General features: G+C 66.4%; 53 protein-coding genes (2 of these 53 only partly in view). 17 read left to right on the forward strand and 36 right to left on the reverse strand.

Annotated elements, in window-relative coordinates; all coding sequences use genetic code 11:
* Positions 1-1073 carry the 5' portion of a CYTH domain-containing protein gene (locus tag ACYRGX_RS05350; protein WP_473055576.1) on the reverse strand. The gene continues 280 nt to the left of window position 1, outside the view, so 1073 of the gene's 1353 nt are visible here — the first part of the coding sequence; the start codon lies at positions 1071-1073; the stop codon falls past the left edge of the window.
* A gap of 137 nt (positions 1074-1210) precedes the next feature.
* On the opposite strand from ACYRGX_RS05350, the gene ACYRGX_RS05355 reads away from it, so the two are divergent.
* The 4 genes from ACYRGX_RS05355 (at position 1211) to argA (ending at position 5826) form a co-directional block, all read left to right on the forward strand.
* Positions 1211-1888: a TIGR00153 family protein gene (locus tag ACYRGX_RS05355; protein WP_473055577.1), complete on the forward strand. Its 678-nt coding sequence runs from the start codon at positions 1211-1213 to the stop codon at positions 1886-1888.
* A 30-nt stretch (positions 1889-1918) separates the two neighbouring features.
* Complete coding sequence (locus ACYRGX_RS05360; protein WP_473055578.1) at positions 1919-3184, forward strand: inorganic phosphate transporter; 1266 nt, start codon at positions 1919-1921, stop codon at positions 3182-3184.
* A 94-nt stretch (positions 3185-3278) separates the two neighbouring features.
* The gene (gene argE / locus ACYRGX_RS05365) at positions 3279-4427 is read left to right on the forward strand and encodes an acetylornithine deacetylase (protein WP_473055579.1); all 1149 of its coding nucleotides are present in this window, start codon (positions 3279-3281) and stop codon (positions 4425-4427) included.
* 94 nt (positions 4428-4521) lie between these two features.
* Positions 4522-5826 carry an amino-acid N-acetyltransferase gene (gene argA / locus ACYRGX_RS05370; protein ID WP_473055580.1) on the forward strand — a complete coding sequence of 435 codons (1305 nt, stop codon included), beginning with the start codon at positions 4522-4524 and terminating at the stop codon, positions 5824-5826.
* A gap of 10 nt (positions 5827-5836) precedes the next feature.
* Here the strand turns inward: argA and ACYRGX_RS05375 are convergent, their stop codons facing one another.
* The 13 genes from ACYRGX_RS05375 to rutA all read right to left on the reverse strand — a co-directional run bounded on the left by ACYRGX_RS05375 (position 5837) and on the right by rutA (position 17149).
* Positions 5837-6517 (reverse strand): cysteine hydrolase family protein, encoded by a 681-nt coding sequence (locus ACYRGX_RS05375; protein WP_473055581.1) that lies wholly within the window; start codon positions 6515-6517, stop codon positions 5837-5839.
* Between the two features lie 33 nt (positions 6518-6550).
* Positions 6551-7477: an ABC transporter permease gene (locus ACYRGX_RS05380; protein ID WP_473055582.1), complete on the reverse strand. Its 927-nt coding sequence runs from the start codon at positions 7475-7477 to the stop codon at positions 6551-6553.
* Entirely contained in the window at positions 7477-8586 is a 1110-nt protein-coding gene (locus tag ACYRGX_RS05385) for an ABC transporter permease (protein WP_473055583.1), read from the reverse strand. Before ACYRGX_RS05385 ends, ACYRGX_RS05380 begins: the two co-directional genes overlap by 1 nt.
* Positions 8579-10087, reverse strand: coding sequence for an ABC transporter ATP-binding protein (locus ACYRGX_RS05390; RefSeq protein WP_473055584.1), 1509 nt, complete (start codon positions 10085-10087; stop codon positions 8579-8581). The genes ACYRGX_RS05385 and ACYRGX_RS05390 overlap by 8 nt, the downstream gene beginning before the upstream one ends.
* Positions 10088-10142: 55 nt before the next feature.
* Positions 10143-11231 carry a BMP family ABC transporter substrate-binding protein gene (locus tag ACYRGX_RS05395; protein WP_473055585.1) on the reverse strand — a complete coding sequence of 363 codons (1089 nt, stop codon included), beginning with the start codon at positions 11229-11231 and terminating at the stop codon, positions 10143-10145.
* Between the two features lie 15 nt (positions 11232-11246).
* Positions 11247-11633, reverse strand: a complete 387-nt coding sequence (locus tag ACYRGX_RS05400; protein WP_473055586.1) for a VOC family protein — start codon at positions 11631-11633, stop codon at positions 11247-11249.
* Positions 11630-12637 (reverse strand): isopenicillin N synthase family dioxygenase, encoded by a 1008-nt coding sequence (locus tag ACYRGX_RS05405; RefSeq protein WP_473055587.1) that lies wholly within the window; start codon positions 12635-12637, stop codon positions 11630-11632. Before ACYRGX_RS05405 ends, ACYRGX_RS05400 begins: the two co-directional genes overlap by 4 nt.
* Positions 12638-12923: 286 nt before the next feature.
* A complete protein-coding gene (rutF, locus tag ACYRGX_RS05410; RefSeq protein ID WP_473055588.1) occupies positions 12924-13445 on the reverse strand; it encodes an NADH-dependent FMN reductase RutF in 522 nt (173 codons plus the stop codon).
* Positions 13446-13462: 17 nt separating this feature from the next.
* Positions 13463-14050, reverse strand: coding sequence for a malonic semialdehyde reductase (locus tag ACYRGX_RS05415; RefSeq protein ID WP_473055589.1), 588 nt, complete (start codon positions 14048-14050; stop codon positions 13463-13465).
* A 14-nt stretch (positions 14051-14064) separates the two neighbouring features.
* Positions 14065-14841, reverse strand: coding sequence for a pyrimidine utilization protein D (rutD, locus tag ACYRGX_RS05420; protein WP_473055590.1), 777 nt, complete (start codon positions 14839-14841; stop codon positions 14065-14067).
* A gap of 72 nt (positions 14842-14913) precedes the next feature.
* Positions 14914-15300 (reverse strand): pyrimidine utilization protein C, encoded by a 387-nt coding sequence (rutC, locus tag ACYRGX_RS05425; protein WP_473055591.1) that lies wholly within the window; start codon positions 15298-15300, stop codon positions 14914-14916.
* A gap of 35 nt (positions 15301-15335) precedes the next feature.
* Complete coding sequence (gene rutB, locus ACYRGX_RS05430; RefSeq protein ID WP_473055592.1) at positions 15336-16058, reverse strand: pyrimidine utilization protein B; 723 nt, start codon at positions 16056-16058, stop codon at positions 15336-15338.
* Positions 16058-17149, reverse strand: coding sequence for a pyrimidine utilization protein A (gene rutA / locus ACYRGX_RS05435; RefSeq protein ID WP_473055593.1), 1092 nt, complete (start codon positions 17147-17149; stop codon positions 16058-16060). Before rutA ends, rutB begins: the two co-directional genes overlap by 1 nt.
* Positions 17150-17259: 110 nt before the next feature.
* Between rutA and ACYRGX_RS05440 the strand changes: the two genes are divergently transcribed.
* Complete coding sequence (locus tag ACYRGX_RS05440; RefSeq protein ID WP_473055594.1) at positions 17260-17469, forward strand: hypothetical protein; 210 nt, start codon at positions 17260-17262, stop codon at positions 17467-17469.
* Positions 17470-17513: 44 nt separating this feature from the next.
* The gene (gene rutR / locus ACYRGX_RS05445; RefSeq protein ID WP_473055595.1) at positions 17514-18194 is read left to right on the forward strand and encodes an HTH-type transcriptional regulator RutR; all 681 of its coding nucleotides are present in this window, start codon (positions 17514-17516) and stop codon (positions 18192-18194) included.
* 727 nt (positions 18195-18921) lie between these two features.
* Here rutR and gshA read toward each other — a convergent pair.
* The 7 genes from gshA to ACYRGX_RS05480 all read right to left on the reverse strand — a co-directional run bounded on the left by gshA (position 18922) and on the right by ACYRGX_RS05480 (position 26658).
* Positions 18922-20523 carry a glutamate--cysteine ligase gene (gene gshA / locus ACYRGX_RS05450; protein WP_473055596.1) on the reverse strand — a complete coding sequence of 534 codons (1602 nt, stop codon included), beginning with the start codon at positions 20521-20523 and terminating at the stop codon, positions 18922-18924.
* A 103-nt stretch (positions 20524-20626) separates the two neighbouring features.
* Complete coding sequence (locus ACYRGX_RS05455; protein ID WP_473055597.1) at positions 20627-21016, reverse strand: PaaI family thioesterase; 390 nt, start codon at positions 21014-21016, stop codon at positions 20627-20629.
* A 1-nt stretch (position 21017) separates the two neighbouring features.
* Entirely contained in the window at positions 21018-23342 is a 2325-nt protein-coding gene (locus ACYRGX_RS05460; protein WP_473055598.1) for a Tex family protein, read from the reverse strand.
* Positions 23343-23452: 110 nt separating this feature from the next.
* A complete protein-coding gene (locus tag ACYRGX_RS05465) occupies positions 23453-24748 on the reverse strand; it encodes a TRAP transporter large permease (protein ID WP_473055599.1) in 1296 nt (431 codons plus the stop codon).
* Positions 24738-25214, reverse strand: coding sequence for a TRAP transporter small permease (locus ACYRGX_RS05470; RefSeq protein ID WP_473055600.1), 477 nt, complete (start codon positions 25212-25214; stop codon positions 24738-24740). The genes ACYRGX_RS05465 and ACYRGX_RS05470 overlap by 11 nt, the downstream gene beginning before the upstream one ends.
* A gap of 45 nt (positions 25215-25259) precedes the next feature.
* Positions 25260-26255, reverse strand: coding sequence for a DctP family TRAP transporter solute-binding subunit (locus ACYRGX_RS05475; RefSeq protein ID WP_473055601.1), 996 nt, complete (start codon positions 26253-26255; stop codon positions 25260-25262).
* Positions 26256-26487: 232 nt separating this feature from the next.
* Complete coding sequence (locus ACYRGX_RS05480) at positions 26488-26658, reverse strand: hypothetical protein (RefSeq protein WP_473055602.1); 171 nt, start codon at positions 26656-26658, stop codon at positions 26488-26490.
* Between the two features lie 97 nt (positions 26659-26755).
* Between ACYRGX_RS05480 and ACYRGX_RS05485 the strand changes: the two genes are divergently transcribed.
* Positions 26756-27649, forward strand: a complete 894-nt coding sequence (locus tag ACYRGX_RS05485) for an ABC transporter substrate-binding protein (RefSeq protein WP_473055603.1) — start codon at positions 26756-26758, stop codon at positions 27647-27649.
* Here the strand turns inward: ACYRGX_RS05485 and chrA are convergent.
* The gene (gene chrA / locus ACYRGX_RS05490; RefSeq protein ID WP_473055604.1) at positions 27640-28836 is read right to left on the reverse strand and encodes a chromate efflux transporter; all 1197 of its coding nucleotides are present in this window, start codon (positions 28834-28836) and stop codon (positions 27640-27642) included. The two genes, ACYRGX_RS05485 and chrA, sit on opposite strands and share 10 nt — an antisense overlap.
* Positions 28837-28987: 151 nt before the next feature.
* Here chrA and ACYRGX_RS05495 point away from each other — a divergent pair, with 151 nt between their 5' ends.
* Positions 28988-29716 (forward strand): TSUP family transporter, encoded by a 729-nt coding sequence (locus ACYRGX_RS05495; protein WP_473055605.1) that lies wholly within the window; start codon positions 28988-28990, stop codon positions 29714-29716.
* 54 nt (positions 29717-29770) lie between these two features.
* Here ACYRGX_RS05495 and ACYRGX_RS05500 read toward each other — a convergent pair whose 3' ends face one another.
* The 5 genes from ACYRGX_RS05500 to ACYRGX_RS05520 all read right to left on the reverse strand — a co-directional run bounded on the left by ACYRGX_RS05500 (position 29771) and on the right by ACYRGX_RS05520 (position 33606).
* Positions 29771-30529 carry an SDR family NAD(P)-dependent oxidoreductase gene (locus ACYRGX_RS05500; RefSeq protein ID WP_473055606.1) on the reverse strand — a complete coding sequence of 253 codons (759 nt, stop codon included), beginning with the start codon at positions 30527-30529 and terminating at the stop codon, positions 29771-29773.
* 35 nt (positions 30530-30564) lie between these two features.
* Positions 30565-31326: an amino acid ABC transporter ATP-binding protein gene (locus tag ACYRGX_RS05505; RefSeq protein ID WP_473055607.1), complete on the reverse strand. Its 762-nt coding sequence runs from the start codon at positions 31324-31326 to the stop codon at positions 30565-30567.
* Positions 31319-31981: an amino acid ABC transporter permease gene (locus ACYRGX_RS05510; RefSeq protein WP_473055608.1), complete on the reverse strand. Its 663-nt coding sequence runs from the start codon at positions 31979-31981 to the stop codon at positions 31319-31321. Before ACYRGX_RS05510 ends, ACYRGX_RS05505 begins: the two co-directional genes overlap by 8 nt.
* Before the next feature lie 7 nt (positions 31982-31988).
* Positions 31989-32630, reverse strand: a complete 642-nt coding sequence (locus ACYRGX_RS05515) for an amino acid ABC transporter permease (protein ID WP_473055609.1) — start codon at positions 32628-32630, stop codon at positions 31989-31991.
* A gap of 61 nt (positions 32631-32691) precedes the next feature.
* Positions 32692-33606 (reverse strand): transporter substrate-binding domain-containing protein, encoded by a 915-nt coding sequence (locus ACYRGX_RS05520; protein ID WP_473055610.1) that lies wholly within the window; start codon positions 33604-33606, stop codon positions 32692-32694.
* Between the two features lie 180 nt (positions 33607-33786).
* Between ACYRGX_RS05520 and pdxR the strand changes: the two genes are divergently transcribed.
* Positions 33787-35250 carry a MocR-like pyridoxine biosynthesis transcription factor PdxR gene (gene pdxR, locus ACYRGX_RS05525; RefSeq protein ID WP_473055611.1) on the forward strand — a complete coding sequence of 488 codons (1464 nt, stop codon included), beginning with the start codon at positions 33787-33789 and terminating at the stop codon, positions 35248-35250.
* Positions 35251-35279: 29 nt separating this feature from the next.
* Here the strand turns inward: pdxR and trmL are convergent, their stop codons facing one another.
* A complete protein-coding gene (gene trmL, locus ACYRGX_RS05530; RefSeq protein ID WP_473055612.1) occupies positions 35280-35744 on the reverse strand; it encodes a tRNA (uridine(34)/cytosine(34)/5-carboxymethylaminomethyluridine(34)-2'-O)-methyltransferase TrmL in 465 nt (154 codons plus the stop codon).
* Between trmL and ACYRGX_RS05535 the strand changes: the two genes are divergently transcribed.
* Entirely contained in the window at positions 35743-36180 is a 438-nt protein-coding gene (locus ACYRGX_RS05535) for a hypothetical protein (RefSeq protein ID WP_473055613.1), read from the forward strand. The genes trmL and ACYRGX_RS05535 overlap by 2 nt on opposite strands.
* Positions 36181-36711: 531 nt before the next feature.
* On the opposite strand, the gene ntrC is transcribed toward ACYRGX_RS05535, so the two are convergent.
* From ntrC to glnA, 5 genes are all read right to left on the reverse strand, one after another.
* Positions 36712-38148, reverse strand: a complete 1437-nt coding sequence (ntrC, locus tag ACYRGX_RS05540; RefSeq protein ID WP_473055614.1) for a nitrogen regulation protein NR(I) — start codon at positions 38146-38148, stop codon at positions 36712-36714.
* Positions 38145-39227, reverse strand: coding sequence for a nitrogen regulation protein NR(II) (gene glnL, locus ACYRGX_RS05545; protein WP_473055615.1), 1083 nt, complete (start codon positions 39225-39227; stop codon positions 38145-38147). The genes ntrC and glnL overlap by 4 nt, the downstream gene beginning before the upstream one ends.
* Before the next feature lie 191 nt (positions 39228-39418).
* Positions 39419-40054, reverse strand: coding sequence for a DUF4124 domain-containing protein (locus tag ACYRGX_RS05550; protein WP_473055616.1), 636 nt, complete (start codon positions 40052-40054; stop codon positions 39419-39421).
* Positions 40051-40677, reverse strand: a complete 627-nt coding sequence (locus ACYRGX_RS05555; protein ID WP_473055617.1) for a DUF4124 domain-containing protein — start codon at positions 40675-40677, stop codon at positions 40051-40053. The genes ACYRGX_RS05550 and ACYRGX_RS05555 overlap by 4 nt, the downstream gene beginning before the upstream one ends.
* Before the next feature lie 121 nt (positions 40678-40798).
* Positions 40799-42205, reverse strand: coding sequence for a glutamate--ammonia ligase (gene glnA / locus ACYRGX_RS05560; protein WP_473055618.1), 1407 nt, complete (start codon positions 42203-42205; stop codon positions 40799-40801).
* Between the two features lie 112 nt (positions 42206-42317).
* Between glnA and ACYRGX_RS05565 the strand changes: the two genes are divergently transcribed.
* The 3 genes from ACYRGX_RS05565 (at position 42318) to typA (ending at position 45961) form a co-directional block, all read left to right on the forward strand.
* A complete protein-coding gene (locus tag ACYRGX_RS05565) occupies positions 42318-42467 on the forward strand; it encodes a hypothetical protein (protein WP_473055619.1) in 150 nt (49 codons plus the stop codon).
* Between the two features lie 69 nt (positions 42468-42536).
* Positions 42537-44000: a tRNA uracil 4-sulfurtransferase ThiI gene (thiI, locus tag ACYRGX_RS05570; protein WP_473055620.1), complete on the forward strand. Its 1464-nt coding sequence runs from the start codon at positions 42537-42539 to the stop codon at positions 43998-44000.
* A gap of 143 nt (positions 44001-44143) precedes the next feature.
* The gene (typA, locus tag ACYRGX_RS05575) at positions 44144-45961 is read left to right on the forward strand and encodes a translational GTPase TypA (RefSeq protein ID WP_473055621.1); all 1818 of its coding nucleotides are present in this window, start codon (positions 44144-44146) and stop codon (positions 45959-45961) included.
* A 57-nt stretch (positions 45962-46018) separates the two neighbouring features.
* Here typA and ACYRGX_RS05580 read toward each other — a convergent pair whose 3' ends face one another.
* The gene (locus ACYRGX_RS05580) at positions 46019-48880 is read right to left on the reverse strand and encodes an HD domain-containing phosphohydrolase (protein ID WP_473055622.1); all 2862 of its coding nucleotides are present in this window, start codon (positions 48878-48880) and stop codon (positions 46019-46021) included.
* Positions 48881-49459: 579 nt separating this feature from the next.
* Between ACYRGX_RS05580 and ACYRGX_RS05585 the strand changes: the two genes are divergently transcribed.
* Both ACYRGX_RS05585 and ACYRGX_RS05590 read left to right on the forward strand, forming a co-directional pair.
* Entirely contained in the window at positions 49460-50335 is an 876-nt protein-coding gene (locus tag ACYRGX_RS05585) for a LysR family transcriptional regulator (protein WP_473055623.1), read from the forward strand.
* 204 nt (positions 50336-50539) lie between these two features.
* A complete protein-coding gene (locus tag ACYRGX_RS05590) occupies positions 50540-50884 on the forward strand; it encodes a hypothetical protein (protein ID WP_473055624.1) in 345 nt (114 codons plus the stop codon).
* Positions 50885-50959: 75 nt separating this feature from the next.
* On the opposite strand, the gene ACYRGX_RS05595 is transcribed toward ACYRGX_RS05590, so the two are convergent.
* Positions 50960-51754 carry an SDR family NAD(P)-dependent oxidoreductase gene (locus ACYRGX_RS05595; protein WP_473055625.1) on the reverse strand — a complete coding sequence of 265 codons (795 nt, stop codon included), beginning with the start codon at positions 51752-51754 and terminating at the stop codon, positions 50960-50962.
* A 213-nt stretch (positions 51755-51967) separates the two neighbouring features.
* Here ACYRGX_RS05595 and ACYRGX_RS05600 point away from each other — a divergent pair, with 213 nt between their 5' ends.
* Positions 51968-52918 carry an aldo/keto reductase gene (locus ACYRGX_RS05600; RefSeq protein ID WP_473055626.1) on the forward strand — a complete coding sequence of 317 codons (951 nt, stop codon included), beginning with the start codon at positions 51968-51970 and terminating at the stop codon, positions 52916-52918.
* Between the two features lie 316 nt (positions 52919-53234).
* On the opposite strand, the gene ACYRGX_RS05605 is transcribed toward ACYRGX_RS05600, so the two are convergent.
* Positions 53235-54254, reverse strand: coding sequence for a branched-chain amino acid aminotransferase (locus ACYRGX_RS05605; RefSeq protein WP_473055627.1), 1020 nt, complete (start codon positions 54252-54254; stop codon positions 53235-53237).
* A 738-nt stretch (positions 54255-54992) separates the two neighbouring features.
* On the opposite strand from ACYRGX_RS05605, the gene ACYRGX_RS05610 reads away from it, so the two are divergent.
* A protein-coding gene (locus ACYRGX_RS05610; RefSeq protein WP_473055628.1) for a tyrosine-type recombinase/integrase crosses the window boundary here: on the forward strand, positions 54993-55645 show its 5' portion. Its footprint extends 589 nt past the window's final position; the window shows 653 of its 1242 coding nt (coding positions 1-653); its start codon is at positions 54993-54995; its stop codon lies beyond the right edge, outside the window.

Below are 55645 nucleotides of genomic sequence, written 5' to 3' on the forward strand. Positions count from 1 at the left end.
CCCACCGGGGCCGCGCCCATACGCTCGCCGTGCGGCTTGCGCCCGGCGCACCAGCCACGCGCGGCCAGCCAGGCGCCGGCCTGCAGGCTCAGCAGGCCCCAGCGGGTGCCCTGCAGCTCGGCGGCGAACAGCTCCGGCGCCTGGCGGCGCAGCGCCTCGTCCTCACGGCCGGCCAGCAGCCGCGGGCGCCAGTCCTGCAATAGTGCATCGAGCCCGTTGCGCAGCTCGCGGCTGGCGGCGCGGGGGCCGGCCTGGCCGAGGGTGGCGAGCAGCGCGCGCAGGTCCTGCAGTTGCAGTGACCATTGTTCGAGCAGCTTCCACTGGCCGCTGAAGCGGTACTGCTCGGCGAGGCGTCCGGCGTTGCCCAGCAGGCGAGCGGCGAGCGTGGCGAAGCTGTCGTCGAGGCTGGCCAGCGGGTCGAGCGGCGTGGCCGGCAGCAGCGCCTGGTAGGCGTTGGGCGCGTACAGCCGATAGCCCCGTTCGGCCTTGCTGATGTCGCAGGGCAGCAGCGGCAGATCGGCGGCCAGTTGCGCGGCGAGCTCCAGCAGCGCCGCGGGCTCGCCTCGGCGCAGTTCCAGTTCGACTTCGCTGATCGGCTCTTCACGCTCGCCGGCGATCACCTTGCCGCGGTCGAGGGCGACCTCGATCACCACCTTGGCCTTGCCGCGACCCCAGGCGATCTCCGCGTATTCGCGGGTGAAGTCGGTGCTGAACACCGGCTGCAGGCGCGCCTTGTCCAGCGCGGCCAACGCCTGCGGCCAGCAGTGGTCGTCGAGCAGCGCGACGTCCAGCTCGGCGCTCGGCAACGGCCATTCCCATTCGTTGCGCTCGGAGAGTCCGGCCACGCTCTGTCCGCGGCTCTTGAAGGTCTGGATGAACTGCTCGCCGTCACGCCGCACGCGCAACGCCACGCGGGCCGCGGCCAGCGCCAGGTCGTCGCTGTCGTAGTAGCGGTTGAGCAGTTCACGGCTGGCCCAGCCGCTCTTGTTGCGCTTCTTCAGCAGGGGATGGTCGCGCAGGGCGGCGAGAGTCTCGGCGCTGGCGCCCAGTTTGATTTCGGTTTCTTTGTTCACGGCGGATCCGATAGGGCAGGAATGTCGCCATTATCGCCGATTCCGACGCGCTGCGATGCCCGCTCGGCGATGACCCGCTATGGCGAGGTCTTCGGGTCACCCTTATAATTGCGCCCTCATCGTCCACGGGATCGCCCATGCCGACCAACCCCTTCGTCAGTCTCTTCGGCCGTTCACCCATCGGCCCGATGCAGCAGCACATCGCCAAATCCCACGAGTGCGCCGCCAACCTGGTGCCCTTCTTCCAGGCCGTGATGGCCGAGGACTGGGAGCGCGTCGAGCACGTGCAGCAGGAGATGGTGAGGCTGGAGCGCGAGGCCGACAAGCTCAAGAAGAGCGTGCGCCTGCACCTTCCCAAGAGCCTGTTCCTGCCGGTGCCTCGTTCCGACCTGCTGGAACTGCTCAGCGTGCAGGACAAGATCGCCAACCGTGCCAAGGACATCGCCGGGCTGATGCTTGGCCGTTGCATGAAGGTGCCGCCGGCGCTGCAGCCGCAGATGCTCACCTACGTGCAGCGCACCGTGGATGCCAGCGCCCAGGCGCTGAAGGCGATGAACGAGCTGGATTCGCTGCTCGAGACCGGTTTCTCCGGTCGCGAAGCCACCCTGGTGGAGTCCATGGTGGAAGAGCTCGACAGCATCGAGGATGACACCGACCGCCTGCAGATCGAGGTGCGTCGTGCCTTGTTCCGCCTGGAGAAGGAACTACCGCCGGTGGACGTGATGTTCCTCTACAAGATCATCGACTGGGTCGGTGACGTCGCCGACCGTGCCCAGCGCGTGGGCAATCGACTGGAACAACTGCTGGCGCGCTAGTGGCGTCTTTCGGATAACAGGTAACTTCCTATGTCTTTCATTGCGGATTACGGCTTCGTACTCCTTGTTCTCGCCTGCGTCTTCGGTTTCTTCATGGCCTGGGGCGTGGGCGCCAATGACGTCGCCAATGCCATGGGCACCTCGGTCGGCTCGCGCGCGCTGACCATCCGCCAGGCGATTTTCATCGCCATGGTCTTCGAGTTCTGCGGTGCCTACCTGGCCGGTGGCGAGGTCACCGAAACGATCAAGAACGGCATCGTCGATGCCTCGGCGATCACCCCCGACCTGATGGTCCTGGGCATGCTCTCGGCCCTGCTGGCCGCCGGCACCTGGCTGTTGATCGCCACCAGCAAGGGCTGGCCGGTGTCGACCACGCACACCATCGTCGGCGCGGTGATCGGCTTCGCCGCCGTGGGCATCTCGGTGGACGCGGTGCACTGGCACGCCATCGGCCCGATCGTCGCCAGCTGGGTGGTCACGCCGCTGCTCTCGGGGATGATCGCCTTCGGCATCTTCATGACCGTGCAGCGCTTCATCATCAACACCGAGGACCCGTTCCACAACGCCAAGCGCTACGTGCCGGTGTACATGTTCGCCACCGGCTTCATGGTCGCGCTGATGACCGTGACCAAGGGGCTCAAGCACGTCGGCCTGTCGCTCTCCGGGGCGGAAAGCATCCTCCTCGCGCTGGCCATCGGCGTGGCGGTGATGCTGCTGGGCGTCGCCCTGCTGTCGCGCATCAAGCTCGACCCCGAGGCCAACCGCACCTTCCAGTTCGCCAGCGTGGAAAAGGTCTTCGCCACCCTGATGATCTTCACCGCCTGCTCCATGGCCTTCGCCCACGGTGCCAATGACGTGGCCAATGCGGTGGGGCCTCTGGCGGCGATCGCGGGCGTCATCTCCGCCGGCGGCGACCTGACCGTGGGCGCCAAGTCCGCGGTGCCCGGTTGGGTCCTGTTGCTCGGTGCGGTGGGCATCGTGGTCGGCCTGGCCACCTACGGCTACAAGGTGATCGCCACCATCGGCAAGGAAATCACCGAGCTGACCCCCAGCCGCGGTTTCGCCGCCGAGCTGGCCACCGCCAGCACCGTGGTCGGCGCCTCCGCCATCGGCCTGCCGGTATCCACCACCCATACCCTGGTCGGCGCGGTGCTCGGCATCGGCATCGCCCGCGGTATCGGCGCGCTGAACCTGGGCGTGATCGGCTCGATCTTCGTCTCCTGGATCATCACCCTGCCGGCTGGCGCCGCGCTGTCCATCCTGTTCTTCACCATCCTCAAGGCGATCTTCGTCTGACGGCTCATCGGCCGGTCGCCGCCGTGACCGGCCGAACGCTTCCTGCGCTGCGGCAAATGGCCCTATGATGGGCCGCCGCCCAGGAGCCACGCACATGCCCCTGCCGAACCTGCAAGAGCGCTTCGCCGCGCTGATCGCCGCCCCCTCGGTGAGCTGCACCCAGGCGAGTCTCGATCAGAGCAATCGTCCGGTCATCGAACTGCTCCAGGCCTGGTTCGCCGACCTCGGCTTCGCCTGCGAAGTGCAGGAAGTCACCCCCGGCAAATTCAACCTGCTGGCCAGCCTGGGCAGCGGCCCCGGTGGTTTGGTGCTGGCCGGCCACAGCGACACCGTGCCCTGCGATCCCGCCCTGTGGAAGAGTGACCCGCTGCGCCTGCGCGAGGCCGATGACCGCTGGTACGGCCTGGGCGTGTGCGACATGAAGGGCTTCTTCGCGCTGATCGTCGAAGCCGTACTGCCGTTGCTCGAGCAACGCTTCGACCGGCCGCTGCTGGTGCTCGCGACCTGCGACGAGGAGAGCTCGATGTCCGGCGCCCGCGCGTTGGCCGAGGCGGGGCGACCGCTGGGGCGCGCGGCGGTGATCGGCGAACCCACCGGGCTGCGTCCGGTGCGCCTGCACAAGGGGATCATGATGGAGCGACTGGAATGGCTCGGACAGAGCGGCCATTCCTCCGACCCGAGCCTGGGCAGCAGCGCCATGGAGGCGATGCACGAAGCCCTCGGCGAGTTGCTCGCGCTGCGTGGCGAATGGCAGGCGCAGTACCGCAACCCGTTGTTCGACGTCGCAGTGCCGACCCTCAACCTGGGCTGCATCCACGGCGGCGACAACCCCAACCGCATCTGTGGCCAGTGCGCCCTGGAGTTCGACCTGCGGCCGCTGCCGGGGATGGACCCGCAGCAACTGCGCGAGGCGATCTTCACCCGCTTGCAACCGCTGGCCGAGCGGCGCGGCGTGGCGCTGGACTACGCGCCACTGTTCCCGGCGGTGCCGCCGTTCGAAGAACCCGCCGAAAGTGAACTGGTACGCTTGGCCGAGCGGCTCACCGGACATCAGGCCGAGGCGGTCGCCTTCGCCACCGAGGCGCCCTATCTGCAGTCGCTCGGCTGCCAGACGCTGGTGCTCGGTCCCGGCGACATCGCCTGTGCCCATCAACCCGACGAGTACCTGGATCTCTCACGCATCACGCCCACGGTAGACCTGTTGCGCGGGATGATTCAGCATTACTGCCTCAAGCCCGCGTAACCAGAAGGAACCGCAGAACGTGTTGCGACGACGATAGCCCGCATTTCCATTCCCCCGCCAGGCTCATCATTCACCGTCCGGGTTCCCCATTCCCATGCAAAACGATTCCGTCCACTGGCTACGCCACGCATCGCCCTACATCAACGCCCACCGGGAGCGCACCTTCGTGGTGATGCTGCCCGGCGACGGCGTCGCCCACGCCAACTTCGGCACCATCGTGCATGACCTGGTGCTGCTGCACAGCCTCGGCGTGCGCCTGGTGCTGGTGCATGGTTCGCGCCCGCAGATCGAGGCGCGGCTTGCCCAGCGCGACCTGCAGCCGAGCTATCACCGCGATTTGCGCATCACCGACACGCCGACCCTGGAGTGCGTGATCGAGGCGGTGGGCGCGCTGCGCATCGCCATCGAGGCGCGCCTGTCGATGGACATGGCCGCCTCGCCGATGCAGGGCGCGCGGCTGCGCGTGACCAGCGGCAATTACGTCACCGCACGGCCGATCGGTGTGCTCGATGGCGTCGACTTCCACCACACCGGCGAAGTGCGGCGTATCGACCGCAAGGGCATCGGCCGCCAGCTCGACGAGCGCAATATCGTGCTGCTCTCGCCGCTGGGCTACTCGCCGACCGGCGAGGTGTTCAACCTCGCCTGCGAGGACGTGGCGATGCGTGCCGCGGTCGACCTGGGCGCGGACAAGCTGATCCTCTTCGGCGCCGAGCACGGCCTGCTCGGCGAGGACGGCAAGCTGATCCGCGAGTTGCGCCCGCAACAGGTGCCGGCGCACCTCAAGCGTCTGGGCAGCTGCTACCAGGCCGAACTGCTCGACGCCGCCGCCCAGGCCTGCCGTGCCGGGGTCAAGCGTGCGCACATCGTCAGCTATGCCGAAGACGGCGCGCTGCTCACCGAGCTGTTCACCCGTGACGGCGGCGGCACCCTGGTCGACCAGGAGCAGTTCGAGCAGATCCGCGAGGCGACCATCAAGGACGTCGGCGGGCTGATCGACCTCATCACCCCGCTGGAGGAACAGGGCATCCTCGTGCGCCGCTCCCGTGAGGTGCTCGAACGGGAGATCGAGCAGTTCACCATCATCGAGCGCGACGGTCTGATCATCGCCTGCGCGGCGCTCTACCCGATCGCCGATTCCCAGGCCGGCGAGCTCGCCTGCCTGGCGGTGAATCCGGCCTATCGCCATGGCCAGCGCGGCGACGAACTGCTCGAACGCATCGAGGAGCGCGCCCGCGCCGCCGGGCTGAACACCCTGTTCGTGCTCACCACGCGCACCGCGCACTGGTTCCGCGAGCGTGGCTTCGAGCCCAGTGGCGTCGAGCGTCTGCCGGCGGCGCGCGCCTCGCTGTACAACTTTCAGCGCAATTCGAAGATCTTCGAGAAGGTGCTGGCGTAGGGCGGAGGTTTCAGCGGGCTTCGCGCCATACCGTCAACAGATCCTGCGATTCCATCACCAGGCCCAGGTGCAGGGAGACCATCGACAGCGCTGCGCCTTCCAGGTGCTCGTCGGTGCCGCGCACCAGGTCACGCAGGACGATCACCCGGTAGTTCAGGTTGCTCGCCTCGAAGGCGCTGTTGAGCACGCAGCAGTCGGTGAAGCCGCCGTCGAACACCAGGGTGTCGATACGCTGGTTGCGCAGCAGGAAATCCAGGTCGGTCGGGTAGAAGGCCGACAGCCTGCGCTTGTTGGAGACGCTGAGGTCGCCGGGCTCGACGCGGGTCATCCACTCGGTCCAGCGCGAGCCCTCCAGGGCGTGCTCGGCGTGGTTGGGAATCGCGCCGATGTGCAGCGGGAAGGTACGCCGCCAGGCGGCGGGAATGCCGCCGAGGTCGTCCGAGCCGTCGGCGCGCAGCACCGAGCGCACGTGCACGATGCGCACGCCCAGGGCACGGGCGGCGTCGTGGAAGGCATCCACCGGTTCCACCAGCGCCTGCGCCCGGGGCGCCGGGCAGGGGCAGTCCGGCGACGGATCGAGGTGGCCGCGGTGCAGGTCGATGGAGATCACCGCGGTGCGCGCGGGATCGAGGTAGTCGGCGAACTGCGACGGGTCCAGCTCGCGGGGTTTTTCGTAGACGAAGGTGCGCATGGGCTTTCCTGGAAATGAGTGAGCGGTGAGCGGCTAGCGCCGCTCCTCGCGGACGTAGGCCTCGCCCAGGGCGCCGGGCTGTGCGCTGCGCGCGCGGCCTTGCACGGCCACCCAGATCATCACCGCCAGGGTCACCGCGTAGGGCGTCATCAGCACGAAGTATTGCGGCAGGCGGATGCCGGCGGCGGCCAGTTGCGGGATCAGTGCCTCGATGCAGCCGAACAGCACGGCGCCGGCCAGCGCCTTCCACGGCGACCAGCGGGCGAAGATCACCAGGGCCACGGCGATCCAGCCGCGTCCACCGGCCATGTCGGCGATCCACAGCTTGGTCGAGAGCACCGACATGTAGGCGCCGGCCAGGCCCACCAGCGCCGAGCCGGCGAGCACCGCCCAGAAGCGGTAGGCGAGCACCGGGATGCCGGCGGCGTCGGCCGCCTGCGGGTTCTCGCCGACCGCGCGCAGGCGCAGGCCGGTGGTGCTGCGCTCGAGGAACCAGACCACGGCTAGGAAGATCGGCAGGGTCAGGTAGACCATCGGGTTCTGCACGAACAGCTTGCCCACCACCGGCAGCTCGGAGAGCGGCCACAGCGGCAACGCGGCGAGGCCGTGCACCGGTTGGTTGGTCCACTCCAGCAGCGTGCCGAGCAGGCTGGTCAGGCCCTGGCAGAAGAACACCAGGGTCAGCCCGGCGATCACCTGATTGACCCGCAGGAGGATCACCATCACCGCGAACAGCACCGACACCGCGGCGGCGGCGGCCATCCCGGCGAGCAGCGACAGGCCGGGCAGGCCGAAGCCGAGCTGGCAGCCGATGCCGGCCAGGGCGCCGGCGAGCAGCAGGCCCTCGGCCCCCAGTGCCAGTACCCCGGCGCGCTCGCAGATGATCAGGCCCAGTGCGGCGAGCGCGTAGGGGACGGCGAAGTCCGGCAGGTTGCCGAGCCAGCTGGCGATCACGTCCATCAGCTTTCCCCCCCGGCGACGCGGCGAATGCGGTGGCGGATGAAGAAGTCGGAGGAGGCCACGCAGATCACCACCAGCGCCTGGATCAGTTGCACCATGGAGAAGGGGATCTGGTAGAACACCTGCAGGTTGCGCCCGGCGACGAACAGCGCCGCGACCAGGATGCCGACCAGGGTGGCGGCCAGCGGGTTGTTGCGCGCGAGGAAGGCGATGAGGATTCCGGAGAAGCCATAGCCGCTGTAGAACGCCTGGGTCAGGCGCCCCTCCTGGCCGGTGGTGACCACGCAGCCGGCGATGCCTGCCAGTGCGCCGGAGAGCAGCACGGTGCCGATGATCACCTGGCGTACCGGCACGCCGTTGGCGGCGGCCACCTTGGGTGCGGCGTCGACGAAGCGCAGGTACAGCCCGGCGCGGCAGATGCGCACGAACCACCAGGCCAGCAGTGCCACCGCCACGGCCAGTGGAATGGCCAGGCTGTAGCCGTCGAGGAATTCCGGCAGGCGCTCGAAGGCGCGGTACTGCGGCGAGTAGGGGAAGCTGTCCTTGGGATCCTTCCAGGCGCCGTAGACCAGGTGCAGGAGGAAGTTCGCGGCGATGTAGTTGAGCATCAGCGTGGAGATGATCTCGTTGAGCGACAGCTTCAGCTTGAGCAGCACCGGTGCCACGGCCCAGGCCAGGCCGGCCAGCGCGGCGGCGACGAACATCAGCAGCAGGCGCGTGGATTCCGGGCCGATCTGCAGCAGCGAGACGGCGGTGGCGGCGATCCCGCCGAAGATCATCTGCCCCTCCAGGCCGAGGTTCCAGAAACGCGCACGGAACGCCAGGCAGCCGGCGATGCCGACCATGACGATGGGCGCCGCCTGGAACAGCACGGCCTTGAGGCTCTGCACGTCGAACAGGGTGAGGATCACGAACTCGTTGAGCAGCTCGCCACCGGGCACCCCGGCGGCGATCAGGATCGCCGCGGACAGGCCCAGGCCGAGCAGCAGCGACAGCAGCAGGATCGCCAGTTGCCAGGGCCAGGCCATCTGCTGGCGGATTTCCAGGGTGTAGCGCCGCTCCAGCAGCGCCGGGCGCCGGGGAGCGGCAGGGGATGCGCTTTCAGACATGGTTCACCATCGCTTTGCCGATCGCCTGGCGGTCGGCCGGTCGTTGGAATTCGCCGACGATGCGCCCGGCGCTCATCACGCCGATGCGGTCGGCCAGCGCCAGTACCTCGTCGAGGTCTTCGCTGATCAGCAATACCGCGGCGCCGGCGGCGCGGGCGTCGAGCAGGCGCTGGTGCACCGCCGCGCCAGCGCGCACGTCGAGCCCGCGGCTGGGACTGTGGGCGAGGACGATGGCCGGCTCGCGGGAGAACTCCCGGGCGATCACCAGCTTCTGCGCGTTGCCGCCGGAGAGCAGCGCGGCCTTCTGCGCCGGCGAGCGCACGCCCTGCACGTCGAAGCGTTCCACCGCCTGCAGCGCATCGCTGCGGGCGCGGCCTTCGCGCAGGTGCCAGAACGGTCCGTAGCGGCCGCTGTGGACCTGGCCGATGGCGAAGTTCTCGGCGATCGACAGCTCGCCGGCCAGCGCCAGGCCGTAGCGGTCGGCGGGAATCACCGCGATGCGCAGGGCGCGGCGCTGCTCGGGGCTGGCCGCGCGCAGGTCGCCGAAGCCTTCCAGCTGGATCTCGCCCTCGCAGGGTTCGGGCAGGCCCATGAGCACGTTGGCCAGTTCCGCCTGGCCGTTGCCGCCGACCCCGGCGATGCCGTAGATCTCGCCACCGCGCAAGGCCAGGTCGATGCCGTCGAGCACGCGCTTGCCGCCGTTTTCCGGCGAGCGCAGGCCGCGAATGCGCAGACGTTCGGCGCCGGCTTCGCTGCGCGGATGATCGGCTGCGGGGAGGGATTCGCCGACGGTCAGGCGCACCAGTTCGGCGATCTCCACCTGCGTCGGATCGAGGGTCTGCAGGGTGCGCCCGCTGCGCATCACCGTGACGCGGTCGGCGAAGCGCTTGACGTCGTTCATGCGGTGGGTGACCAGCACCACCGCCGCACCCTTGGCGGCGAGCTGGCGCACGGTGGCGAGCAGGCGCTCGCCCTCCTGGTCGGTGAGCACCGCGGTGGGTTCGTCGAGGATCAGGATGCGCGCGCCGGCGAGCAGCACCTTGAGGATCTCCACGCGCTGCTGTTCGGCGATGGACAGGTCTTCCACCCGCGCCCGTGGGTCGATGGCGAAGCCGATCTGCGCGGCCTTCTCGGCGATCTGCGCCTCCAGTGCGCGCAGGCGCTTGCGGTGGCTGCCGCTACCGCGCGGCAGGCCGAGGAGGATGTTCTCGGCGACCGTGAAGGGCTTCACCAGCTTGAAGTGCTGGTGAACCATGCCGATGCCGTGGCGCGCGGCCTCGGCCGGGCCTTTCAGGCGCACCGGGTTGTCGTCGATGAGGAACTCGCCGCGCTCGGGGGCGTAGAGCCCGGCGGCGATGTTCATCAGGGTGGATTTGCCGGCGCCGTTCTCGCCGAGCAGGGCGTGAACTTCGCCCCAGCGCACGGTGAAATCGGCTTCGGCGAGGGCCTTGAAGCCATCGAAGCTCTTCTCGACGGCGGACAGCTGCAACGCATTGGGCATGGCGGATCTCGAAACCAGATACGGGCCGGCGCCGCCAGGGCGGCGCCGGTATCGATCACTCCTGGGTGATCACGCCGTCGACGTACCAGTCCATCTTCCACAGGTCGGCATCCGACAGCACGCCGCCGGCGGGGACCCGCTCGGTGCCGTCGCGGTCTTTCAGCGGGCCTGCGTAGATGTTCTTGCCGTCGAGGATCGCCTGGCGCTCGGCCATGATCTTGGCCTTGGCCGCTTCCGGCAGCGCGACCTTGCCGAAGGCGATGTCGCCGCCGCCCTCGGACATGGTCATGAAGGCGCCATAAGGATTCGGCTGCCAGTTACCGGCGATGATCTTCTTCACCTCCGGCACCAGGAAGCGGTCCCAGGTCCAGACGGCCGAGCAGATGGTCGCGTCCGGGGCGAACTGCGACAGGTCGCGGTGGTGCCCGGTGGCGTACACGCCGCGTTCCTGGGCGACGATCTGTGGGGTGGGCGTATCGACGTGCTGGCCGATGACGTCGGCACCCTGGTCGATCAGCGCCATGGCGGCGGCGCGTTCCTTCACCGGGTCGTTCCAGGCGCCGGTGTAGATCACCGTGGTGGTGGCCTTGGGGTTCATCTGCTTCGCGCCCATCTCGTAGGCGTTGACCGTCCAGTTCACCACGCCGAACGGGTTGGCGGCGACGAAACCGAGCTTGCCCGTCTTGGACATGGCGCCGGCGGCCATGCCGCACAGGTAGTGGGTCTCGTAGGTGCGACCGTAGAAGGACTCCAGGTTGTGCCCGTTGGTGGTGCCCGAACCGTTGAGGAAGGCCACGTCCGGGTACTTGTCGGCCAGCTCCTTGAAGGTGTCGGAGTAGCCGAAGGCAGTGCCGATGACGATGTTCGCGCCGCGCGCGATGAAGCGCTCGGCCGCCGGCTTGATCGCCGAGGCGCTCTCCGGGACTTCCTCGACGAACTGGATCTTCTGCCCCAGTTCCTTCTCCATCTTCACCCGCGCCTCTTCGAAGGCCTGGGTCCAGCCGCCGTCGTTGCGCGGACCGAACATGATCATGGCGATCTTCGGCTCACCCTTGAGGGTGAAGCCTTCGTCGGCCAGGGCGGTACCGGCCGCGGTCAGCAGCAGGGCGGCGCAGGCGGTCTTGCGAATCCATCCGTTGAGCATGGTGCGTCTCTCCGTTCAGAGCATGTAATTGATGCGGAACACGTTGCCCTCGGGATCGAGGAGCACCGCCTGGTACCAGTTGTAATAGGTGAGGTACGGGGGCTTGATCAGCGTCGCCCCGGCCTCCACCGCCAGCGGCACGCAGGCGTCCACCTCGGCCTGGCTGTCGACGTCGATGTTGAGCAGGAACTTCACCCCGCGGGTATCGGCGTGCTCGGCCAGGTTGAGCAGCTCGTAGGCATCCAGCGCGTTGAAGCCCAGGCTCGATTTGCCGGTGTCCAGGCCGCGGAAGATCGGCGAGCGGATCGCCTCGATCTCGGCGAAGCCGAACACCCGCTGGTAGAAGCCCGACAGCGCGACCACGTCGCGGGCGAACACGTTGACGTAGGAGAGGGTGCTCACGCGGCATCCTCCGCCACGCCCTTGCCGAAGGTGGTCTGCTTGACGAACTTCGAACGCAGGTGGTCGCCGGAGCTGATCGGCGCGTGGCGGGCGGTCTCGCCCTCGCCCAGGCAACTGGGCAGGCACTCGACCATGGCGTCGTAGTTGGGCTGGTGGAAGAACACCAGCGACTGACGGCGCGCATTGCTCGGCGCCTCCAGCTCGGGAACGATCACCCGGTGCACGGTGGAGATCCAGCGGTCGTTGGTCCACTGCATCATCAGATCGCCGATGTTCACCGCGAAGCCGTCCTCGACGAAGGGCACGTCGACCCATTCGCCCGCCTTGTTGCGCACCTGCAGGCCGGGCGCGTCGGGGAGCACGATGGTCATGCTGCCGTAGTCGCTGTGCGGGCTGGCGCGATACTGGCCGGGTTCGGCGGGTTGCGTCAGCGCGGGATAGCTGAGCACCCGGAACATGCTGATGTGGCGATCGACCTTGTCGTCGAAGTAATCCTCCGGCAGCTCCAGGGCGAGGGCGAAGATGCGCATCATGCGCAGGGCCAGTTCGCTCATCGCGGCGAAGTACTGCTCGTAGGCCTGACGGAACTCATGGCCTTCGGGCCAGACGTTGGGCGCGAAGTGCGGGCCGGCCTCGGGGCCGTTGAAGTAGGGCTCGTCGGGCACGTCGCTGGGGCCGACCGAGAAGGATTCCTTGAGGTCGCCAGGGGCGGCTTCGTCGGTGCTGTAGGAGAGGCTTTCCTCGGCGACCGCGGAAAAGCCGCGGACCTGATCCGGGCGTGGCCGGTCGACCTTGCGCTTGGTTTCCAGCGGCAGGGCGAAGAACGCCTCGGAGAGGCCGCGCACCCGGGCGATCAGCTCGGCGGGAATGCGATGGTTCTTGATGATCAGGAATCCGATATCCCGGCAGGCTTCATCCACCGCCCTGGCGACCTGTTGCTTCCCATCCTGGGAGGCTTGGAAATAGGGTTCGAGATCGATGATCGGCACATAAGACAGCGTCATCTTGCTCTCCATGGGTTGGTTGGAAAGTCGTTGCGGCAGCTGTTCATGCGAGACCCTTCGAGGTCGCGCGCAAGGGAGTGCGAATAGCTTTCTAATAGTTCTTCTGGCATCGGATAGAGCAACCGGCGTGCCAGTATTTGATCGATCGGTCAAACCTAATTAAGTATTTTATTTCAGTGACTTAGCTCCTCGCTCCAATGATTTTCAGGATGCCTGTGCACCCTGTTCGCGTGCCCTGCACCAAAGCGGATCGCGCCCTTGCACGGAATACGGGCGCGCCCTCGAGTCAGGCGCCGAGCCCGTGGTAGGCGCGTTCGAAATACATCAGGCCGCGTGCGCCTTGCCCGTGGCGGATGCCCAGGACCTCGCAATAGAGCACGTCATGGCTGCCCACCGGGTGGCGCTGGACGATGCGGCAATCGAAGGCGATCAGCGCGTCATCGAGCAACGGCGCACCGGTTTCCAGGCTGGACCAGCAGGCGCCGGCGAAGCGCTCGTCCATCGGCGTCTTGCCGCCGAACAGGTTGGACAGCTCGTGCTGGCCATGGGCGAGGACGTTGACGCACAGCGCGCTGTTGGCCTGGAACACCGGGTAGGCGGAGGCATTGCGGTTGAGGCAGACGAGCAGCGTCGGCGGCTCGTCGGTGACGCTGCATACCGCCGAGGCGGTGAAGCCGGCGCGGCCGCCGGGGCCGTCGGTGGTCACCAGGTTCACGGCGGCGCCGAGGCGCGCCATGGCGTCGCGGTAGTCCTTGCGGTCCACCACCGGCGGCAGGCTGGCGGGGCGATCGAGCGGGGCTGCGAGCATGGTCGTCATCTCCGTTGTCAGGCGAGGCTGCAGGCGTCGGCGAAGTCCAGCCGCGGCAGGCGCGGGTGCAGCTTCTCCGGCAGGCCATGGCCGAGGTTGATGAGCAGGTTGGCGGTCCATTGGCCGTCGGCGAAGAAGGCGGCATCGAGCTTCTTCGCGTCGAAGCCGGACATCGGCCCGGCATCCAGGCCCAGGGAGCGCGCGGCGAGGATCAGGTAGGCCGCCTGCAGCGAGCTGTTGCGCAGCGCGGTCTGCTCGGCGAAGGCCGGGCTGGAGGTGAACCAGCTGCGTGCGTCGGCGTGCGGGAAGAGCTGCGGCAGCGCGTCGAAGAACTGCGTGTCGTAGGCGACGATCACCGTCACCGGCGCAGCCATGGTCTTTTCCAGGTTGCCGGAGGACAGGCACGGGCGCAGGCGTTCCTTGCCCTCGGCGCTGCGCACGAAGACGAAGCGCGCCGGGCTGCAGTTGGCCGAAGTCGGGCCCATGCGGGTCAGCGCGTAGAGCCGCTGCAGTTGCTCGTCGCTGACGGCGGCGTCGCTCCAGTAGGAATGGGTGCGGGCCTCGAGGAACAGTTGGTCGAGGGCGCTATCGTCGAGAACGGACATGCAGGCTCCGTGGTTCAGGCCGGCTGCTGCTGGAGGAAGGCCAGCAGGCTGGCCTCGAAGGCCGCCGGTTCGGTGTGGTTGATGGCGTGGCCGCCGAAATCGTGCAGCTCCAGGCGCGCGTCGGGCAGGCCGGCGGCCAGTTGCTGCGAACGCACCCAGGGCACCAGGGTGTCGTCGCGGCTGGCGATGACCAGCGTCGGCACGTCGATGTCCCCCAGTCGCGCCTCGATGTCGAAGGCGCGCAGGGCGCCGATACGTGCCAGGGTGTTGGCCTTGCCGGGGAAGTGCGCCAGGGCGTGGGCGACTTCCGCCTCGACCCGCGCGTGGTGCTCCAGCAGCCAGCTCGGCGGGTAGAGAAAGATCGGCTGGGCAGCGACGTAGGCCGCGGGGCCTGCGTGTTCCAGCAAGGCGATGCGCGCGTCGAAGCAGCGCCCGCTGTGGGCGTTCGGCGTGGCCCAGGCGTTGATCGCCACCAGGCTGCGCAACGCGCCGGGGCGGCGCAGCGCCAACTGCAGGCCGACCAGCGCGCCGAGGGCGTGGCCGACGAAGTCCACGCGGGTCTCGCCGAGTTCGTCGAGCAGCGCCTCGACCTCGGCGGCCATGGCGTCGATGGAGTAATCGGCCGGCAGCTCGGCGGGGCTGCGCCCGGTGCCGAGCTGGTCGTAGACGATCACCTTCAGGTGGCCGAGCGCGTCCAGGTGCGGTGTCCAGTAGGCGGCCGAGCCGCCGAGTCCGGAGGACAGCAGAATGCTGTGCTCGGCCCGCGGGTCGCCGTGGATTTCATAGTGCATGCAAGGCTCCTGCAACACGCGCATGGCGCTGCCTGCCGTCGCCCGGCAGGCGCGCCGGGCGACGGGACCGGATCATTGGCCGACGTGGGCGATGCTGGCGATCTCGATCAGCGCGTCGGGCTTCACCAGGCCGCACTGGATGCAGTAGCGCGCCGGTTTCTCGCCCGGGAAGTACTCGGCGTACACCGCGTTGACCGCGGCGTAGTTGGCCCAGTCGGTGATCATGATCATGTTGAAGGTGACGTCGTCCATGCTGCCGCCGGCGGTCTCGACGACGCCCTTGATGATCTCCAGCACGTGACGGGTCTGCGCGGCGGCATCGCCGACGTGGACCACGTTATTGTCCTTGTCGAAGGGCAGGGTGCCGGAGACATAGAGCACGCCATCGGCCAGCGAACCCGGAACGAAGGGTGCCAGGGGTTTGCCGGAACCGGCGGGGATGATCGATTGCTTGGGCATGGCAAGGCTTCCTGTGTTTTTCTCGAAAGGGGCGTTCAGCGGGCGAGCGTGGTGCAGAAGTCGTCGACGTTGGAGACCCAGCCGAAGAAGGTCTCGATGTTCCAGATCGCCGCGTCGTGGGCCGAGCGCGGGCCGGCCTGGTGGCAGGCGTCTTCCAGGCAGATGCCGAAGTACTCGAGGAAGAAGCCGTCGCGCAGGGTCGACTCGACGCAGACGTTGGTGGCGATGCCGGTGAACACCAGGTTCTTGATCCCGCGGGCGCGCAGCATGCTGTCCAGCGGGGTGTTGAAGAAGCCGCTGTAGCGCGGCTTGGGCATGACGATGTCGCCCTCCTGGGGCTGCAGCTCATCGACCAGTTCATAGTCCCAGCCGCCCTTGGCGAGCAGCGTGCCCTGCAGCTCCGGGCGCTTCTTCATGGTCTTCAGCGCGTTGGACTTGTGCCAGTTCGGCGAGCCGGGGCCGCCGGCCTCGACATAGGCGCTGTCCCAGCCGTTCTGGAAGAAGATCACCTGCACCCCGGCGGCGCGGGCGGCGGCGATGGCGACCTTGATCTTCTCGATCACCGGCCCGGTGTGGGACACGTCGAAGCCGGCCAGATCCAGGTAGCCGCCCTGGGTCGAATAGGCGTTCTGCATGTCCACCACGATCAGCGCGGTCTGGCTCGGGCGCAGGGCGATGGGTTCCGGGCGCGCCGGCAGGGTCAGCGGGGTGCTCGCGTCGGCCGGTAGGTCATAGCCGGAAACGGTGGTCTGGCTCATCAGGCGATTTCCTCGAGTTGGGCGACGACGTGCTGGCGGCTCTGCATCAGCGGCTGGACGTACTTGCCGAACTTGTCGATGCCTTCGAGGAAGTCGTCGAAGGTGAGCATCACGCCCTCGGTGCCGGGCACGGTGGCGACTTCGTCGAGCATCGCCGCGACCTGCTCATAGGAACCCACCAGGGTGCCCATGTTGATGTTCACCGCCGAGGTCGGGTCGGACATCTGGCGCACGTTGGTGTCGCTGCCGGACTTGGTGTCGGCGGCGGCCTGGTCGCCCAGCCAGGCGATGGCCTCCTGGTCGGCGCCGGCCTTGTAGTGTTCCCACTTGGCGCGGGCGGCTTGCTCGGTTTCCTCGGCGATGACCATGAACAGCACGCAGGAGGTCACTTCGCGGCCAGTCTTGGCGGTGGCCGCGAGCAGCCGCTCGGTGGCCGGGGCGAAGGCCTTGGGCGTGTTCACGCCCTTGCCGAAGCAGAAGTTGTAGTCGGCGTACTGCGCGGAGAAGGCCATGCCGGCGTCGGAGGAGCCGGCGCAGATGATCTTCATGTCGGTCTGCGGTTTCGGGCTGACGCGGCAGTCTTCCATCTGGAAGTGCTTGCCCTTGAGGTCGCTGTGCCCGGTTTCCCACAGGTCGCGCAGGACCTGGGCGTACTCGCCGAGGTATTCGTAGCGGGTGGAGAAGAACTCATCGCCCGGCCACAGGCCCATCTGCGAGTACTCGGGGCGCTGCCAGCCGGTGACCAGGTTGACGCCGAAGCGCCCGCCGGAAATCGAATCGATGGTGCTGGCCATGCGCGCGACGATCGCCGGCGGCAGGGTCAGGGTGGCGGCGGTGGCGAACAGCTTGATCTTGCTGGTCACCGCGGCGAGGCCCGCCATCAGGGTGAAGGACTCCAGGTTGTGCTCCCAGAACTCGGTCTTACCGCCGAAGCCGCGCAGCTTGATCATCGACAGGGCGAAGTCGAAGCCATAGGACTCGGCCTTGAGGGTGATGGCCTTGTTCAGCTCGAAGCTGGGCATGTACTGCGGGGCCGTCTCGGAGATCAGCCAGCCGTTGTTACCGATCGGTATGAATACGCCGACGTTCATGAATCCCTCCTATATGCGCGTTTTTCGCAGCGGATAGCGGCACGATGCCGGCATGCTTGCGAGTTAAGCATTGTCGGGATGAGAGCACGGAGCGTGCCAGAATGGGAAAGATGAGGCAGAACAACGACTTGGGTGGCGTTGAGAAATTAGAGCGGACCATTTGGTCTGCTTTAAAGCACCTGCCCGGTGCATGCCGCGCCAAAACGACGCACGTTATGGTGCGAATTATTGATCTGGATCAATGGGGCGTCTGCCGTGAAGTGATCGCGCCCGGACATTCGCCGCGCGTCTGCGCTGACAGCCGTGTGGCTTTTGGCTAAGGTGCAGGCCTGACCCCGCGCGGGTCGTCCAGACAGGAGTCCGCATGGTCCGGGAAGTCACGCCCATCCCCGAGCGCCGCAAGACCACCCGCACGCCGAGTGCCGCCACCCTGGCCCGTCGCGAACGGCAGATGGAGGAAAAGCGTGCGGCGATTTCCGAAGCGGCCATCGCGCTGTTCTCGCAATTCGGCCTGCACGGCACCAGCCTCGATCAGGTCGCCGCGCGCGCCGAGGTCTCGAAGACCAACCTGCTCTATTACTACCCGAGCAAGGAGGCGCTCTACCTGCAGGTGCTGCACCAGTTGATGGACGTCTGGCTGGCACCGCTGCGTGCGCTCTCGGTGGAGATGGAGCCGCTGGCGGCGATCCGCGAGTACATTCGCCTGAAGCTGGAGCTGTCCCGCGATCGTCCGGCGGCCTCGCGTCTTTTCTGCCTGGAGATCATCCAGGGCGCGCCGCTGTTGCGCGGCGAGCTGGAGCACGAGCTGCGTGATCTGGTACACGCCAAGACCGGGGTGATCGCCCGCTGGATCGCCGCCGGCAAGCTGGCGCCGGTGGACCCGCAGCACCTGATCTTCTCGCTCTGGGCGACCACCCAGCACTACGCCGACTTCCGCGTGCAGGTGGAGTCGATCAGCGGCAGTACCCTCGACGACCCGGCGTTCTTCGCCGAGGTGCTGGATAACCTGCAGCGGCTGCTGCTCGACGGCTTGCGCCCGAGGTGACTTCGCGTGTGCTGGTCTGAAATTCCAGGGTTCTGTACTCGGGAGTGAGAGCGTCGCGCTTTCCTCGGGTGGGACTACAGGTTTCGCCCTGCACGGCGAGTCACTTTCTCTTGAAATGCCCAAGAGAAAGTAACCAAAGAGAAGGGCACCCCACCATCCGGCCCCAGCCGCTGCGCGGCTGGGGTTCCCTCGCTTCGGCGCCGCTCCGGGGGGCACGCCGCGAAGGGGCGTCCTGCCCCTTCGCGCCTTGCTCGGCTTCCTGCCTCGCATCCCCCTGCGCAACACCTGCACTCGGCCTCCTGAAGGGGCCCCGGGTGCAAGCCTCATCATCGGTGGTCGCGTTGCCCGGCCCCGTAGGATGGGTCGAGGAGCGTAGCGACGATACCCATCGTGGCGGCGTGATGGGTATCGCTGCGCTCAACCCATCCTACGGTGTCAACCATGCGGACTTCCAGACGGCGCCGAAGCGCCCCGTTGGTCCGGGTGAACGAACCCCGTCCGCGCAGCGGGCGGGGCCGGATCGCCGGGGCAACGGTTTTGCCCACTTTTGTCGCGGCCGGCGAGGCGAAACAAAAGCGGGTCGCCCAGGAGGGCGAAACAGGGAGTTCCGGAGAACCGTCCTTTGGCACCGAAGGCCCGGCGCACTAGAGACGCGGAGCGTCTCGGGAGGCGTGCCCGCGCAGGCGCGTGGGCACGATCAAGCGGCGGCTGTTCTAGGCCGGGCCAATCAGACCGGCTGCGGGGCGGTGTCGAGAATGCTCGCCTGGTAGGCGGCGACGAACGCGTCGAAATCGCCGGTCTGGGTCCGCTCCAGGGTCTGCTGGTCCTCCAGCGACTGCTCGGCGAGTCGCTCGAACTCGGCGAGGCTGGCGGCGTCCAGTGGCTGCTCGAGAAACGCCTGACGATGCTTGCGCGACTGCGCCAGGGCGAATTCGGCGAAGCTGCCGCTGCCGTCACGCAAGGCTGCCAGCACGCGCGCCGAAGGCGTCAGGCTGGCATCGGCGAGTTTCGCCTGCTGCGCTTGCAGCGCCTGGTGGTGGGCATCGCCGCCGTGGGCGCGGTCGAGCAGGTCGGCGATCGGCGCCATCTCGTCGAGTAGCGCCTGGCCCCAGTCGACCATCGAGCGGGGTTTGCCGTCCGCGCCGCATAGCTGCAACCCCGGACGACGGCCCTCGCGGACCACCGCGAGGAAGTTGTCGGTGCTCGCGCGGCAGGCGCCGTCGGCCAGCGGTGGCGCCTCGTGCAGGGCGCAGTAGAGCAGGAAGGTATCGAGGAAGCGCGCACTGGTCAGTTCGATGCCCAGCGGCAGGAAGGGATCGATGTCCAGGCAGCGCACTTCCACGTACTGCACGCCACGCGCGGAGAGCGCCTGGATCGGCCGTTCGCCGCTGCGCGCCACGCGCTTGGGACGGATGATCGAGTAGTACTCGTTCTCGATCTGCAGGATGTTGGTGTTCAGTTGCAGCCATTCGCCGTCGCGCTGGGTGCCGATCTTGGCGTACGGCGGGTAGGGCGTGGCAACCGCCGCGCGCAGGCTGTCGACGTAGCTGGGCAGGTCGTCGTAGCAGGGCGTCAGGCTGGACTGGGCATTGTTCTGGTAGCCCAGGTCGCTCATCCGCAGGCTGGTGGCCCAGGGCAGGTAGAGGGTGTCCTCGGCGAGTTGCTCGAGATTGTGCTCGCGGCCGCGCAGGAAGCTGGCGTCGAGCGCCGGCGAGGCGCCGAAGAGGTACATCAGCAGCCAGCTGTAGCGGCGGAAGTTGCGCGTCAGGGCGATGTAGCGGGCGGATTGGTAGTCACGCGCGCTGCGGCCATCGTCCGGCGACTCGGCCTGGTGCAGCAGCGGCCACAGCGCCTCGCTGAGGGAGAAGTTGTAATGGATGCCGGCGATGCACTGCATGGTCTTGCCGTAGCGCAGCGCCAGGCCCTTGCGATAGACGTGCTTGAGCTGGCCGATCAGCGAATGGCCGTACTCGGCGATGGGGATCTCGGCTTCGACCGGCAGGCGGCCGGGCATCGACGGGCTCCACAGCAGCTCGTCGCCCAGGCGGCTGGCGACGAAGCGATGGATGCGCGACAGGTCGGCGAAGGTCTGCGCGGCATCGTGTTCGGCCGGGGTGATGAATTCGAGCAGGGCTTCGGAATAATCGGTGGTGATTTGCGCGTGGGTCAGCGCGGAACCGAGTACCTTCGGGTGTGCGCTGCGTGCGAGCTCGCCGCGGGCATCGACGCGCAGGGTTTCCCGCTCGATGCCGTGCAGGGATTGAGTCAGCAACGGCAGGTGTTCGGGCGCGCCCAGCAAGGCCAGGCGGCGGGTCAGTAGCTCACTCAAGAGGAGATTCCTTCGCGCGGGAGTCGCGCCAATATGGGGACGCGACGACGCCGCTGCAAGGGGCAGTGTCGTCGCCATCGGCGAATCGCCCAGTGGACGGCGTTCAGAGCACCATGAAGGTCGCCTGGGCCTTGGCCACCAGGCGCTCGTCCTGGGTGACCTCGGCTTCGACCACTTGGGTGCGCCGGCCGGAGTGGATGACCCGTGCCATACACTGCAGCTCGCCTTCCTCGACGCCGCGCAGGTAGTTGACCTTGCACTCGAGGGTGACGCTGTTCGGTTCGCCGCCGCTGAGGCTGTGGCTGGCCTGGCCCATGGCGGTGTCGATCAGCGAGAACAGCGCGCCGCCGTGCAGCTTGCCGTGCAGGTTGCGCAGGCCGTCATGCATGACCAGGCGCAGGCGCGCCTGACCGTCGGCGGCCTCGAGAATCTCCAGCCCCAGCAGGCGTCCGAAGGCGCTGCTGTTGCCGACCGTTTCGACCTGGCGGCTCATGTCACTTCCTCAGTTGCTTGGCGTTGGCGAACAGCGCGGCCATCGCGCCGTTGGCCGGGGCCGGTTTGTCCTGGGACGAATGGCGCTCGCTGCGCGGTTTGTTGCCGCCGCCCTTGCCGGGCTTGCCGCCGCCGCGCGGACCGTCGACCTTCTCGCCGGGGGTGTCGGAGAGGCGCATGGACAAGCCGACGCGTTTGCGCGGGATGTCCACTTCCATGACCTTCACCTTGACCACGTCGCCGGCTTTGACCACTTCGTGGGCGTCCTTGACGAACTTCTCGGACAGCGCGCTGATGTGCACCAGGCCGTCCTGGTGCACGCCGATGTCGACGAAGGCGCCGAACGCCGCGACGTTGGTCACCACGCCTTCGAGGAGCATTCCCGGCTGCAGGTCGGCGAGGGTCTCCACGCCGTCCTGGAAGGTCGCGGTCTTGAACTCCGGACGCGGGTCGCGGGCGGGTTTGTCCAGTTCCTTGAGAATGTCGGTCACCGTCGGCAGGCCGAAGCGTTCGTCGGTGAAGTTCTTCGGATCCAGACGCTTGAGGAAGCCCGAGTCGCCGATCAGCGAGCGGATGTCGCGGCCGGTGTCGGCGGCGATGCGCTGCACCAGCGGATAGGTTTCCGGGTGCACCGCGGAGGCGTCCAGTGGATCGGCGCCGTTCATCACGCGGAGGAAGCCGGCGGCCTGTTCGAAGGTCTTCTCCCCCAGACGCGGCACCTTCTTCAACGCTTCGCGGCTGGGGAAGGCGCCGTTGGCGTCGCGGAACTGCACGATGTTCTGCGCCAGGGTCGCGTTGAGCCCGGAGATACGCGCCAGCAGCGCGGCGGAGGCGGTGTTCACGTCGACGCCGACGGCGTTCACGCAGTCCTCGACCACCGCGTCCAGCGAGCGCGCCAGTTGCAGTTGCGAGACGTCGTGCTGGTACTGGCCGACGCCAATGGCCTTGGGCTCGATCTTCACCAGCTCGGCCAGCGGGTCCTGCAGGCGCCGGGCGATGGACACCGCGCCGCGCAGGGACACGTCCAGCTCGGGGAATTCGCGCGCGGCCAGTTCCGAGGCGGAATACACCGAGGCGCCGGCCTCGCTGACCATCACCTTGGTCAGTTGCAGGCCCGGAACCTTCTTGATCAGCTCGCCGGCGAGCTTGTCGGTCTCGCGGCTGGCGGTGCCGTTGCCGATGGCGATCAGGTCCACGCCGTGCTTGGCGCAGAGCTTGGCGAGCACCGCCAGGGTGCCGTCCCAGTCGTTACGCGGTGCGTGCGGGTAGACGGTGGCGGTGTCCAGCAGCTTGCCGGTGGCATCCACCACGGCGACCTTGCAGCCGGTGCGCAGGCCCGGATCGAGGCCTAGGGTCGCGCGCGGGCCGGCCGGGGCGGCCAGCAGCAGGTCGTGCAGGTTGCGCGCGAAGACGTTGATCGCCTCGCCCTCGGCCTGCTCGCGCAGCTCGCCGAACAGGTCGGTTTCCAGGTGGGTGTAGAGCTTGACCTTCCAGGTCCAGCGCACCACCTCGGCCAGCCACTTGTCGGCGGCGCGGCCACGGTTCTCCAGGCCGAAACGCTCGGCGATCATCACTTCGCAGGGGTGCCCGGCGCCCGGCACCTCGTCGCCGACCTTGAGGCTGGCGGCGAGCACGCCCTCGTTGCGTCCACGGAAGATCGCCAGCGCGCGGTGCGAGGGCACGCCCTTGAGCGGCTCGTCGTGCTCGAAGTAGTCGCTGAACTTGGCGCCTTCGTTTTCCTTGCCGGGCACCAGGCGCGCGGACAGGGTGGCCTCGGCCTTGAGGAAGCCGCGCAGCTTGGCGAGCAGGTCGGCGTCCTCGGCGAAGCGTTCCATGAGGATGTACTTGGCGCCTTCGAGCACCGCCTTGACGTCGGCGTAGCCCTTCTCGGCATCGACGAAGCGCGCGGCTTCGTCTTCGGGATTCCTGCTCGGATCGTCGAACAGCGCGTCGGCCAGTTCGCCGAGGCCGGCTTCCAGGGCGATCTGGCCCTTGGTGCGGCGCTTCTGCTTGTACGGCAGGTAGAGGTCTTCCAGGCGCGTCTTGGTGTCCGCGGCGCGAATCTCGCGCTCCAGCTCCGCGGTCAGCTTGCCCTGTTCGGCGATGCTCGACAGCACGGCGGTGCGGCGGTCTTCCAGTTCGCGCAGGTAACGCAGGCGCTCTTCCAGGTGACGCAGCTGGGTGTCGTCCAGGCTGCCGGTCACTTCCTTGCGGTAGCGGGCGATGAAGGGCACGGTGGAGCCCTCGTCGAGCAGCGCCACGGCGGCGGCGACCTGTTGCGGGCGCACGCCCAGTTCTTCGGCGATGCGGGTGTTGATGCTGTCCATGAACCACCTGAGTCGGAGCGTGGGTTGCAGGGCGGACCTGCGGCGAAAGGGCCGCAGTATAGCGGCAGACCCCTCCTATGGGGACCGCCGCCAACGCGGCCGTGGTAGCCCTACACCGCGTAGCCCATCACCCGCGGCAGCCACAGGGCGATCTCCGGGAAGAACGCCACCAGCGCCAGCGCCGCGCCCATCGCCAGGACGAACAACAGCGCCCAGCCGACGGTGGACTCCAGGCGGATCTTCGCCACCTCGGTGGTGACCATCAGGTTGATCGCCACCGGCGGGGTGAACTGGCCGATGGCGATGTTCATCGCCAGCAGGATGCCGAACCACACCGGGTTCCAGCCGAAGTGCTGCATCACCGGCACCAGCACCGGCATCAGGATCAGGTAGATCGAGATGGCGTCGAGCAGCATGCCGGCCAGCAGCACCGCCAGCATCACCAGCAGGAGCAGCACCGCACCGTTGTCCGAGAGCGAGATCAGCCATTCCGCCAGATGGCGGAAGGTGCCGAGCATCGTCCCGGCCCAGGCGAAGATGCCGGCCAGGGCGATGATCAGCATGACCACCCCGGAGACCACCGCCGCCTCGCCGCACAGGCGCCACAGCGCGCGCCAGTCCAGCTCGCGGGTGACGAACAGGCCGACCAGGATGCCGTAGGCGACGCCGACCACCGCCGCTTCGGTGGGGGTGAACAAACCGCTGCGCAGGCCGCCGAGGATCAGCACCGGAGCGAACAGCGCCGGCAGTGCCTCGCGGAACGCCTCGCCCAGCGATGGGCGCTCGACGCCCTCCGGCGATTCCCAGCCGTTGCGCCGCGACAGCAGCCAGGCCGGCAGCAGCAGCACCAGGCCGGCGAGGATGCCGGGAAACAGGCCGGCGGCGAACAGCGCGCGCAGGTCCACGCCGGGCACCACGATGGAATACAGGATCAGCGCGATGGAGGGCGGAATCAGGATGGCGGTGGATGCGGAAGCCGCGATCAGCGTCGCCGAGAACGGCTTCGGATAGCCCGCGCGGGTCATGCTCGGCAGCATCACCATGGCCACCGCCGCGGCATCCGCCGGGCCCGAGCCGCTCATCCCGCCCATGATCAGGCAGACCAGCACCGCCACCGTGGCCAGGCCGCCGTGGCGCGGGCCGATCAGCGCCTGGGCGAAGCGCACCAGGCGCAGTGCCACGCCGGCCTTCTCGAACACCAGGCCGGTGAGGATGAACAGCGGGATGGCGATCAGCGGGTACTTGGCCACGCCGTTGTAGGTGTTGGTGCCCAGGGTCGCGAGCATCTCCGGCGACAGCCCGGCGAGAATCCCCGCCGCGCCCGACAGGCCCAGCGCGAAGGCCACCGGCACGCCGCACAGCAGCAGCGCGGCGAAGGCCAGCATCATCAGCAGGTCAGGCGTCATCGTCGAGCCTCCCGCGCAGGCGATCGCGGGTCATTTGCGTCAGCCGCACGAGCATCAGCAGCGCCAGGGCCGGCAGCCAGATCACGTACCACCAGTTCGGCAGCCCCAGCCCCGGGGACTCCGACTCCCACTGGTATTCCTCCAGGGTGAAGGTGCCGCCGTACCAGGCCACCAGGCCCAGTACCAGCGCGCAGGCCAGCCACTGCAACAGGATCAGCGGCACCCGCAGCGCCGGGAAGCGCCGTTCCAGCAGGCCGATGCGGATGTGCCCGTTACGGCGCAGCGCCACCGAGGCGCCGGCGAAGGTCAACAGGACCAGGAGGAACACCGAGATTTCTTCGGTGAAGGCGAACGAAGCATCGGTGAAGTAACGCACCATCACGTTCGCCAGGCTGATGACGCCGATCAACAGCAGCGCCAGCGTGGCCAGCGCGCGCTCGAGGCGCGCGTCCGGTCGATTGTTCATGCAGCACCTTCCCCCGCCGGCGCGGCGCGCCGGCGGTACGACAGATCAGGGTTTAAGCGAAGCGCGGGCGGCATCCACCAGCTCGGCGCCGATCTTCGGCGTCCAGGCTTCACGTACGCTGGCGGTGGCTTCGGCGAAGGCCTGATGTTCTTCGGCAGTCAGCTCGACCACCTCGACACCCCGTTCGCGGATCAGCTTCAGACGCTCGGCCTCGGCGGCGCGCGACTGCTCGATCTCCCACTTGCCGGCATCCACGGCGGCCTGGCGTAGCAGGTCGCGATCGGCTTCGGGCAGGGTCTTCCAGACGCGCTGGTTGACCGCGAAGATCAGCGGGTCGGCCATGTAGTGCCAGAGGGTCAGGTGCTTCTGCCCGACCTGGTCGGCGCGCGCCACGTCGAACACCGACAACGGGTTCTCCTGGCCGTCCACGGCGCCGGTGGTCAGCGCCGGCTTGGCATCGGCCCAGCTCATCTGCGTGGGGTTGGCGCCCAGCGCGGTGAAGGTGTCCTGGAACAGCGGCGAGCCGACCACACGGATCTTCAGCCCGGCCAGGTCCGCCGGGGTGCGCACCGGGTGCTTGGAGTTGGAGACCTCGCGGAAGCCGTTCTCGGCCCAGCCCAGGGGCACGATGCCGCGCTTCTCGATGGCGGCGAAGGCCATCTCGCCGGCCTTGCCGTGGGTCACCGCGTCGAGGTCGGCGGAGTCGCGCAGGAAGAACGGCAGGTTGAACAGATTGAGTTCCGGCACCTGGGGCGACCAGTTGATGGTCGAGCCCACGGCCATGTCGATCAGCCCCGAGCGCATCGCCGAGAATTCCTTGGTCTGGTCGCCGGCGACCAGTTGCGCGTTGGGATAGACGCGCAGGGTGATCTCGCCGTTGGAGCGTTCCTTGACCAGCTCCGCCCATTTCTCCGCCGCCTGGCCCCAGGGAAAGGCGTCGGAAAGCACGGTGGACACGGAGTATTCGCGGGCCTGGGCGGCGAACGAAAGGGACAGCGCGGCGGCAGCGGCCAGCGCGGTGAAGCAGCGGGTGATGTGCATGGTGCGTCCTTGTGACGGATCGTCGTTGTCTTGTTATCTGTGCCGACGGCGGCGCCGTGGCGGATCCAGCGGCAGCGGGTAGGCTGCCGGAACGCGTGGGGGTAGACGCGGGGGGAGGCGTCGTCCGCTGCCGGGCGTGAGGGGCGCGGAGTTTCGACGTCTCGCCTGCAGGCGCTGCCTTTTGGGCGCGCCGGAGCGCGCCACTATATCCCAGAAGCGCGCTTCGCGCGTATCAGCGCGGCGTGCGGCGGCGCTTGCGGTCGACGTTGATGGCGCAGACCACCGCCAGGGCCAGCATCAGGCCAGCCATGTCGTAGCGCTGCGCGAGCAACTGGCCGAGCGCCGCCAGGGCGCAGACGATCAGGCCGGTCCAGCGCAGGCCCTGGAGAATTCGCTGTTTCACGTTGTAATCCTTGCATTCTTTACCAGGCCGCTGAGGTCGCCTGGTCGGTCGCGAATGATAACGTCTCTCGACCCCCAGAAACCCGGAGAATGCCCAGGTGAATCGCCTCGTTTTCGCTGGCCTGCTTGGCCTGTCCCTTGCCGCTTGCAGTGCCTCGCCGAGCGACGTTCAGAGTGGCGACGCCCGACGCATCGACGCCCGACGCATCGTCAGCCTCGACCTGGGTAGCGCCGACACCCTGCTGGCCCTCGGCGAGGGCGAACGTCTGGTCGGCCTGCCGGGCGGCAGTCTGCCCGAGTACCTGCAGCCCGCCGCGGCGCAGCGCAGTGCGGTCGGCAGCATCAAGACGCCGGATATCGCCGCGGTTGCGGCGGCGCGTCCGGACCTGATCCTGCTCACGGGGCGCCAGGGCGATGCTCGCGCCGAGCTGGAGGCTGTGGCGCCGGTGCAGGACGTGAGCCTGTTCGCCGGCGACTACCAGGCCGAGTTCGAGCGCAACGTGCGTCGCCTGGCTGCGCTGAGTGGCCGTGAGGCAGAGGCGGATGCCGCGCTCGCCGAGCTTTCCAGCGAGATAGCGCGGCAGCGCCGGCAGGTCGCCGACAGCGGCCTGCGCACCCTGGTGCTGACGCACAACGGCGGGCGCTTCTCGGTCACCGAGCAGGCGCTGGTCTACCAGGTGCTACAGGCACCGCGCGCCTTGCCGGCCCCGCCGCCGCTGGTGCGTGATGCACCGCGTGTGCGTCCGCAGCCGCTGTCCCTGGAGGCGCTGGCCGCGGCGGCGCCGGAAGTGATCTTCATCATCGATCGCAGCGCCGCCATCGGCGATGCGCCGCTGGACCTGGCGAGCCTCGCGCAGACGCCGCTCGCTGACACGCCGGCACTGCGCAACGGCCGGCTGGTCTATCTCGATCCGGCGCTGTGGTACCTCTCCGGTGGCGGTCTGCAGAGCATGGCCCTGCAACTGCAGGCCGCCGCCGCGGCCTATCGCTGAGCGAGAGACGGGCCCAGGCCGAGGGCCCAGCCGAGCACGGCGCAGAGCGCCACCACGGCCCAGGGTGGCAGGCCCCTGCGCAGCGCGAGCAGCGCCAGGGCCGCCACTGCCAGGTCCAGCGGGCCCTCGATGCTGTGCTCCCAGGTGGGACGGTAGAGCGCTGCGAGCAGCAGCCCGACCACCCCGGCGTTCACCCCCGCGAGCGCACGCCGCAGCCCCTGGGCGGCGGCCAGTCTGCGCCACCAGGGCAGCGCGCCGAGCACCAGCAGCGCGCCGGGCAGGAAGATGCCCAGCACGGCCAGCAACGCACCCCGTGGCCCATCGATCAGCGCACCGAGGTAGGCCGCGAGGTTGAACAGCGGACCGGGCAGCGCCTGGATGATGCCGTAGCCGGCGAGAAAGGCATCGGCATCCACCAGGCCGGGTTCCACCAGTTCGGCCTGCAGCAGCGGCAACACCACGTGGCCGCCACCGAAGACCAGCGCGCCGACCCGATAGAAGCGTTCGAAAACCTGCAGGCCGATTCCGGTCTGCCATTGCGCCAGCATCGGCAGGAGCAGCAACGCCACCAGGGCGAGCCCCAGCAACCAGGCTGCCGGGCGTGTCGCACCGGCCTGCCCGGCCTGCCCGGCCGGTAGCCGGCTGGCGCTGCCGGCATCCAGCAGCAGGCGCCCGACGAGGGCGCAGGCGAGCAGTACCAGCACCGGCGTGCCCGTCCAGGGCCATGCCAAGGTCACGGCCGCCGCGACCAGTGCCAACAGGCTACGCTGCCAGCCGACGCACAGCGTCCTCCAGAGGCTCCACAGGGCATGCGCCAGCACGGCCAGGGCGGCGATCTTCAAGCCACTCAGCCAGCCGCTGGCGAGTGGCGCGTCGAGCGTCAGGGTCGCGGCGGCGAGCATCGCCATGGCTAAGGCGCCGGGCGCGGTGAAGCCCAGCCAGGCGGCGCAGGCACCGCGCCAACCGGCGCGCTCGTAGCCCAGGCCTATGGCGACCTGGCTGCTCGCCGGGCCCGGCAGGAATTGGCACAGCGCGAGCAGATCGGCGTAGGCGGCAGCGTCCAGCCAGCGACGGCGCTGAACGAACTCGTCGTGGAAATAGGCGAGGTGCGCGACTGGGCCGCCGAAGGCGCAGCAACCCAGGCGCAGGAAGATCGCCAGCAGGCGGGCAAAGCTCTCGTCGTTCATCCGGACACCGGTGCGGGTGGGGCGACGGACCAGCGTGGCGAGCCATCGTGACCGTTTCGTGACAGTCCTGGGGCGCCCCGGCATCTGGCACTGTGCGTCGGGGCGGGTGACGGATAGGGTAGCGGCCATCGTGATCATCGACGAGGTAGGCATGTTGCTGTTGGTCTGGGCCTTCTTTGCCGCGGCGTTGCGCGGTTACGCCGGTTTCGGCTTCGCCATGCTGCTCGCGTTGGGGCTGGTTGGCCGGCATCCGCCGCTGCAGGCGGTGGCGGTGACGCTGCTGCTCGACCTGCTGTGCAGCATTCCGCTGTGGCCGGCTGCGCTGCGTCTCTGGCACGCCGGCATCGGCCTGCGCCTGCTGCTCGGCATGGTGCTGGCGCTGCCGTTGGGAAGCCTCGCCCTGGCGCACGTGCCGGCCACGCCGATGGCCCTGCTGCTGGCGGGCCTGTGCCTGGTCGGCGGAGTGCTGGTGCTGCGCCAGAGCGGTCGACCGATGCCGGCGGGAACGCTGCGCGAGGGACGGGCACTGCCGGCGGGGCTACTCGCCGGGTTGGCGACCAACCTTGCCTCTGCCGGCGGGCCGCCGCTGATGCTCTACCTGCTGCGCAGTGGCCTGCCCGCCGACCGCTTGCGTGCCACCGCCATCGTCTACTTCGCGGTAGCCAGCGGTTGTGCGCTGCTCGGGCTGTGGCTGGCCGGAGGCCTGGCCTTCGCCGACCTGGCGCCGGCCCTGCCGTTGCTGGCGCCGGCGCTGGCCGGCAATCTCGTCGGGCAGTGGCTGCACCGGCGCTGGCGCTTCCCACTGCAGCGGGCGATCGGTGCGCTGCTGGTGGCGATGTCCGCGTGGATCATCGTCAGCAACCTCGTGCGACTGGCATGAAAAAGCCCGATGCCGCGGCGGCGGACATCGGGCTCGAGGGGCATCGATGCGCGATCAGTCGCGGTCGATGGCGAAGGGCGACCAGGCCTGACGGCTGGGCATGATCTCCAGGCGGTTGATGTTGATGTGCGCCGGCAGCGTGGCGACGTAGAAGATTTGCTCGGCGATGTCCTCGGCGGACAGCGGGGTGGTGCCACGGTAGAGCTTGTCTGAGGCGGCCTGGTCGCCCTTGGTGCGCACCAGGGTGAACTCGGTCTCGGCCATGCCGGGGGCGATGTCGGTGACGCGCACGCCGGTGGCGATCAGGTCACAGCGCAGGTTGAAGGTGAACTGCTTGACGAAGGCCTTGCTGGCGCCATAGACGTGGCCGCCGGGGTAGGGCCATTCGCCTGCCACCGAGCCGAGCATAACGATGCTGGCGCCGGCGCCGGTCTCGATCAGTTTGGGCAGCAGTGCGTGGGTGACGTTGACCAGGCCGGTGATGTTGGTGTCGATCATGGTGTGCCAGTCGTCCAGCGCGACCTTCTGCGCCGGCTCGGGGGCCAGGGCGAGACCGGCGTTGTTGACCAGGCAGGTGACCTTGGCGAAGCCTTCCGGCAGTTCGGCCACCACCTTGGCCACGGCGTCGGCGTCACGCACGTCGAGGCCGGCGATGTGTACCGGCACCTTGGCGCCAAGCTCGGCCTTGAGCTCTTCCAGGCGTTCCACGCGGCGGCCGGTGAGCACCAGCGACCAGCCGGCCTCGGCGAAGCGCCGGGCGGTGGCACGGCCGAAGCCGGAAGTGGCGCCGGTGATGAAGACTACGTTGCTCATTGCATACCTCTGCAAGGGTTCGTGGGTCGTCCGCATCAGGACGACAGTTCGAGGAATTTGCGTACCCGTTCGGCGTCGGGATTGGTGAAGAATTTTTCCGGTGCGGATTTCTCGATGATCCGGCCCTTCTCCAGGAAGACCACCTGGTCGGACACCGCGCGGGCGAACTCCATCTCGTGGGTCACCACGATCATGGTGTAGCCCTCGGCGGACAGGTCCTTCATCACCTGCAGCACTTCGCCGACACGCTCGGGATCGAGTGCCGAGGTCGGCTCGTCGAACAGCATGACTTCGGGGCTCATCGCCAGCGCGCGGGCAATCGCCACGCGCTGCTTCTGGCCGCCGGACAGAGTATAGGGATAGGCGTCGAGCTTGTGGCCCATGCCGACCTTTTCCAGCAGTTCGCTGGCGATCGCCCGGGCTTCTTCCTTGCCCAGGCCCTTGACCTGCACCGGTGCCTCCATGACGTTGTGCAGCACGTTCAGGTGCGGCCACAGGTTGAAGCTCTGGAAAACCATGCCGGTGCGCGCGCGGATGGCGGCCAGCTCACGGTTGTTCATCTTGCGCCCGGCGCTCTCGTTGACGCCGATGCGCTCGCCGGCGATGAAGATCGAGCCGCGGTCGGGCTCCTCCAGCCAGTTGATGCAGCGCAGCATGGTCGACTTGCCGGAGCCGGAGGAGCCCAGCACGCTGACCACCTCGCCCTTGTTCACGGTGAGGTCGATATCGCGCAGCACCTCGATGCCGCTGAAGCTCTTGGACAGTTTCTCGATGCGTACCGCGGGCACGTCAGCCATGCTCGAATCCTCGTGTTGCGCCGAAGCGTGCGGCCCAGCGCAGTGCCAGCTCCAGGCAGATACTGATGGCCCAGTACAGGGCGATGACCACGATGAAGGCGTTCATCGGAATGAAGTAGGTGGCCGACAGCGAGTTGGCCGCGGCGGTGAGCTCCTGCACGGTGATGATGGTGAGGAACGCGGTGTCCTTCAGTGCGATGATCAACTGGTTGCCCAGCAGCGGGCGGGTGCGGATCACCAGTTGCGGCAGGATGATCCGCCAGTACAGCTTGAAGGGGCGGAAGCCGAACGCCTTTGCGGCCTCGACCAGCCCTTCGGGCAGCACGATGCGTGCGCCACGCAGGATCTCCGCGAAGTACGCGGCGTGGTAGAACACCAGCGCCAGCAGCCCCGCGCTCCACGCCGACATCCGCAGACCCAGGCTCGGCAGGCCGTAGTAGAGCAGGTAGGCGAGGATCAGGAAGGGCAGCATGCGCATCAGGTTGATGAAGCCGCGCAGGGTGCTGGCGAGCGCGCCGCGTTGTTCCAGCGCCAGCAGCATGCCGCAGCCGAGTACGAAGGCCAGCACGATCGATATGCCGAACAGCATCAGGGTGTTGAGGAAGCCCGCCGCCACGGCGTCGCGGGCCTCCCAGATGATTTGCCACTCGTTCATGCGTCCCTCACATGGCCAGGCGGTTGGCTTTCTTCTCGGCGATGGCCTGCAGCTTGAGCAGCACGCCGATGATCGCCATGTACAGCACCGCGGCGACCAGGATCGGCGGTAGCGGCTCGTAGGTCACCGCCGCGATGCGGTTGGTCACGCGGGTCAGGTCGACGATGCCGATCACCGCGATGGCGGGGCTGCCCTTGATCAGGAAGGACATCTCGTTGACCAGTCCGGGCAGCGAACTGGTGATCATCTGCGGCAGCATGATGCGGCGGAAGAAGGTGGTGTTGGTCATTCCGCAGGCCATCGCGGCTTCGCGCTGGTCGCGGGAGAAGCTGATGAACGCCGCGCGCCAGATTTCCGCGTTGAAGGCGGCGGTATTGAGCGTCAGGGAAAGAATGGCCGCGGTCACGCGATCCAGCGAGAGGCCAACGGTCGGTGCCGTGAGAAAGATGAACAGCACCAGGGTGACCAGCGGTGTGGCGCGTGCCAGGCTGATGTACAGCACCAGCAACTGTTCCAGGAAGGGAATCTTGGCCATGCGCAGCAGGGCGATGCCCAGGCCGAGCACCACGCCGAAGGCAATGGCGATGGCGCAGATCCACAGCGTCGTCCAGGCGCCTTGCAGCAGCAATATCCAGGACTGTGAGGTCATCTGGCGGGCTCCTTGCGCAATCGATCAGGGGAATGCGGCGCCCGTGGGCGCCGCGGGGCGATCACTCGATGCCGGCCAGTTCGTGGAACTGTTCGACGCTGGTGATCGGCGTGGTCGGCAGGTCGGGGAAGGCTTCGCCGAACCATTTGGTCTGCAATTCGGCGAGTTTGCCGTTGCTGCGGATCTCGTCCATGAAGCCGCTGACGAACTTCAGCAGGTCGGGGCTGCTCTTGGGCATCGGCCAGGCGGCGAAGCCGTTGCCGGACACCGGCAGGCCCTTGGCGAAAACGTCGCCACGGGTTTTCACCAGGTCGTTCACCGAGATCACCGCGTTGACCGCGTAGTCCAGGCGACCGTTGGCGAGGTCGGCGTAGATCTCCGGATAGGAGGGGTACTCGACCACTTCGCCGAGCGAACCGCCCTGGGCCTCGAGCATCTTCTTCAACTCCGGCAGGCGTGCCAGCAGGGCGCTGCCGGCCTGCACGCCTACGGTCTTGCCGGAGAGGCTCTTGATGTCGGTGATCGAATCGTCGCCGGCACGTTTGACGAAGTAGTGCTGGGCGGAGGCGAACGGCGGGGTGAAGTTGAACACGCGCAGACGGTCGTCGGTGACCAGGGCTCCGGTGAAGGCCATGTCGTACTGGCCGGAGGAAACCGAGGCGAGCAGCCCGGTCCAGGGCAGGATTTCCTGGCGCACCTCGATGCCAGACTTGGCAGCGTAGGCCTTGAACTCGCCGAGCAGGTCGGCGTGGAAGCCCTCGGGCTTGCCGTCGACGACGAAGTTGAAGGGCGCGTAGTCGTCCTCGGTGGCCACGGTCATGTAGCCACGTTCCTTGATCTCGGCGAGGTCAGCGTGCGCGCCGAGCGAAGCGGCGAGCAGCCAGCCGCCGAGGCCGGCCGCAGTGATCTTGCGCAGAAGGGCGGTGCAACGGGTCTGCGCTTTGGTGCGCAGCGAACGCTGGATGGCGTGTTTCATCGAAAGCTCCCTTGAGACGGTCTGTGTGCGGCTCGCGGCCGGGATGGCTCGCGTAATGGCTGGATTCACCTTAGAGAGCGGCGAATGGCCAGCGATAGGTCCAGTTATCCGGAGCCCACTGGCCAGTCCGGCGCCTAGGCCTGAAACTTGCAAGTTGTGGACCGCACACAGGGTTCGGTCATGCTCGATCACTTTTTCCATCTCGACTTCGATCAGGCCCGGGGACTTCAGGAGCAACTGCGTGAGTCCCTCGTCTCGGCGATCCTCGCAGGCACCTTCCCGGCCGACGAAGCCCTGCCTTCCTGCCGCTGTCTGGCGCGCCAGCTGAGCGTTTCGCGTAATACCGTGGCGCTGGTCTACGAAAGCCTGCTGGACAGCGGCTACCTGGTCAGCCGTCCCCGCAGTGGTTACTACCTGCACCCCGATTACGTGGAACGCGATGGCAGTGACCTGCAACAGGGCGAGGCGTCCTTGGTGGGCGCACCAGAATGGGGCGATCGTTTCCGTCTGCAGCCCAGTCTCTTTCCCGGCGTGTTGCGGCCGAGCAACTGGCGTCAGTTCACCTACCCGTTCATCTACGGTCAGCCGATCCCCGAATTGTTTCCCCTCGAGCGCTGGCGCGAGGCTTCCCGCGAGAGCCTGCGTCAGGAAAGCGAACGCAGTTGGACGGTGGATCGCTTCGACCAGGACGATGCGCAACTGATCGAACAGTTGCGCACCCGCGTACTGCCCAAGCGCGGTATCTGGGCGCGTTCCGACGAGATCCTGGTGACCCTCGGTTCGCAGAATGCGCTCTACCTGCTGGCGCGCCTGCTGACCGGCGAGGGCGTCCGGGTGGCGCTGGAGAACCCCGGTTTCCACGACGCCTGGAACGTCTTCAAGATGCAGGGCGCGAGCATCCATGCGCAGCCGGTGGACGAGCAGGGGCTGCTGGTCGATGCGCGGCTGGAGGATTGCGACTACCTCTACGTGACTCCGGGGCACCAGGTGCCTAGCGGCGTGGCGTTGAGCGCGGCGCGGCGGCGCGCCTTGCTGGAACTGTCGCAGCGCTGCGACAGCATAATCATCGAGGATGACTACGACGCCGAACTGAACCTCGACCAGAGGCCGCACCCGGCCCTCAAGGCGGACGACCGCAACGGCCGGGTGATCTACATGAGCAGCCTGTCGAAGGCCTTTTCGCCGGGGCTGCGGCTGGGCTATCTGGTGGCCGACGCCGAACTGATCACCGAACTGCGCGCGCTACGCCGCCTGATGTATCGCCATCCGCCGTTGAACAACCAGCGGGTGCTCGCGCAGTTTCTCGCCCAGGGGCACTACGACGCTCACCTGCGGCGCTTCCGAGAGGAACACAGTCGCCGTCGCGAGGCGCTGCGCGCGGCGCTCGACGAGTGCCTCGGCAGTTGCCGGCACATCAGCGATCCGGGCGCCAGCGCCTTCTGGCTGCGCGCGCCGGAGGGCGTCGATGCGCGCCGTCTGGCCTGGCGCGCGGCGCAGGCCAGCGTGCTGATAGAACCGGGCTCGCAATTCTTCTTCGACGGCCAGCCGCCGCTGCAGTACTTCCGCCTTGGCTTCAACGTCATCGAGCCAGGACTGATCCTGCCCGGCGTGGAGCGCCTGGCGGAGGCGCTGAATGCGCAGTGAGTCAGGCGCCCCCAGCTCGGCGCCCCCAGCTAGGCGCCCCCAGCGAATTCCTGTTGCCGCCAGGCTTCGTAGACCGCCACGGCCACCGTATTTGAGAGGTTCAGGCTGCGGCAGTCGGGGCGCATCGGCAGGCGGATGCGCTGCTCCAGTGGTAGCGCATCGCGGATGTCCGCTGGCAGACCACGGCTCTCGGGGCCGAAGAGGAAGGCGTCGCCGGGTCGGTAGGCCACCTGGTGGTAGGGCTGCGAACCCTTGGTGGTGAAGGCGAACACCCGGGGCTGGCCGAGGCTTTCCAGGCAACTGGGCAGATCGGCATGGCGCTGCAGGGTGGCGTATTCGTGGTAGTCCAGGCCGGCGCGGCGCAGGCGTTTGTCGTCCAGCTCGAAGCCCAGCGGCTCGATCAGGTGCAGGCCGCAGCCCGCGTTGGCGCACAGCCTGATAATGTTGCCGGTGTTCGGTGGAATTTCGGGTTGGAACAGGATGACGTGGAACATGCGGGACTCCGGTAGCGGCGAAGAGGATTCTACCGTCGTAGACCCGCGTCCGGGCCTCTGGCCCAAAGTGTTCTGTGCGTTGGCCCTGTTCGGCCTGTTGTGCGGCCTGATGCTGGGTCGCCTGAACGAGCCCGCTCCGGTGCGCTTGCTGCGCGTCGAGGTGGCCGCCAATAGCCTGGTGCTGCATTTCGACGGTGAGCCGCAGGTCTATGCGGAGCGTCCTGGAGGGACGCTGGAGCTGTTGTTCGAATCCTATGGGCGCGAGGCCGAGGGAGGTCTGCAGGTCGAGGGGCGTCCGGCCAACTGGCGGCTCATGCATACCGAGCGCGGCTTGCTGCTGCAGGTCGTCGCGGCGCGTGCCCTGCGCGGGCAGTTGGCCGGCAGCGCCGAAGACCAGGGCTGGCGTATCGAGGTGCGACTGCAGGTCCTGCCATGACCGGCCGCTGGAGGCGGGTATGCGCAGGCTGGATAGAAAAAGGGGCCCCGGCCTGCCTGTACCGGAACCCCTGAAGAAATCGGCCCTGAAGTGAGCCTTGCTGCGATAAAGAAGAGGGAATCCCCGGCCTGCCTGTACCAAGGTCCCTCGAAAGGGTTTCGCCGTGGTGCGTTGACCGTTGGCGAGGCGCCTGTGACGCCTGAATAAAAGTGGGGAATCCCCGGCCTGCCTGTACCAAGGTCCCCGAAACGGGTTTGTCTGGGTTATTGCAGAGCCCGTGCCAGGTCTAGAATGCATGTCCAAGAAATGTGCATGATTTTTTATTATTCATATAAATCAATAGCTTATGAGTTATTTTTGGCGTCCGTGACGGAGGCTAGGGGCCGCCGTGGGCGCGTTCGGCCTGCCGCTGTGTCCAGATATGTGCGCAATGTCCGTGCGATGCACACTCCTTGGGCTCGATTGGGGCGTACGGTGGCATGACGCAAGACGGCGCCCGAAGGCGCCGTCTGGTCTTTCGCGGGGCGTGGATCAGGCGTCGTCGTCGCCGTCGTCGTCTCCGCCGTCGATCTTCATGCCCAACTCCTTGATCTTGCGGGTCAAGGTGTTGCGGCCCCAGCCCAGCAACACGGCCGCGTCGCGGCGGCGACCGGCGGTGTGCTTGAGGGCGGTCTCGATCATGATCCGCTCGAACGCCGGTACGGCGCTGTCGAGCAGGCTCGACTGGCCCCGCGCGAGCGCCTGGTCGGCCCATTGGCGCAGCGCCTGCTCCCAGTTGGTGACCGGTGCGGAGTCCTGCGGCTGGGCGAGCAGCTCAGGCGGCAGGTCGTCGACATGCACCTCGCGTCCGGAGGCCATCACGGTGATCCAGCGGCAGGTGTTCTCCAACTGACGCACGTTGCCTGGCCACGGCAGGGTGCTGATGTATTCCTCGGTTTCGCTCTTCAGCAGCTTGGGGTCTACGGACAATTCCTGTGCCGCGCGGGCGAGGAAATGACGCGCCAGCGCGGGAATGTCCTCGCGGCGATCGGACAGCCGCGGGATATGGATGCGGATGACGTTGAGGCGGTGGAACAAGTCCTCGCGGAACTTGCCGGCCTGCACCAGCGACTCCAGGTTCTGGTGGGTGGCCGCGATGATGCGCACGTCGACCTTCACCGGCGTGTGCCCGCCGACCCGGTAGAACTCACCGTCGGCGAGTACGCGCAGCAGGCGGGTCTGGGTATCGGCCGGCATGTCGCCGATCTCGTCGAGGAACAGGGTGCCGCCGTCAGCCTGCTCGAAGCGCCCGCGGCGCTGGTTGGCCGCGCCGGTGAAGGCGCCTTTCTCGTGGCCGAACAGCTCGGACTCCATCAGGTCCTTGGGGATCGCCGCCATGTTCAGGGCAATGAACGGCTCCGCCGCGCGCGGGCTATGCCGGTGCAGGGCGTGGGCGACCAGTTCCTTGCCGGTACCGGACTCGCCATTGATCAGCACGGTGATGTTGGAGTGCGAAAGACGGCCAATGGCGCGGAACACCTCCTGCATCGCCGGCGCCTCGCCGATGATCTCCGGGGTGCGTGGCTCGTTGACGGGGGCCTCCAGGCTCTGCTGTTCGCGGGCGTGCAGCAGACCGCGCTTGACCAGCGAAACCGCCTCGTCGACGTCGAACGGCTTGGGCAGGTATTCGAAGGCCCCTCCCTGGTAGGAAGCCACCGCGCTGTCGAGGTCCGAGTGCGCGGTCATGATGATGACCGGCAGGCGCGGATACAGGTCGCGGATCTGCGCCAGCAGGTCGAGGCCACTGGAGCCAGGCATGCGGATGTCCGAGAGGATCACGTCCGGCTGCTGGCGGGTGAGCCGGTTGAGCACGCTGTCGGCGTTGTCGAAGCTCTGGGTGGTCATGCCTTCCTGCTGCAGGGCCTTTTCCAGCACCCAGCGGATGGAACGGTCATCGTCGACGATCCAGACGGTTTCGCTACGGCTCATGTGAAGGCGGCTCCTTGTTCCAGCGGCAGGAAGATGGCGAATGCGGTGTGACCGGGATGGCTCTCGCACTCGATCAGTCCCTGGTGCTGACTGATTATGTTCTGGGTGATGGCGAGTCCGAGGCCCGTGCCGTCCGGCCTGCCGCTCACCATGGGATAGAAGAGGGTGTCTTGCAGTTCGGGCGGAATGCCCGGGCCGTTGTCGATGATCTCGGTCTTCACCACCAGGCGATGCCGCGTGTGGCCGATGGTGAACTGGCGCAGCGCACGGGTGCGCAGGGTGATCCGGCCCATGTGCGACTCATTGCCGGAGGTCAGCGCCTGCATGGCGTTGCGCACGATGTTGAGGACCGCCTGGATCATCTGCTCGCGGTCCACGAGAACTTCCGGAATGCTCGGATCGTAGTCGCGCACCAGGGTGATGCGACCCTGGCTCTCGGCATCGACCAGGCTGCAGACGCGCTCGAGCACTTCATGCACGTTGGTCATCGCCAGCGACGGCAGCTTGTTCGAACCGAGCATGCGGTCGACCAGATTACGCAGGCGATCGGCCTCTTCGATGATGACGTTGGTGTAGTCCTTGAGGTGCTCCTCGGGCAATTCCCGCGAGAGCAATTGTGCCGCGCCGCGAATCCCGCCCAGGGGGTTCTTGATCTCGTGGGCCAGGCCGCGCACCAGCAGCTTGGTGGTTTCCTGCTTGGAGATCTGGGCCTCTTCCTTGGTGATGCGTAGCAGGCGATCGCGCGGATGCACCTCCAGCAGCAACAGCGTGGCGTCGCGGGCGATGATCGGGGTGACGGCGTAGTCGACGGTGAGTATCTGCCCGCTGAGCGAGGTCAGCGTGGCTTCGCGCTTGGTGAACGGATGCGCCTGCTCTACCGCCTGGCGCAGCGAGGAGAGGGCCTCGGGCGATTCGGTGAACAGCTCGCTGATGAATTGCCCGTGACTGCGCTGGCCGCTCACGGCGAGCAGCATCTCCGCCGCCGGATTCATGTACTCCAGGCGCAGTTCTGCGTTGAGCAGCAGCGTCGCGGTAGTGAGGTTGTCGAGCAACAGCCGTTGCAGGGCGTCGTTGATCATGGTTTGCCTGACTCGCAGTGGTGCGCGGGAAAATGCAAGAAACAAACCAGCTCAGGCCCTGAAAGGTGGCGCAAGGGCTTGTTTCACGACTGACACGGACGACAGTGGTGCGTGGCGCTCCCTGCCGCCGGCTCCCTTTGGGGGCCTGCCGAAAAACTGGTGCAATGGTTTGCACCTATATGGTGCGCTGATTAGGGCAGGATGCCCAGGAAGCGGCGCGGCGGTGCGGGTTTGTCCGCCAGGGGACACTCGGGGCGCACGCCGTAGTCATCCAGCGTGCAGGGGCGGGCCTGGCGTTTCTGTGCCAGTGACATCAGGTGCAGGTGGAACGGTTGGGCCGGCGTGCGTTCGACAATGCGCCCCTGTGAGTCGACGATTTCCGCCGCCAGTTGATGCGTGCCTCGCTCGATGCCATGCACGGCGAAGACCGGGCTGCGCGACAGGTCGCCGGCATTGCCATCGAACACCAGGCGATAGCTGTGGCCATTTCGCAGGGGCGGGTCGCTGGTCAGGGTGACGATCAGCGAGTCGTCGTCGCGCAGGGTCGCGTCGGGCTCCGGCAAAAGAATGCGTAGCAGGCGATAGCGCGCCATCGGCGAGGGTGGCTCGGTGCTGGAGCGCGGGGTGGACGGGGGAGCGGCATGGGACGGCATGCTGTTGCTGGGCGCCAGCTTCACCGGCTTGGCGTTCTTGCTCTGGGGTTGGTCGGTGAATACCCGGTTGCCCTCGGCATCCAGGTAGGTGAAGACCTCCGCCTGGGCGAGATTGGCTAGCGCCAGCCCACCAAGGACGCAGAGGGTGGCGACGGGTCGCGCCAGTCGCATCATTGAATCCGTCCGGGGGCGGGCTTCGACGGAGTATTGGGCGCAGAGGGGGGCGTGGGCGGCGTAGGCGGCGTGGGGGTGGGCGGTGTCGAACCGTTCCCTGGCGCGCGAGCGGGGCTATTAACGCTGATGCGCTGCACGTTCACCGTGAGGGTGGCGCTGCGTTGCACCACGCCGCGGTTGCCGATGACCTCCACCGCCAGTTGGTGGGCGCCGCGCGCGAGGCCGCTGGCGATGAGGCGCGGTGTTCCGCTGGGGACGCCCTGGCGTTCGCCGTCGACCAGCAAGACGAGGCGGTGTTCGGGGCGCAGCGCGGGCTGCAGGTCGACGAGTACGGCGAAGTCGCCGGTGTTGGCGCGTATCGACTGGTTTTCCTCCAGGCGCAGCGCCAGGCGGCTGTAGGCAGGTTGCCGAGCGGCCGGGTCGTTGCCGGGCGTGGAGGGCGGTGTGGCGGGGACCTGCATCTCGATCGAGTTGATCTGCTGCAGCTCTACCGCTTCGGCACTGACCCCGTCCGGCGGTTGGCTGGTGAAGACCTTGTTACCGTTGGCGTCGGTGTAGGTGTAGATCTGCGCCACCGCTGGCAGCGTCAGGCAGCAGAGCAGGGCAAACAGGGGCAGGCGCATGGGGGTTCTCCCAGTGAATGGGGCAAGCCTTGCACCGGTGCCTTGCGTACGCAAGGGGCAGTCTGGACGCAAAACGACAGAGGCCACCCGAAGGTGGCCTCTGTGTGCAGCTAGGCGAGGATCAGACGCTGTAGTACAGGTCGTATTCCAGCGGGTGCACGAAGGTGCGCACCTTGATCTCTTCAGCCGACTTCAGCTCGATGTAGGCATCGATGAATTCGTCAGTGAACACGCCACCCTTGGTCAGGAACGCGCGGTCGGCGTCCAGGGATTCCAGGGCTTCTTTCAGGCTGCCACAAACCTGCGGGATTTCCTTGGCCTCTTCCGGCGGCAGGTCATACAGGTTCTTGTCAGCGGCATCGCCGGGGTGGATTTTGTTCTGGATGCCGTCCAGGCCAGCCATCAGCAGTGCTGCGAAGGCCAGGTAGGGGTTGGCAGCCGGGTCCGGGAAGCGCGCTTCGATGCGGCGGGCTTTCGGGCTGTTCACGTACGGGATGCGGATCGAGGCGGAACGGTTACGGGCCGAGTAGGCCAGCATGACCGGTGCTTCGAAGCCCGGGACCAGACGCTTGTAGGAGTTGGTCGACGGGTTGGTGAAGCCGTTCAGGGCTTTACCGTGCTTGATCACGCCGCCGATGAAGTACAGGGCGGTGTCGGACAGGCCGGCATAGCCTTCGCCAGCGAAGGTGTTCTTGCCATCTTTGGAGATGGACATGTGTACGTGCATACCCGAGCCGTTGTCGCCGTACAGCGGCTTGGGCATGAAGGTAGCGGTTTTGCCGTAGGCGTCAGCGACGTTGTGCACGCAGTACTTCAGGGTCTGCACTTCGTCGGCCTTGGCGACCAGGGTGTTGAAGGAGACGCCGATCTCGTTCTGGCCGGCGGTGGCCACTTCGTGGTGGTGTACTTCGACCTTCAGACCGAACTCTTCCAGTGCGTTGCACATGGCGGTACGGATTTCGTGGTCGTGGTCGACCGGCGGGACCGGGAAGTAGCCGCCCTTGACGCCCGGACGGTGGCCTTTGTTGCCGCTCTCGAAGTCGCCGTCGGTGTTCCAGGACGCCTGCTCGGAGAAGATCTTGAACATCGAGCCGGAGATGTCGGACTTGAACTTCACTTCGTCGAAGACGAAGAACTCGGGTTCGGGACCGAAGAAAGCGGTGTCGCCGATGCCGGTGGACTTCAGGTATTCCTCGGCGGCACGAGCGATGCTGCGCGGATCGCGCTCGTAGGCCTGCATGGTCGACGGCTCGATGATGTCGCAGACGATGATGATGGTCGGCTCTTCGGTGAACGGGTCCAGCACGGCAGTGCTGTCGTCCGGCATCAGGATCATGTCGGAGGCTTCGATGCCTTTCCAGCCGGCGATGGACGAGCCGTCGAACATCTTGCCGTGCTCGAAGAAGTCTTCGTCCAGCGCGTCACGCGCCGGCATGGTCACGTGCTGCTGCTTGCCCTTGGTGTCGGTGAAGCGCAGATCGACCCACTTGGCGTCGTTGTCTTTGATCAGTTGAACAGCCTTCGACATTTTGTCCTCCAGAGGATTGAGGCTGGGGGTAGTTGGCAGAGGCCCCCAGATAGGGTGATGCCGGGGCGGGAATATCCGCCAGGGCAACCTGCCTCACAAGGGAGCAATTTGCATGCCAGTGCTCAAAAACGTGCAGGTCCCGATGGCGTGTGGTTTCCCGGAGCTGGGCGGCCTATTTCGGGGTTTTTGGGGCCCCAAGATGGGGCTCGATTATTTCGATGTGATCTATTTTGGTGCAAATTGGGTGTTGGTCGAATCCTGAACAATCGCCCCGGCTTTTCCGCTATAATCCGCCCCCGTTTTTTTCCGACTCGCGCCAACGGCGTCCGCCATGAAACTCATCGTCAAGGTCTTCCCCGAAATCACCATCAAGAGCCGGCCGGTGCGCAAGCAGTTCATCCGCCAGCTGGGGAAGAACATTCGTAGCGTACTCAAGGACCTGGACCCCGCCCTCGACTTGCAGGGCGAGTGGGACAACCTCGAATTGCAGACGCAGGTGACCGATCCGAAGTGTCTGCAGGCGATGATCGAGCGACTGACCCGCACGCCCGGCGTGTCGCATTTCCTCGAGGTGCACGAATACCCGCTGGGTGACTTCGACGACATCCTCGCCAAGTGCCGCGAGCATTTTGGGGGCCTGCTGCCGGGCAAGATCTTCGCCGTGGCCTGCAAGCGCGCCGGCAAGCATCCGTTCACCTCGATGGACGTCGAACGCTATGTCGGTAGTCGCCTGCGCAGCGAGTTCGGTGCCGCCGGCATTTCCCTCAAGCAGCCCGAGGTCGAGGTGCGCATCGAGGTGCGCGACAAGCGCCTGTTCGTCATCCATGCCCGCCACGAGGGCATCGGCGGCTATCCGCTGGGCTCCCTCGACCAGACGCTGGTGTTGATGTCCGGTGGCTTCGACTCCACGGTGGCGGCTTACCAGATGATGCGCCGTGGCATGCTCAGCCACTTCTGCTTCTTCAACCTCGGCGGGCGTGCCCACGAGCTGGGCGTGATGGAAGTGGCGCACCATCTGTGGGAGCGGTACGGCCGCTCGCACCGGGTGCTGTTCGTCAGCGTGCCGTTCGAGGAAGTGGTTGGCGAGATCCTCGCCAAGGTCGACAACAGCCAGATGGGCGTCGTGCTCAAGCGCATGATGTTGCGCGTGGCCACGCGCCTGGCCGAGGAATTGCACATCCATGCGCTGGTCACCGGCGAGGCCATCTCCCAGGTATCCAGCCAGACCCTGCCCAACCTCTCGGTCATCGATTCGGTCACCGACATGCTGGTGCTGCGACCGCTGATCGCCAGCCACAAGCAGGACATCATCGACACCGCCGTAGAGATCGGCACCGCCGAATACGCCAAGCACATGCCCGAATACTGCGGAGTCATCTCGGTCAACCCGACCACGCGCGCCAAGCGCGGCCGTATCGAGTACGAGGAAACGCATTTCGACATGGCGTTGCTCGACCGGGCCCTGGAGAACGCCCGCTACCTCACCGTGGACAAGGTGATCGACGAGCTGGGCAAGGATCTGCAGGTGGAGGAGGTGGCCCAGGTGCTGCCGGGCCAGGTGGTGATCGACATCCGCCATCCGGACGCCGCCGAAGACGAGCCGCTGCAACTCGACGAGATCGAAGTGCGCAGCCTGCCGTTCTACGCGATCAACCAACGCTTCAAGGAACTGGACGACAGTCGCCAGTACCTCCTGTATTGCGACAAGGGCGTGATGAGCCGGCTGCATGCCCATCACCTGCTCAATGAAGGTCACGCCAACGTTCGCGTCTACCGGCCGCGGGCGAACGGCTGATGAGCGTCTGCCGCATCCGGCGCAGCGTGCGCCGTCGCCGCCATCCCCCTGACCGGGTGGATTGCCTTCTTCGTGTCATCGTAACTGGCTAAAACTTCCAGTCACCGGCCGCAGGCCCGTGGCGTACCAATCGGGAATTCATTGTGATCGAGAAACTCAGAAACATCGCCATCATCGCCCACGTCGACCATGGCAAGACCACCCTCGTGGACAAGCTGCTGCGCCTGTCCGGCACCCTTGACCGCAAGGAAGCCGAAGGCGAGCGCGTGATGGACTCCAACGACCAGGAAAAGGAACGCGGCATCACCATCCTGGCGAAGAACACCGCGCTGAAGTGGAACGACTACAGCATCAACATCGTCGATACCCCCGGCCACGCCGACTTCGGCGGTGAAGTCGAGCGCGTCATGAGCATGGTCGACTCCGTGCTGCTGGTGGTCGACGCCCAGGACGGCCCCATGCCGCAGACCCGCTTCGTGACCCAGAAGGCGTTCAAGGCCGGCCTGCGTCCGATCGTCGTGGTGAACAAGATCGACCGTCCCGGCGCGCGTCCGGACTGGGTCATCGACCAGATCTTCGACCTGTTCGACAACCTCGGCGCCACCGACGAGCAACTGGACTTCCCGATCGTCTACGCCTCGGCCCTGAACGGCATCGCCGGCATGGACCACGAGAAGATGGACGACAACATGGATGCCCTGTTCCAGGCCATCGTCGATCACGTACCGGCCCCGGTCGTCGACCTCGACGGCCCGTTCCAGATGCAGATCTCCCAGCTGGACTACAACAGCTTCCTCGGCGTGATCGGCATCGGCCGTATCCGTCGCGGCAAGATCAAGGCGAACAGCCCGGTCGTCGCCATCGACGACGAAGGCAACAAGCGCAACGGCCGCATCCTGAAGATCATGGGACACCACGGTCTGCAGCGCGTCGAAGTGGCTGAAGCCGAGGCGGGCGACATCGTCTGCGTCAGCGGCATGGAAGAGCTGTTCATCTCCGACACCCTGTGCGACCCGCAGAACGTCGAAGCCCTGCCGGCACTGACCGTCGACCAGCCGACCGTGAGCATGACCTTCCAGGTCAACGACTCGCCGTTCGCCGGTAAGGAAGGCAAGTTCGTCACCAGCCGCAACATCAAGGACCGTCTGGACAAGGAGCTGCTGCACAACGTGGCGCTGCGCGTCGAGCCGGGCGATTCGGCCGAGAAGTTCAAGGTCTCCGGCCGTGGCGAGCTGCACCTGTCGGTACTGATCGAGAACATGCGTCGCGAAGGCTTCGAGCTGGCCGTGGGCCGCCCGGAAGTGGTGATCATCGAGAAGGACGGCGAGAAGCAGGAGCCGTACGAGAACGTCACCATCGACATCGAAGAGCAGCACCAGGGCTCGGTGATGGAACAGATGGGCCTGCGCAAGGGCGATCTGACCAACATGATCCCCGACGGCAAGGGCCGTATCCGCCTGGAATACACCATCCCGGCGCGTGGCCTGATCGGCTTCCGTAACAACTTCCTGACCCTGACCTCGGGCAGCGGCATCCTGACCTCGACCTTCAGCCACTACGGCCCGATCAAGGCCGGCGAAGTCACCAACCGCCAGAACGGCGTGCTGGTGTCGATGGCCACCGGCACCGCGCTGACCTACTCGCTGGAAACCCTGCAGAGCCGCGGCAAACTGTTCCTGGCTCCGGGCGACGAGATCTACGAAGGCCAGCTGTGCGGCATCAACAGCCGTGACAACGACCTCGTGCTCAACCCCACCAAGGGCAAGAAGCTCGACAACATGCGCGCTTCCGGCAAGGACGAAGTCATCGCCCTGGTGCCGCCGATCAAGTTCACCCTCGAACAGGCGCTGGAATTCATCGCCGACGACGAGCTGGTCGAAGTGACGCCGAAGTCGATCCGTCTGCGCAAGAAACTGCTCAACGAGAACGACCGCAAGCGCTACGAGCGCAGCAAGGTCTGAGTCTTCTCGGACTGAAATGAAAAGCCCCGCCGGAGCGATCCGGCGGGGCTTTTCCGTTCATGGCTGGTCGATCTGCTCCGGCTTCAGGAAGCGCTCGGCATACTGCAGATGTACGCCGGACTCGACGAACAGCTCGAACAGTTCGGCATCGATATGCCCGCTCTGGGCCATCTCCCGCATGATCGCCAGGGCTTCGGATAGCGGCTTGGCGCGCTTGTAGGGACGATCGGCGGCGGTGAGCGCTTCGAAGATGTCGGCGATGGCCATCATCCGCGCCACCGGGCTCATCTGCTCGCGCACCAGGCCGCGCGGATAACCCGTGCCGTCCATCTTCTCGTGGTGACCGCCGGCGAGTTCGGGGACCTGGCGCAGGTGGCGGGGGTAGGGCAACTGGTCGAGCATGACGATGGTCTGCACGATGTGCTCGTTGATGATGTAGCGCTCCTCGGCGTTGAGCGTACCGCGGGAGATGGCGAGGTTGTAGAGCTCGCCCTGGTTCTGCTGTAGCGCCGGCAGGGGCATGTTGAATTCGCTGGCGGCGCCCGCTGGGATGCGGTTGGCCGGGCGCGAGATGCGTTGCTCGGGACGGTCGCTGAGCAGGTGTTCCTGCACCGGCAGCGGCGAGGGCTCGCCGACACAGCGCTGTTGCTCTTCCCAGGACAGCCCGAGGCGGTCGTCCAGCGTGCGCCACCAGGGTTGTGCGGCGATGCGCTGCAGGCGCTCCAGGTCCTCGCTAGCGAGGAATTCCCCGCCGATGTTGCAGGCGGCGACGAAGGCGAAGTCTTCGTCCAGTTGCCGGTGGCGTGCGTCGCGCTGCGCGGCGGCCTCGGCCTCCGCTGTGCCCGCGAGGCGCGCTTCGAGTTCGGCGATGCGCGCATCGCGCTTGAGCACTTCGAAGCGTGTGCGAATCTCGTGGATGCGGTTGTAGCGCGTCTCCAGCTTGGTCGCCTTGTCGATGACGTATTCCGGGGTAGTGATCTTGCCGCAGTCATGCAGCCAGGCCGCGACATGTACCGCCTCCCACTCATCGGCATCGAGCTGGAAGCTGGCATAGGGGCCGCTGCGCTGTGCGCAGGCGGCTTGCGCGAGCATCTTGGTTAGCTCGGGAACGCGTTGGCAGTGCCCGCCGGTATAAGGGCTCTTGGCGTCGATGGCGTCGGCGATCAGGCGTACGAAGGCATCGAACAGCTGGCGTTGCGCGCGAATCAGCTCGCGGGTTTCCAGCGAGCGTGCGGCGTTCCCGGAAAGCGCACCGATGAATGCCTGTTCGGCGGGATCGACCAGGGCCTCGCGGTTGAGCAGCATGAGCCCGAGCAGTTCGCCCTGGCGACTCTCCAGCGGTACCAGGATGCAGTAGGGCGCCGCGCCGAAACGTTCGGGCGGCATGCCCAGGGCGTCACGCAGCTCGTCATCGGCGACGAATACCTGGCAGTGGTGCCGGCGAAGTGCGTCATGCAGGGTCGAGGGCAGGGCCGACAGGCGCCGGATCGGGAGGTCTGCCACGTCGTGTTGGCCCTGCAGGTCGTGTGCTGCCATGGGGTGCAGGCGATCATCGTCCTGCAGGTAGAGCAGCCCGGAGCGGGCACGGGCGGCGTTCAGCGTCTCTTCCAGCAGTGTCGCCAGCAGATGCTCGAAGTCTCGTTCCTCGGCGACCGCCCGGGAAATGTCCAGGAAGCGGCGGATGGTTTCCCGGGACAGCTGCATCGCCTGGGCAAGGTCTGCCACTTCGCTGATCCGCGAGCGCACCTGCATTGGCGTGACAAAGTCGAAGCGCTGGATCGCTTCGGCCTCTCGCGCCAGTTGCCTGAGCGAGCGGGAGATGGCCCGGGCGATGAGCCAGACCAACGGAATGGCCAGGGCCAGCATCACAAGGGTGACCAGCAGTGCCGTGTCGCGTAGTTGCAGGGCCGCGGCGAACAGCTCGCGCTCGGGGATCGCCAGCAACAGGAAGAGCGGCGCCGCGTCGTTTTGCGCGAGCGGTTGCAACTGCAGGCGCCAGTCTTCGCCATCCAGCCGCAGCACCTGGTCGTTCGAGGCCTTGCCGAGGGCGGCCAGTTCGCCGGCGGCCAGTCGCAGAATGGGCGAATCCAGCTCCAACAGGTTCGCCAGATGCGGAGTGCCTGCGTCGCTGCTGCGTTCCTGGCCGCCACCGGGATGGGCGATGACGCGGCCCTGGGCGTCGACCAGGGCGAGTTGCGTCGAGGGTGTAATGGCCTGGCGCGCCAGGGCGTCATCCAGCGTCTGCAGTGCGATATCCGCGGCGATGACCGCGCCGGAGGACATGTGCCTTGCGAGGGTGATGCCCACCTGGTGGTCGGCGAAGAACACGTAGGGTTCGGTGGTGATGGTGCGGTCGCTTTGCTGCGCAGCTTGGTACCACGGGCGGGTGCGTGGATCGAAGCGTTCTGCATAGCCGTCCTGGGCATCGTCGCGGAGCAGTTGCAGTTGCCGATCCAGATAGAGGTAGCGACCTTCCTGTGTTGCCCGGGCGATGTTCTGCAGCAGGTAGCGGCTACCGGGCGGTGCCTCGAAGTAGCGACGTTGACGGCCGTCGTGCAGCGGCCGTAGCAGGAGGAAATCGCCGTTGGGGTAGCCGAGATAGACCGATGCCAGCTGTGGCGAGGCGCGCAGCGCCGCAGCCAGCGGGGGAAGCTCGCTGCGACGGCTCTCCAGATCCTGGGCTTGGACCAGGGCGCTCTGCCCGAGGATGTCGATCAGCAGCCGAGCGGGCGCCAACAGCTTCTGCAGATCGGCCGCGACCTCGCGCCCGGTGCGAACCGTCAGTTCCTGGGCGCTGTTCTCCAGCAGGTCCTGCGACAGTCGATAGCCGATGAAGGCGATGATGCCGCCGATCGACAGCGAAGTGGCGAGGAACAGCGTGGACAGGTAGACGTGTAGAGGGAAGCCGCTTCTGCGCATGGAGCGTAATCCATGGGGGCGCCGGACTGGATTAACGAGACTCTAGTTCAAACTGTGACGCGCTACCGCAGATGCCACAGGGTTTTTTCAATGTTCACTTTTTCACCATGGAATCATGACGTTTTTTTCACTTCGACGAGCGCAGCATGAACCCATCCGCTGCTCCATGGTGGAAGCTCCTAAGGTTGTTCGAGGCCCCCGGTATCCGGTGGCCTCTTTTTTTTTGCGCGTCTGTTTAGGGCCTGTTCCCGTTTCATTCGCGAACCGCGTTGTCGCCAGAAATGGCCTGCGGTTAGGCGCAGGACGCAGCCAATGGTTATTCCCTTGGCAAGTCCTGCAACGACAGCGCAGGCCATTTCTGGCACAACCCTGCGGGCCGGTGCCTGTTTTGGCGCGATACGGCGTTACTCGTCTTGAACTTACCCCGGTAAGTCCTGCGACTCGCGCCTTGTCTCGCGGCAAAACAGGCGCCGGCGCGGCCGTGAATGAAACGGGAACAGGCCCTAGGCCCCGCAGGCGGGCTTGAGTCGTGGCGCATGCAAGGGATAATCGAGCGTCTCCCGCATTGGCGCCGGCCCCATGAATCTCGAAGACCTCCGCTTGTTCGTCGCTACGCTCGATCTGGGCAGTTTCACCGCGGCCGCCGACCGCCTGGGGGTGTCCAAGCAATATGTGAGTCGACGAACCATGGCGCTGGAAGAATCGCTGGGCGTTCGCCTGCTCAATCGCACCACGCGTCGCCTGAGCCCCACGGAGCTGGGGGTGCTGCTCTACGAGCGCGCCGCGAAGATTCTCGAGGAGTTCGACGAGACCCAGGAACTGCTGTCCAGTCGCAGTGCCACGCCTCGTGGCGCCTTGCGTATCAGTGCGCCGATGACCTTCGGCACGTTGCATGTCAGCCCCCTACTGGCCGAGTTCATGCGGCGTTATCCGATGATCCGCCTCGAGGTCGATCTCAATGACCGGGCGGTGGATCTGGTCGGCGAGGGCTATGACATGTCGATTCGTGTCGGTGTGCTGGAAGACTCGACCCTCATCGCGCGTCGCCTGACCAGCATCCGGGTGGTGGCGTGCGCCAGTCCTGACTATCTCGCCAGACGCCCTGCACCGCGTCATCCCCGGGAACTGGTCGACCACGATTGCCTGCTGTACGGCCACTCGCGGCATGTGGAGTGGCGTTTCATCGAGCGTGGCAAGCCCCTGTTGGTCGCTCTGCAGGGAAACCTGCGGGCCAACAATGGAGAAGTGATCCGTGATGCAGCCGTGGGCGGGCGGGGTATTGCACTGTTGCCGACCTTCATCCTGGGCGAGGCGCTCAAGACCGGCGCACTGGTTCCGGTGCTGGAGGATTTCCTGCCCCAGGAAGAAACGGTCTATGCCGTGTATCCCCAGCATCGCCTCGCCTCTCGCGTGGTTCAGCTCTTCGTCGAGTACCTGCGGGAGTGCCTGCGTTGAGTCGTTGTCGGGCGCTGGCTTCAACTATTAATTGACTCGATAGTGGTTATTATCTGAGTCGATTCATGGATATTGTCAACTCAATCATGACTGTGAAGCACGCTTAACCTACTTATTCACTAGGTTAAGAGTCCGTAACCTTTCTCCCATCGACGACGCCGCTAGAGGCGGACGTCACCAGACAGACAGCTTGGGAGAATCACCATGAAACAGCTCAGCATCAGCGCCTTCGCCATCATTGCACTTGCCGTCGCCAGCAGCATCGCTGCAGTCCAGGCCTCCAGTACGTCGAGCCAGGGCGCCATTGCGCAGCCTGCCCTCGAGCGCCAGTTGTCCGAGGACGGCTTCGACCGTACCCCGATGGGGCAGGGCATCGCCGAGGATGGTTTCGACCGTACCCCGGCAGGCCAGCGCCTCGCCGAGGACGGTTTCGACCGCACGCCGGCAGGCCAGCGAATCGCCGAGGATGGTTTCGACCGTACGCCGGCAGGCCAGCGCGTCGCCGAGGATGGTTTCGACCGCACCCCGGCGGGCCAGCACACGGTCTAAGAGGGCTGCGTCAGCAAAACGCCCGGCTTATCGCCGGGCGTTTTCATTTCCCCAGGTTTTTCGGGGCGAGGGTGCTCAGAGTAGGGCGTCCACTACGCCTCCGTCCACGCGCAGGGCCGCCCCGGTAGTCCCGGAAGCCTGGGGCGAAGCCAGGTAGACGACCATGTTGGCGACTTCCTCGACGCTGGTGGCGCGTTGCAGGATCGAACTTGGGCGATGCGCCTTGACGAAGTCGGCAGCACAGGCTTCCAGCGACTGTCCGGTCTTGTCCATCTGCTCCTTGAACATGTCGGCGACTCCGTCGGAGAGCGTCGGACCCGGTAGCACCGCATTCACGGTCACACCGGTACCCGCCATGCGCTTGGCGATGCCGCGGGAGATCGACAGTACCGCCGTCTTGCTGAAGCCATAGTGGATCATGTCCGCCGGGATGTTCTGTGCCGATTCCGAGGATAGGAACAGCACGCGCCCCCAGCCGTTGGTCTGCATGCCGGGCAGGTAGGCGCGAGCCAGGCGCACGCCGGACATCACATTGGTCTCGAAGTAGCGGCTCCACTCGCTGTCGGGAATGTCGAAGAAGTCCTGGCCGCCGAAGATGCCCAGGTTGTTCACCAGGATGTCGCAACGCGGCACCGCTTCGAGCAGGGCATCGCAGCCCTGCGCGGTGGCCAGGTCGCCGCTGAACGCGATCAGACGGGCGTTGGGCAGTTGCTCATGGACGTTGGCGATCGCCTGCTCTACCCGCACGGGGGTACGTCCGGTGACCACCACGGTGGCTCCCGCGGCGGCCAGGCCCTTGACGATGGCCAGACCGATACCGGCGGTGGAGCCGCTGACCACGGCGAGTTTGTCGAACAAATCGATGTGCATGTCAGACCTCTTTCGAAGGGATGAAGGAATGAAGGGATAGGGATTCAGCATGCACCTGGCAGGTGCGTATCAGAAGGTCCCCGTCGTTGCAGACATCCTTAGACCGTTGCACAGAATCTTTTGCATGTTTTGCGGCTCCCAACTCGCTATAACCCGGCGTTCTACCGAGCTCTTTCCATGCATTGCCGGTAATTCCGGCACCAGGAGGCCTCTATGAAATCCCGTTCGCTTGGCCGCTCCGGCCTCGACATCGTCCCGCTGGTCTTCGGCGGCAACGTATTCGGCTGGACCGTCGACCAGAGAACCAGCTTCGAGCTGCTCGACGCCTTCGCCGATGCCGGCTGCAATGCCATCGATACCGCGGACGTCTACTCCGCCTGGGCCAAGGGCAATCGGGGTGGCGAGTCGGAAACCATCATCGGTAACTGGCTCAAGGCCAACCCCGGCAAGCGCGACAAGGTGCTGCTGCTGACCAAGGTGGGCATGGCGCTCGGGCCCGATGACAAGGGCCTTTCCGAGCGCTGGATCATGCGCGCTGTGGAGGATTCCCTGCGTCGTCTGCAGGTCGAGCGCATCGATCTCTATCAATCCCACCTGTTCGACGCCGAGGTGCCGCTGGAGGAAACCCTGGGCGCCTATGCGCGGCTGATCGAACAGGGCAAGGTGCGCGCCATCGGCGCCTCCAATCACGATGCCGCCCAGCTGCGACGAGCGTTGCAGGTGGCCGATGCCAGCGGTCTGCCGCGCTATGCGACCCTCCAGCCGGAATTCAATCTGTACGACCGCAGTGCCTACGCGGGTGAGTTGCGTGACCTGGCGGTGGACGAAGGGCTCGGCGTCATTACCTATTACAGCCTGGCTTCGGGTTTTCTCACCGGTAAGTACCGTAGTCGCGAAGACCTGGGGCAGAGCAAGCGTGGCAGTGGTATAGAAAAGTACCTGGATGCCCGCGGCCGGGCGATTCTCACGGCGCTCGACGGGGTTGCCGAACGACATTCCGCGCAGCCGGCGGAGGTCGCCCTGGCGTGGCTGATCGCCAGCCGCGGAGTCACCGCGCCCATCGCCAGCGCCACTTCGCGCCAGCAGCTTCAGAGCCTGCTCAATGCGTTGCAGTTAACGCTCGACGAACGGGACATGCAGGTGCTGGATGCCGCCGGCGCCTGAGGCTCGATTACCTCGCTCCTCTCAGAGAAAGGACGCGCCACAGGACAGCGGGCCTGGATCGGTGAGTGGGATGATTGCCTGCTCGACTCGCGCCCCACTCGTGTGGTCGTCATCGTTAGTCCGGGAGCCCCGTGCTCCCTTGACCCGCGGCGCGTCGCCGCGGGCGCCCTGGGCGACGTCCAGCGACTGGGCGGCGGACTGGTTTAGCCATGCTTGGGACCGCAGCAGGGGCCTTGTGCCATGCAACCCGGAAGAGAACGGTGGGCATGAAAAAGGGCGCTGCACGCAGCGCCCTTTGGGGCTTCCAGCGTCTGGATCAGACTTTGACGACCCAGCCCTGCGGGCCTTCGATGTCGCCTTTCTGGATACCGGTCAGCTCTTCGTACAGGCGCTTGGTCACGGGACCGGTCTGCTCACGGCTGAAGAAAACGTGCTCCTTCTCGCCGTGCTGGATCGCGCCGATCGGCGTAATTACCGCCGCGGTGCCGCAGGCGCCGGCTTCCTTGAAGCGATCCAGCTGGTCGATGAACACATCGCCTTCGATCACGGTGAGCCCCAGACGCTCCTTGGCCAGGGTGATCAGCGACAGCCGGGTGATGCCGGGCAGCACCGACTCCGAGCGCGGCGTCACGAACTCGTCGTCGTGGGTGATGGCGAAGAAGTTGGCCGAACCGACTTCCTCGATCTTGCTGTGGGTCACCGGGTCCAGATAGATGCAGTCGGCGAAGCCACCTTTCTTGGCCAGGGAGCCAGGCATCAGGCTGGCGGCATAGTTGCCACCGACCTTGGCCGCGCCGGTGCCGTGAGGGGCGGCGCGGTCATAGGTGGAGATCACGAAATCGTGGGGCTTCATGCCGCCCTTGAAGTACGGGCCGACCGGGATGCAGAACACGCCGAAGATGAATTCGGGGGCGGTGCGCACGCCGATGTTGTCGCCCACGCCGATGACGAACGGGCGCAGATACAGCGCGCCGCCGGTGCCGTAGGGCGGCACGAAGCGTTCGTTGGCCTTGACCACCTGGCGGCAGGCATCGATGAACTGCTCGGTGGATACCGCCGGCATCAGCAGGCGCGCGCAGGAGCGCTGCATGCGCAGGGCATTCTGGTCGGGGCGGAACAGGTTGATCGAACCGTCCTTGCAGCGATACGCCTTGAGGCCCTCGAAGCACTGCTGGCCGTAGTGCAGGGCGGTCGAGCCCTCGCTGATGTGCAGGACGTTGTCCTCGGTCAGCGTACCCGCATCCCAGGCGCCTTCACGCCAGTGGGAGAGGTAGCGGAAATCGGTCTTGATGTAGTCGAAGCCCAGAGTGCTCCAGTCGATGGCGGGTTCGCCCATGATTGCCTCGTTCGACGCGGTGTCGCAGTGATGTGAATGGGGCGCCGACGCGATACGGCGCCGGCCTGCCGGTCTGTTGCGTGCCCTCCCAGCTAGAGAGGGTCGTCCTGTACCGCATCGACGTCAGGAGGCTGGTCGCGAGTCACTGCGAATCAACGGGAGGCGCCGGTGGGAGCCATCGACCTCGACCGAATGGCCGGCCGGAATTCGCCAGGGAATCGTCGCGCCGGATGGCGTCGGGAGGGGTTCTATTGTGGACGATCTGCAGGGTGTCAACGATAGCGCTTGCGCCCGCGCAGGGGAAGTTTTCCGTGCATTTTGCTGGGGAAAGAAGACCGGACGTCAGACCGCCGAAGCCCCGTGCTCGTCATCGAGCCGGATAGGCGCTCGGATTGAGGCGTTCGACTGCATTCAGAAATGCACGAGCTGTGTGATGTATGGCTGGGAAGGGACACATGGTCTGGAGCCGTGGACCAAAGGATTATGAGGGAGGTGCTTAATAGCTCCTCATGAACTCTGATGGTTCCGTGTAGATTGTCTATGTGCTGATTTTACTGGTCTGTACGGTTTTTCTTGTTCCACATGGTTCCGCTTAGTACCGTTGAGTCCTGCGTCAAGTGGGGACTGAAACGGGGACTTGCGGGGACTGGAAAAATGGCCGGTACAGTAAACGAGCAAAAGCTCCGAGGGATGAAGCCTGGCGGCGGGAAGCTCACTGAGAGCTTGCCCGGCAGGGGCATGGGATCGCTGATTTTTAAGCGTCAGGGCGAGACGCCGCCGATGGCATTTTACCGTTATCGACTCGACGGGAAGGACAGCTTAATCAAAATCGGGGTCTGCAAGCTCAGCCCGCGGGGTATTGGGCTGACTCTGCCTGAAATTCGGGAGCGCGCGCGTGAGTTGGCGAAGGTTGCTGTCGAACACGGAGATGTCCGGGCTCACCTGGAGGATTTGGAAAACCAGGCCGAATTAGCACGTATTGAGCGCGAACGAGAAATCAACGCCTTGCGTGTGCAGGGCTCATTTGAAGAGCTGTTTCGCGAGTACATCGAGGATCGGCGGGGGAAGGTGCGCGATGACCAAGTCAGCGAGTATGAGCGCATCCTAAAGGTCGATCTTTTAGAGGCTCATGCTCAAGTGCTTGCACTTCGCGCTTCAGAGGTCCGGCCGCAGCACATTCGGCAAATCCTGGAGACGATCTGGAACCGAGGCGCGACGAGGCAGGCCGATAAAGTGCGTTCGTTCCTGCGAGCCGCGTTTCAGTATGGGATGACCGCTGAGCATTCGCTTGGCCGATCCAGCAGCAAAAACTACTCGATTGATTCGAATCCAGTCGATGCTGTTCTAGTTCCCAGCACAAGCAAGCCTGGCACCCGGGCGCTTTCTGATAC

It is taken from the genome of Pseudomonas sp. R4-15, assembly GCF_055768815.1.

Bases quoted from the DNA above. Each gene is read 5' to 3' on its own strand.
- ACYRGX_RS05355 (WP_473055577.1), top strand. From the start codon at position 1,211: ATGCCGACCAACCCCTTCGTCAGTCTCTTCGGCCGTTCACCCATCGGC.
- ACYRGX_RS05360 (WP_473055578.1), top strand. From the start codon at position 1,919: ATGTCTTTCATTGCGGATTACGGCTTCGTACTCCTTGTTCTCGCCTGC.
- argE (WP_473055579.1), top strand. From the start codon at position 3,279: ATGCCCCTGCCGAACCTGCAAGAGCGCTTCGCCGCGCTGATCGCCGCC.
- argA (WP_473055580.1), top strand. From the start codon at position 4,522: ATGCAAAACGATTCCGTCCACTGGCTACGCCACGCATCGCCCTACATC.
- ACYRGX_RS05375 (WP_473055581.1), bottom strand. From the start codon at position 6,517: ATGCGCACCTTCGTCTACGAAAAACCCCGCGAGCTGGACCCGTCGCAG.
- ACYRGX_RS05380 (WP_473055582.1), bottom strand. From the start codon at position 7,477: ATGGACGTGATCGCCAGCTGGCTCGGCAACCTGCCGGACTTCGCCGTC.
- ACYRGX_RS05385 (WP_473055583.1), bottom strand. From the start codon at position 8,586: ATGTCTGAAAGCGCATCCCCTGCCGCTCCCCGGCGCCCGGCGCTGCTG.
- ACYRGX_RS05390 (WP_473055584.1), bottom strand. From the start codon at position 10,087: ATGCCCAATGCGTTGCAGCTGTCCGCCGTCGAGAAGAGCTTCGATGGC.
- ACYRGX_RS05395 (WP_473055585.1), bottom strand. From the start codon at position 11,231: ATGCTCAACGGATGGATTCGCAAGACCGCCTGCGCCGCCCTGCTGCTG.
- ACYRGX_RS05405 (WP_473055587.1), bottom strand. From the start codon at position 12,637: ATGACGCTGTCTTATGTGCCGATCATCGATCTCGAACCCTATTTCCAA.
- rutF (WP_473055588.1), bottom strand. From the start codon at position 13,445: ATGCTCGCAGCCCCGCTCGATCGCCCCGCCAGCCTGCCGCCGGTGGTG.
- ACYRGX_RS05415 (WP_473055589.1), bottom strand. From the start codon at position 14,050: ATGTCCGTTCTCGACGATAGCGCCCTCGACCAACTGTTCCTCGAGGCC.
- rutD (WP_473055590.1), bottom strand. From the start codon at position 14,841: ATGCACTATGAAATCCACGGCGACCCGCGGGCCGAGCACAGCATTCTG.
- rutC (WP_473055591.1), bottom strand. From the start codon at position 15,300: ATGCCCAAGCAATCGATCATCCCCGCCGGTTCCGGCAAACCCCTGGCA.
- rutB (WP_473055592.1), bottom strand. From the start codon at position 16,058: ATGAGCCAGACCACCGTTTCCGGCTATGACCTACCGGCCGACGCGAGC.
- rutA (WP_473055593.1), bottom strand. From the start codon at position 17,149: ATGAACGTCGGCGTATTCATACCGATCGGTAACAACGGCTGGCTGATC.
- ACYRGX_RS05440 (WP_473055594.1), top strand. From the start codon at position 17,260: ATGAGGCAGAACAACGACTTGGGTGGCGTTGAGAAATTAGAGCGGACC.
- rutR (WP_473055595.1), top strand. From the start codon at position 17,514: ATGGTCCGGGAAGTCACGCCCATCCCCGAGCGCCGCAAGACCACCCGC.
- ACYRGX_RS05455 (WP_473055597.1), bottom strand. From the start codon at position 21,016: ATGAGCCGCCAGGTCGAAACGGTCGGCAACAGCAGCGCCTTCGGACGC.
- ACYRGX_RS05460 (WP_473055598.1), bottom strand. From the start codon at position 23,342: ATGGACAGCATCAACACCCGCATCGCCGAAGAACTGGGCGTGCGCCCG.
- ACYRGX_RS05465 (WP_473055599.1), bottom strand. From the start codon at position 24,748: ATGACGCCTGACCTGCTGATGATGCTGGCCTTCGCCGCGCTGCTGCTG.
- ACYRGX_RS05470 (WP_473055600.1), bottom strand. From the start codon at position 25,214: ATGAACAATCGACCGGACGCGCGCCTCGAGCGCGCGCTGGCCACGCTG.
- ACYRGX_RS05475 (WP_473055601.1), bottom strand. From the start codon at position 26,255: ATGCACATCACCCGCTGCTTCACCGCGCTGGCCGCTGCCGCCGCGCTG.
- chrA (WP_473055604.1), bottom strand. From the start codon at position 28,836: ATGAACGACGAGAGCTTTGCCCGCCTGCTGGCGATCTTCCTGCGCCTG.
- ACYRGX_RS05495 (WP_473055605.1), top strand. From the start codon at position 28,988: ATGTTGCTGTTGGTCTGGGCCTTCTTTGCCGCGGCGTTGCGCGGTTAC.
- ACYRGX_RS05500 (WP_473055606.1), bottom strand. From the start codon at position 30,529: ATGAGCAACGTAGTCTTCATCACCGGCGCCACTTCCGGCTTCGGCCGT.
- ACYRGX_RS05505 (WP_473055607.1), bottom strand. From the start codon at position 31,326: ATGGCTGACGTGCCCGCGGTACGCATCGAGAAACTGTCCAAGAGCTTC.
- ACYRGX_RS05510 (WP_473055608.1), bottom strand. From the start codon at position 31,981: ATGAACGAGTGGCAAATCATCTGGGAGGCCCGCGACGCCGTGGCGGCG.
- ACYRGX_RS05515 (WP_473055609.1), bottom strand. From the start codon at position 32,630: ATGACCTCACAGTCCTGGATATTGCTGCTGCAAGGCGCCTGGACGACG.
- ACYRGX_RS05520 (WP_473055610.1), bottom strand. From the start codon at position 33,606: ATGAAACACGCCATCCAGCGTTCGCTGCGCACCAAAGCGCAGACCCGT.
- pdxR (WP_473055611.1), top strand. From the start codon at position 33,787: ATGCTCGATCACTTTTTCCATCTCGACTTCGATCAGGCCCGGGGACTT.
- ACYRGX_RS05535 (WP_473055613.1), top strand. From the start codon at position 35,743: ATGCGGGACTCCGGTAGCGGCGAAGAGGATTCTACCGTCGTAGACCCG.
- trmL (WP_473055612.1), bottom strand. From the start codon at position 35,744: ATGTTCCACGTCATCCTGTTCCAACCCGAAATTCCACCGAACACCGGC.
- ntrC (WP_473055614.1), bottom strand. From the start codon at position 38,148: ATGAGCCGTAGCGAAACCGTCTGGATCGTCGACGATGACCGTTCCATC.
- glnL (WP_473055615.1), bottom strand. From the start codon at position 39,227: ATGATCAACGACGCCCTGCAACGGCTGTTGCTCGACAACCTCACTACC.
- ACYRGX_RS05550 (WP_473055616.1), bottom strand. From the start codon at position 40,054: ATGATGCGACTGGCGCGACCCGTCGCCACCCTCTGCGTCCTTGGTGGG.
- ACYRGX_RS05555 (WP_473055617.1), bottom strand. From the start codon at position 40,677: ATGCGCCTGCCCCTGTTTGCCCTGCTCTGCTGCCTGACGCTGCCAGCG.
- glnA (WP_473055618.1), bottom strand. From the start codon at position 42,205: ATGTCGAAGGCTGTTCAACTGATCAAAGACAACGACGCCAAGTGGGTC.
- ACYRGX_RS05565 (WP_473055619.1), top strand. From the start codon at position 42,318: ATGCCAGTGCTCAAAAACGTGCAGGTCCCGATGGCGTGTGGTTTCCCG.
- thiI (WP_473055620.1), top strand. From the start codon at position 42,537: ATGAAACTCATCGTCAAGGTCTTCCCCGAAATCACCATCAAGAGCCGG.
- ACYRGX_RS05580 (WP_473055622.1), bottom strand. From the start codon at position 48,880: ATGCGCAGAAGCGGCTTCCCTCTACACGTCTACCTGTCCACGCTGTTC.
- ACYRGX_RS05585 (WP_473055623.1), top strand. From the start codon at position 49,460: ATGAATCTCGAAGACCTCCGCTTGTTCGTCGCTACGCTCGATCTGGGC.
- ACYRGX_RS05590 (WP_473055624.1), top strand. From the start codon at position 50,540: ATGAAACAGCTCAGCATCAGCGCCTTCGCCATCATTGCACTTGCCGTC.
- ACYRGX_RS05595 (WP_473055625.1), bottom strand. From the start codon at position 51,754: ATGCACATCGATTTGTTCGACAAACTCGCCGTGGTCAGCGGCTCCACC.
- ACYRGX_RS05600 (WP_473055626.1), top strand. From the start codon at position 51,968: ATGAAATCCCGTTCGCTTGGCCGCTCCGGCCTCGACATCGTCCCGCTG.
- ACYRGX_RS05605 (WP_473055627.1), bottom strand. From the start codon at position 54,254: ATGGGCGAACCCGCCATCGACTGGAGCACTCTGGGCTTCGACTACATC.